General features: G+C 43.2%; 45 protein-coding genes (1 of these 45 running past the window's edge). 41 read left to right on the forward strand and 4 right to left on the reverse strand.

Going from position 1 to position 57671, the window contains the following annotated elements; genetic code table 11:
• Positions 1 to 109 precede the first annotated feature (109 nt).
• The 5 genes from NCI00_RS27300 (at position 110) to NCI00_RS27320 (ending at position 7296) form a co-directional block, all read left to right on the forward strand.
• The gene (locus tag NCI00_RS27300) at positions 110 to 1303 is read left to right on the forward strand and encodes a replication initiation protein (protein ID WP_253532875.1); all 1194 of its coding nucleotides are present in this window, start codon (positions 110 to 112) and stop codon (positions 1301 to 1303) included.
• 178 nt (positions 1304 to 1481) lie between these two features.
• Positions 1482 to 2426, forward strand: a complete 945-nt coding sequence (locus NCI00_RS27305) for a ParA family protein (RefSeq protein ID WP_253532876.1) — start codon at positions 1482 to 1484, stop codon at positions 2424 to 2426.
• Positions 2427 to 2440: 14 nt separating this feature from the next.
• Entirely contained in the window at positions 2441 to 3283 is an 843-nt protein-coding gene (locus NCI00_RS27310; RefSeq protein WP_253532877.1) for a ParB N-terminal domain-containing protein, read from the forward strand.
• A gap of 482 nt (positions 3284 to 3765) precedes the next feature.
• Positions 3766 to 6408, forward strand: a complete 2643-nt coding sequence (locus tag NCI00_RS27315; RefSeq protein ID WP_253532879.1) for a DUF7133 domain-containing protein — start codon at positions 3766 to 3768, stop codon at positions 6406 to 6408.
• 24 nt (positions 6409 to 6432) lie between these two features.
• Complete coding sequence (locus NCI00_RS27320) at positions 6433 to 7296, forward strand: 3-keto-disaccharide hydrolase (RefSeq protein WP_253532880.1); 864 nt, start codon at positions 6433 to 6435, stop codon at positions 7294 to 7296.
• Positions 7297 to 7385: 89 nt separating this feature from the next.
• Here NCI00_RS27320 and NCI00_RS27325 read toward each other — a convergent pair whose 3' ends face one another.
• Positions 7386 to 9221: a CocE/NonD family hydrolase gene (locus NCI00_RS27325; protein WP_253532882.1), complete on the reverse strand. Its 1836-nt coding sequence runs from the start codon at positions 9219 to 9221 to the stop codon at positions 7386 to 7388.
• A gap of 844 nt (positions 9222 to 10065) precedes the next feature.
• On the opposite strand from NCI00_RS27325, the gene NCI00_RS27330 reads away from it, so the two are divergent.
• Both NCI00_RS27330 and NCI00_RS27335 read left to right on the forward strand, forming a co-directional pair.
• A complete protein-coding gene (locus NCI00_RS27330; protein ID WP_253532883.1) occupies positions 10066 to 10557 on the forward strand; it encodes a hypothetical protein in 492 nt (163 codons plus the stop codon).
• A gap of 80 nt (positions 10558 to 10637) precedes the next feature.
• Positions 10638 to 11612 (forward strand): YitT family protein, encoded by a 975-nt coding sequence (locus tag NCI00_RS27335; protein ID WP_253532884.1) that lies wholly within the window; start codon positions 10638 to 10640, stop codon positions 11610 to 11612.
• A gap of 65 nt (positions 11613 to 11677) precedes the next feature.
• On the opposite strand, the gene NCI00_RS27340 is transcribed toward NCI00_RS27335, so the two are convergent.
• On the reverse strand, positions 11678 to 12499 hold the full coding sequence (locus NCI00_RS27340; protein ID WP_253532886.1) for an XRE family transcriptional regulator: 822 nt from the start codon (positions 12497 to 12499) through the stop codon (positions 11678 to 11680).
• A gap of 252 nt (positions 12500 to 12751) precedes the next feature.
• Between NCI00_RS27340 and NCI00_RS27345 the strand changes: the two genes are divergently transcribed.
• Both NCI00_RS27345 and NCI00_RS27350 read left to right on the forward strand, forming a co-directional pair.
• Entirely contained in the window at positions 12752 to 13222 is a 471-nt protein-coding gene (locus NCI00_RS27345; RefSeq protein WP_253532888.1) for a YopX family protein, read from the forward strand.
• Positions 13223 to 13420: 198 nt separating this feature from the next.
• The gene (locus NCI00_RS27350; protein ID WP_253532890.1) at positions 13421 to 14389 is read left to right on the forward strand and encodes a site-specific integrase; all 969 of its coding nucleotides are present in this window, start codon (positions 13421 to 13423) and stop codon (positions 14387 to 14389) included.
• Between the two features lie 85 nt (positions 14390 to 14474).
• Here the strand turns inward: NCI00_RS27350 and NCI00_RS27355 are convergent, their stop codons facing one another.
• Both NCI00_RS27355 and NCI00_RS27360 read right to left on the reverse strand, forming a co-directional pair.
• On the reverse strand, positions 14475 to 15497 hold the full coding sequence (locus tag NCI00_RS27355; protein ID WP_253532891.1) for an LLM class flavin-dependent oxidoreductase: 1023 nt from the start codon (positions 15495 to 15497) through the stop codon (positions 14475 to 14477).
• Between the two features lie 3 nt (positions 15498 to 15500).
• Positions 15501 to 16658: an ATP-binding protein gene (locus NCI00_RS27360; RefSeq protein ID WP_253532892.1), complete on the reverse strand. Its 1158-nt coding sequence runs from the start codon at positions 16656 to 16658 to the stop codon at positions 15501 to 15503.
• A 258-nt stretch (positions 16659 to 16916) separates the two neighbouring features.
• On the opposite strand from NCI00_RS27360, the gene NCI00_RS27365 reads away from it, so the two are divergent.
• From NCI00_RS27365 to NCI00_RS27520, 32 genes are all read left to right on the forward strand, one after another.
• Positions 16917 to 18164, forward strand: coding sequence for an SGNH/GDSL hydrolase family protein (locus tag NCI00_RS27365; RefSeq protein WP_253532893.1), 1248 nt, complete (start codon positions 16917 to 16919; stop codon positions 18162 to 18164).
• Positions 18165 to 18186: 22 nt separating this feature from the next.
• Complete coding sequence (locus tag NCI00_RS27370) at positions 18187 to 21690, forward strand: PVC-type heme-binding CxxCH protein (protein ID WP_253532894.1); 3504 nt, start codon at positions 18187 to 18189, stop codon at positions 21688 to 21690.
• A gap of 111 nt (positions 21691 to 21801) precedes the next feature.
• Positions 21802 to 22122, forward strand: coding sequence for a hypothetical protein (locus NCI00_RS27375; protein ID WP_253532895.1), 321 nt, complete (start codon positions 21802 to 21804; stop codon positions 22120 to 22122).
• Positions 22123 to 22200: 78 nt separating this feature from the next.
• Positions 22201 to 23244 carry a tRNA 2-selenouridine(34) synthase MnmH gene (gene mnmH / locus NCI00_RS27380; RefSeq protein ID WP_253532898.1) on the forward strand — a complete coding sequence of 348 codons (1044 nt, stop codon included), beginning with the start codon at positions 22201 to 22203 and terminating at the stop codon, positions 23242 to 23244.
• Positions 23245 to 23253: 9 nt separating this feature from the next.
• The gene (gene selD / locus NCI00_RS27385) at positions 23254 to 24294 is read left to right on the forward strand and encodes a selenide, water dikinase SelD (RefSeq protein WP_253532900.1); all 1041 of its coding nucleotides are present in this window, start codon (positions 23254 to 23256) and stop codon (positions 24292 to 24294) included.
• Positions 24295 to 25197: 903 nt separating this feature from the next.
• Positions 25198 to 25938, forward strand: a complete 741-nt coding sequence (locus tag NCI00_RS27390) for a LytR/AlgR family response regulator transcription factor (RefSeq protein WP_253532902.1) — start codon at positions 25198 to 25200, stop codon at positions 25936 to 25938.
• 728 nt (positions 25939 to 26666) lie between these two features.
• On the forward strand, positions 26667 to 28523 hold the full coding sequence (locus NCI00_RS27395; RefSeq protein ID WP_253532904.1) for a glycosyltransferase family protein: 1857 nt from the start codon (positions 26667 to 26669) through the stop codon (positions 28521 to 28523).
• A 71-nt stretch (positions 28524 to 28594) separates the two neighbouring features.
• A complete protein-coding gene (locus tag NCI00_RS27400) occupies positions 28595 to 29422 on the forward strand; it encodes a type 1 glutamine amidotransferase domain-containing protein (protein ID WP_114070642.1) in 828 nt (275 codons plus the stop codon).
• Positions 29412 to 31118, forward strand: a complete 1707-nt coding sequence (locus NCI00_RS27405; protein WP_166560314.1) for a thiamine pyrophosphate-binding protein — start codon at positions 29412 to 29414, stop codon at positions 31116 to 31118. Before NCI00_RS27400 ends, NCI00_RS27405 begins: the two co-directional genes overlap by 11 nt.
• A 38-nt stretch (positions 31119 to 31156) precedes the next feature.
• Positions 31157 to 32671: a GMC family oxidoreductase gene (locus NCI00_RS27410; RefSeq protein ID WP_253532906.1), complete on the forward strand. Its 1515-nt coding sequence runs from the start codon at positions 31157 to 31159 to the stop codon at positions 32669 to 32671.
• 65 nt (positions 32672 to 32736) lie between these two features.
• On the forward strand, positions 32737 to 33609 hold the full coding sequence (locus NCI00_RS27415) for an ester cyclase (protein WP_253532908.1): 873 nt from the start codon (positions 32737 to 32739) through the stop codon (positions 33607 to 33609).
• Between the two features lie 42 nt (positions 33610 to 33651).
• Complete coding sequence (locus tag NCI00_RS27420) at positions 33652 to 34062, forward strand: ester cyclase (RefSeq protein WP_253532910.1); 411 nt, start codon at positions 33652 to 33654, stop codon at positions 34060 to 34062.
• A gap of 37 nt (positions 34063 to 34099) precedes the next feature.
• On the forward strand, positions 34100 to 34891 hold the full coding sequence (locus NCI00_RS27425; RefSeq protein WP_253532912.1) for a nuclear transport factor 2 family protein: 792 nt from the start codon (positions 34100 to 34102) through the stop codon (positions 34889 to 34891).
• Between the two features lie 73 nt (positions 34892 to 34964).
• Positions 34965 to 35402 (forward strand): ester cyclase, encoded by a 438-nt coding sequence (locus NCI00_RS27430; RefSeq protein ID WP_166560319.1) that lies wholly within the window; start codon positions 34965 to 34967, stop codon positions 35400 to 35402.
• Between the two features lie 57 nt (positions 35403 to 35459).
• Positions 35460 to 35900, forward strand: a complete 441-nt coding sequence (locus NCI00_RS27435; protein ID WP_253532913.1) for an ester cyclase — start codon at positions 35460 to 35462, stop codon at positions 35898 to 35900.
• Between the two features lie 48 nt (positions 35901 to 35948).
• Complete coding sequence (locus tag NCI00_RS27440; RefSeq protein WP_253532914.1) at positions 35949 to 36356, forward strand: ester cyclase; 408 nt, start codon at positions 35949 to 35951, stop codon at positions 36354 to 36356.
• 36 nt (positions 36357 to 36392) lie between these two features.
• A complete protein-coding gene (locus NCI00_RS27445) occupies positions 36393 to 37049 on the forward strand; it encodes a hypothetical protein (RefSeq protein WP_166560322.1) in 657 nt (218 codons plus the stop codon).
• Positions 37050 to 37074: 25 nt separating this feature from the next.
• Positions 37075 to 37467, forward strand: coding sequence for a nuclear transport factor 2 family protein (locus NCI00_RS27450; RefSeq protein WP_114070632.1), 393 nt, complete (start codon positions 37075 to 37077; stop codon positions 37465 to 37467).
• A gap of 55 nt (positions 37468 to 37522) precedes the next feature.
• A complete protein-coding gene (locus tag NCI00_RS27455; protein ID WP_114464159.1) occupies positions 37523 to 37948 on the forward strand; it encodes a hypothetical protein in 426 nt (141 codons plus the stop codon).
• Between the two features lie 118 nt (positions 37949 to 38066).
• Positions 38067 to 38639 (forward strand): DJ-1/PfpI family protein, encoded by a 573-nt coding sequence (locus tag NCI00_RS27460; RefSeq protein ID WP_253532916.1) that lies wholly within the window; start codon positions 38067 to 38069, stop codon positions 38637 to 38639.
• 12 nt (positions 38640 to 38651) lie between these two features.
• Positions 38652 to 39071: a VOC family protein gene (locus NCI00_RS27465; protein ID WP_253532918.1), complete on the forward strand. Its 420-nt coding sequence runs from the start codon at positions 38652 to 38654 to the stop codon at positions 39069 to 39071.
• Between the two features lie 63 nt (positions 39072 to 39134).
• Entirely contained in the window at positions 39135 to 40961 is a 1827-nt protein-coding gene (locus NCI00_RS27470; protein WP_253532920.1) for an AGE family epimerase/isomerase, read from the forward strand.
• A gap of 21 nt (positions 40962 to 40982) precedes the next feature.
• Positions 40983 to 41321, forward strand: a complete 339-nt coding sequence (locus tag NCI00_RS27475; protein WP_166560326.1) for an STAS domain-containing protein — start codon at positions 40983 to 40985, stop codon at positions 41319 to 41321.
• 2 nt (positions 41322 to 41323) lie between these two features.
• Complete coding sequence (glgX, locus tag NCI00_RS27480) at positions 41324 to 43441, forward strand: glycogen debranching protein GlgX (RefSeq protein WP_166560327.1); 2118 nt, start codon at positions 41324 to 41326, stop codon at positions 43439 to 43441.
• A 34-nt stretch (positions 43442 to 43475) separates the two neighbouring features.
• On the forward strand, positions 43476 to 43796 hold the full coding sequence (locus NCI00_RS27485) for an anti-sigma factor antagonist (RefSeq protein WP_253532922.1): 321 nt from the start codon (positions 43476 to 43478) through the stop codon (positions 43794 to 43796).
• Between the two features lie 180 nt (positions 43797 to 43976).
• Positions 43977 to 44402 carry an ATP-binding protein gene (locus NCI00_RS27490; protein ID WP_253532923.1) on the forward strand — a complete coding sequence of 142 codons (426 nt, stop codon included), beginning with the start codon at positions 43977 to 43979 and terminating at the stop codon, positions 44400 to 44402.
• 35 nt (positions 44403 to 44437) lie between these two features.
• Positions 44438 to 47629 carry an nSTAND1 domain-containing NTPase gene (locus NCI00_RS27495; protein WP_253532924.1) on the forward strand — a complete coding sequence of 1064 codons (3192 nt, stop codon included), beginning with the start codon at positions 44438 to 44440 and terminating at the stop codon, positions 47627 to 47629.
• Positions 47630 to 47723: 94 nt separating this feature from the next.
• On the forward strand, positions 47724 to 50255 hold the full coding sequence (locus NCI00_RS27500; RefSeq protein WP_253532925.1) for a TonB-dependent receptor plug domain-containing protein: 2532 nt from the start codon (positions 47724 to 47726) through the stop codon (positions 50253 to 50255).
• A 6-nt stretch (positions 50256 to 50261) separates the two neighbouring features.
• Positions 50262 to 50846, forward strand: coding sequence for a GNAT family N-acetyltransferase (locus tag NCI00_RS27505; RefSeq protein WP_253532926.1), 585 nt, complete (start codon positions 50262 to 50264; stop codon positions 50844 to 50846).
• 22 nt (positions 50847 to 50868) lie between these two features.
• Positions 50869 to 53757 carry an MFS transporter gene (locus NCI00_RS27510; RefSeq protein ID WP_253532927.1) on the forward strand — a complete coding sequence of 963 codons (2889 nt, stop codon included), beginning with the start codon at positions 50869 to 50871 and terminating at the stop codon, positions 53755 to 53757.
• Positions 53758 to 53779: 22 nt separating this feature from the next.
• Entirely contained in the window at positions 53780 to 57577 is a 3798-nt protein-coding gene (locus NCI00_RS27515) for a sensor histidine kinase (RefSeq protein ID WP_253532929.1), read from the forward strand.
• A 23-nt stretch (positions 57578 to 57600) separates the two neighbouring features.
• A protein-coding gene (locus NCI00_RS27520) for a sensor histidine kinase (RefSeq protein WP_253532930.1) crosses the window boundary here: on the forward strand, positions 57601 to 57671 show its 5' end (the start). 826 nt of this gene lie beyond the right edge of the window; 71 of the gene's 897 nt are visible here — the first part of the coding sequence; the start codon lies at positions 57601 to 57603; its stop codon lies beyond the right edge, outside the window.

Raw genomic sequence — 57671 nt, forward strand, 5'->3', positions numbered from 1 at the left:
GTTTAAGTTGTTGTTAATCAGTAGAATAACTGTAAATAATGTAAATAGATTTTGAGTTTATTTACATTATTTCTAAGTTTGTTCAATAACTGTTACAAACGGTATTGCTATGGCAAAAAAAAACAATTTAGAATACATTGAAGACTTACAAAACAATTCTGAGGTGGTAATTCTTAACAACCCTATTGCAACGCCGACCTTTATACGTCAGTTATCGAAAAGTAAAAAAGCAGAAATAAATGAAGTATACACCCCTAAGTTATTTTATGAAATAGCTTCCAGGCTTAAACCCTCTGACCTCGAAAACTTAAGCCGTCACTCAAACATTGTTCTAACCCTTGAAATCAAAGATTTTTTAAAGAGCATCCAAACCACTAACACGTCGGGATACTCCTATTTGATTGATTCCATCAAAATGTTGCAAACTACACTGGTGGAATGGGTTGAAGGGCGAGAAACCATCATTGTTCCGATTATTTCACAAAGTGTTCATAAACACGATTCGGGCAAGATTGATCTCTATATTGCACACGATTTGGCAAAACAGATTTTGCAAGTACGTGAGACCGAAAACTTTAGTTTTTTTAAGAAAAATGTCTTCGCGCTTCAAACTACGCGGTCTATTAAATTATTCCCATTTTTTAGCAGTTGGAAAAATTACGGGCGTCCGATTGAAGTTGATTTAAAGTCATTTAAAGAAAAGCTGGGTTTTAATAAAGCGGTTTATTCTCGTTTTTCCTCACTCAAAAAACATGTTATAGACCCTGCTATTCAGGAGATTAACGAAAAAACAGATTTGTTTGTCAAGTACGAACTGCTGGGTAATAATTTGGATTCAAAAAAACCGCGTGTGACTGGCATACGGTTTTGGGTATGGGAAAAAAAGAACCTTAAAGCACTGGATGACAAAAAAACGGAGGTAAATAAAGGGGAGATTTTTGCTGATATTGATAAATACATCGCGCAGCTTTCGACCGACTATAAAGCCCGCCTGCGCAAACATGCTGACGAATTTTATGACCGCCTTTTGGCCAATCCAGCCAACAAGACCCATTATAGTGAATTGATTGTGAGATTTCAGGGGACAGCATTGGTCAATCAGTTTAACATGGTAACGGATGTTGAATGGATGATGAAAGAGTTTTTCAGGATGTTTCCTTACCATGCAGAATCGCTTCGCTCCCTTTCGGCAATACGGTCACACATTGAGGTAACGGAGCTGGACGCCAAAAGCAGAGGTTTCTTGTTGTATTTTGAACTTGATGAGGCATTTGATTTAAAGATAATCAAGGTAGAGTCTTAAAAATTAGCTTCAAAATTGCAGGCTGTAAGCCGAACCTTCAAAAGACCCAAACACTTTTCTCCCATCAATAGGTCTTTAAAGAATCTGGTGATTTCTTAGATAATTTTATATCTTAAAAATGAGATATTGATAAAATTATATCTAATTTTGACTCACTACTTTAACCCCCTTATGGCTGATGTTGACACAGGATATTGTGTTTCGATTTCTTAGATCAAAACCTGCACTGAATCATTCACAAATTGAAAAAGAGGCGGGATTGCCTTCAAAAACCCTCTACAAGGCGCAGGGTGGACTGATAAATCTCAACGAGAACCACTTGTCTAAATTGGGACCAGTATTGAGAAACTATGGTTTTTCGGAGGAGCAATTCAGCAAAGCCAAAGTAATATCTATCGTCAATCACAAAGGCGGAGTCGGAAAAACAACATCTACCATCAACCTTGGCAAAGCCCTGAGTTTGCTCGGGAACCGCGTGCTGATGCTGGACATGGATTCGCAGGGAAATTTGTCACAATGTTTTGGAATCCATCAACCCGAAACGCAGATAATTGATTCTTTGTTGGATAAAAGAGAGCTTCCAATCATCGAAATAGAGCCAAAACTGCATTTATCCCCCTCTGATATTCAAATGGCTTACCGGGAGTTAGAACTGGTAAATTCAATTGGCAGCGAGAAGCGATTATCCAACAAACTTGCTCCTATTCTCTCCGAGTACGATTTTATTTTGATTGACTGCCCTCCCGCACTTAATGTGCTTACTACCTGCGCGTTGGTTGCTTCGCACGAATGTCTCATTCCGATTCAGCCCGAAGCATCGGCCTATCACGGGGTTGAGAATCTGTTTAATCGTATTTTTGAAATTAGAGAACATTTGAATTATTCGTTACGAGTGAGGGGGATTTTTTTTACAATGGTTCACAAAAATCAGAGCGTTCATCGTACCATGATTGAACATATTCGTCAGGTTTATGGTCATTTTGCCATTTTTGACACCCTGATTGAAACCTCCACGGTCATCAAACAATCGCAAGTAGCCAAACAAGACCTGTTTGAATATTCCCCCAAATCCAATTCCGCAAACCAGTATTTAGCGCTGGCTCAGGAACTTGCAACAGCTTAAATTTTCTTCGAGATATGGCAAAAGATTTCATGTCGGGTATCAAAAAAGCAACCGCTCAATTGCCTAGTTCGGCATTTTCTGAAGTGGAAAAAATAAAAAAGCAACTTATCATTCTGGAAGAACTTCGTCAATTTATTACCCCACTGACGACCGACGAATTGGCCATACTGGGAGCAAATATCTTGAGCCAGGGATGTAAAGACCCACTGGCCGTATGGGAAACAACTCGAAAGGCGGCGGGTTTGGATGACACTGACGAAGTGGCTTATGTGCTAATCGACGGGCACAATCGATACACGATTTGCCAAAAATATACGATTGATTTTAAGATTGTACTTCTAAAGTTTGATGACCTTGAGAAAGTCAAGGATTACATGATTGATTTCCAACTAGGACGTCGAAATTTAAGCCCCGAGCAATTGTCTTTTTTTAGGGGGCTAAGGTACAATCGTGAAAAAGGTCGCAAGGGAAAATACGACCGCGAAGAAGGTGGTATAGATATCTCGAAGCAGCTGGCCGATGAATTCAAAGTAAGTCAGCGTACAATCAAAAACGACGGAAATTTTGCCAAGGGTATTTCTAAGTTTTCGCCTGAGCTACGTCAACAGGTATTGGCTGGCAACGCCGCTCTGAACAAAACAACAATACAAGAATTAGGCAAACGGGAAGATGTTGCTGAAGGAGCGTTTCTATCCCTTGAAGCACTTTCTGAGCCCGCCAAAACAGACTCATCTCCTTTTCTGGAAGAGCTGACACAACGCAAAAAGGAAGTAGCCCGAATTGCGACAAATATGGTTTCAAAATCAGACTACGCACTGCTCGTGCAAAAGGTAAAAGAATTAAAAAAATATTTGTAATGTGTTAATAATCATTGTTTTAACCATAAGTGCAAAACTTGCACTTATGGTTTTTTACCTTTTCGATGTAGAAGTATTTGTTTCAAAAACACACAAATATTCGGTTGTTCTTGTAAAAAAATGAAAGACTTTAAAATTGTTGTTTTTCTGTTCAAAAAAAATGAAAAAATATTTGTAACTATTTGATAAACAATAATTTAATCATAAGTGCAAAACTTGCACTTATGATTAAAACGTCAAAAGTTATGACTACTTAAGACTTCACTCAAGGTTAAATATATACCTATTAGCATTCAAATCAGAAAAAAGGTATATTCATTCGGTTGAATTAGTAGTTTTGCGTGAGTTATGAGAGAACCAACTCGTCTTTTACTTAATAGTAGGAGTTGAAGTAGCTAAATAAATCATCAAAAGACTTCGAAGTCAGTATTATAATCTGTTAAAACCCAACTTTACTCAATGACCATAAATTTCTAACTTATATGCTAAAAGTCTCCTACACACTAATTGCATCGTTGCTTTTCCTCATTTTAAACGGTACCCAACCGTGGAGAACAGAAACACCGAAAAACTACACTACTATAACCAGAATTGATTCCCTACGGAATGCATCAAGTTGGCCCGAAGAGCTGAGTATTTCTAATTTCAGCAGCGCCGACATCACACCCAGTCCAGCATGTATTGCCGTAGCTCCTTCAGGAGAGGTGTATGTGGGGGTAGATAAAATGGGTTCACTCGGTAAAAAACCTGGCAATGGAAGTATAGTCAGATTGGTTGATACCAATAATGATGGAAAAATAGACCAACATACTACATATGCTTTGGCGGACAATCCGCGTGGAATTCTACCCATTGGCGACCGGGTTTATGTACTTCATACCGTGTTCTCCAAAGAAACGGGAATTGCAACGGGAATGAATTTGGTGGTTTTTGAAGACAAAGACAATGATGGGGTGGCCGATGGACCTTCATCCCTCCTTATCGAGCACATCAGTTCGCCTAAATTTCTGCAAAGTCGCGGAACTGACCACGCCACCAACGGAATCCGCATGGGGATTGATGGATGGATTTACATAGCAGTTGGGGATTTTGGTTTCCATAACGCTACCGACCGTTCAGGAAAAAAAATGACCATGTTGGGCGGGGGAATTGTCCGTGTTCGTCCTGATGGTACCGAAATGGAAGTATATACCCATGGCATGAGAAATATTTATGACGTAGCCATTGACCCGTACATGAATATTTTTGCCCGGGGCAATACCAACGACGGCGGCGGTTGGAACATTCGTTTCAGCAACCAAATTCAGTCTGGCGAATACGGTTATCCTGTGTTGTTCAAACATTTTACCGATGAAATCATCCCCGCACTGATTGACTTGGGAGGCGGCTCGGGAACGGGAGCGCTGTTTATGGATGACGCAACTTGGCCCGCAAAATACAATAACGTACCCATGATGGCCGATTGGGGGCGCAGCCAGCTCTATATTCACCGCGTGACGCCAGATGGTGCCAGCTTTACTCAGAAAGAGGAGCCGTTTATTAAATTAGCCCAAATCACCGATATCGACATCGATGCTTCTGGGCGGGCTTATCTTTCAGCTTGGGATGGGGCAGGTTATTCGGGCAATCCTAAAAAGGGATTTGTGGTGCGGGCTGTCCCCAAAAACTGGGTTTACAAGCCTTTTGCTGACCTTAAAAAAGCGTCGGTCAGTAAGTTAACTGCCTATTTATCTTCGGGTAGTGCAGTAGCTCGATTGGCAGCCCAGCAGGAATTGCTTACTCGTCCGACGAAAAAATACAGTAAGGCGGTTTGGAAATTAACAACCGACAAAAATAAACCGCTTGCGGCACGCGTAGCGGCGCTTTTTACCTACGCACAAGCCACTGGAGTTGAGGGTATTGCGAATCTACTCAAGCTGACTGAAGATGCCGATTTGAAAGAATTTGCTTTACGCGCATTAGCCGACCGAAAGGGAAATCTGGCGCCCGTGCCAACAGAACCATTCCTAAATGGATTAAAAGATTCTTCTCCTCGGGTTAGGGTGGCGGCTACCGTTGGACTGGGCCGTTTGGGTCGTACAGAGGTCGCTGATGCGCTGTTGCAAGTGGCCGTTCCTTCCACGTTTGCCGCTCCAGCCATTGGTACGGAAGGCCCTCACGCTACGCCAAATTCGGCCATTATTCCAGCCCACATCGCGGTACGGTCGCTTGTAAGCCTAAATGCCGTGGATGCTTGTGTAAAAGCCATTGGAACGGCCAATTCAACGATTGCCCTTTGGGCGTTGCGTTATATGCACGATTCTAAAGCTGCAAATGGGTTGATGGCTGCCTACCAGCGTACAAATGATGAATCGCTAAAAAAGCAAATCCTAACAACACTTTCGCGGATTTATAAAAAAGAAGCTGATTACGACGGCTCTTGGTGGTGGAGCACTCGCCCAGATACCCACGGGCCTTATTATAAAGCAATTACGTGGGAGTCTTCAGCGGCAATCAAAGATTTCTTGGTGGCAGAGTGGCAAAAATCGACCGATAAACAGTTTTACATTGACCTGAACAGTCGTCATCGGATGGAAATTCCTGAGTTTGGGAAAGAAGAGCCAGTGGCCGTGAAGGAGGAAGTAAAGGTTGATTTGGAAAAAATCAGGAATAAAAAAGGACAGGTAGGAGAGGCGTCGATTGAAGATGTTATGTTGGCCATGGCTAAATTTCAGGGAGATGCGGCGTTAGGAAAAACGATTTTTACCCAACAAGGCTGTATTGCCTGCCACAGCCTTTCAAAAGGCGAAGTAATGAAAGGCCCTTTCATGGGGCAAATTGGCTCTATCATGAATCGGGAACAGATTGCAGAATCTATCCTAAAGCCCAATGCCTCAATTTCGCAAGGATTTTCTACGGTTCTCATCACTGCCAAGCGTAATAAAAGCTACATGGGCTTCATAACGGAAGAATCTGCGACCAAAGTAGTATTGAGAGATATTACGGGGCAGGTCACAACCCTTAAAACATCTGACATTGTCAGTCGTAAAGAAATGGAAACATCGATGATGCCTTCAGGGTTGGTCAATGCACTTTCTTACGAGGAATTTGCTTCATTGCTGACTTTCCTCGCCCAACAAAAATAATGTAACGTATCTAAAAATATACCTATGAAAGCATCATTGACAGGCCTATTGATTCTACTCGGAATCGTGGCTTTTGGGCAAAAAAAAGCCGATAAAGAGGAATGGAAACAATTGTTTAACGGTAAAAATCTCGACGGTTGGGATGTTAAAATCAGAGGATACGCCTTGAACGAAAATTTTGGCAACACCTTTCGTGTCGAAAACGGTAGCATGGTTGTGAGGTACGACGCCTATGATGATTTCAAACAACAATACGGTCACATTTTCTACAAAGGTGATTTTTCGTATTATCGGGTTGCTGTTGAATACCGTTTTGTGGGCGAGCAGGCTCCCAAAGGAGAAGGCTGGGCCTGGCGCAATAGCGGCATCATGGTTCATGGTCAGCCCGCCGAAACCATGGGCTTAAAGCAAGATTTCCCCGCATCCATCGAAGTACAATTATTGGGAGGAAACGACAAAAAACGTACTACCTGCAACCTTTGTACACCGGGTACAAATGTTGTCATTGACGGTAAGTTAATTACGCAACATTGCATTAATTCTACCTCACAAACCTATAATGGAGATCAATGGGTACGGGCCGAAGTACTGGTATTGGGCGATTCACTCATACAACATTTTGCTAATGGTGAGAAGGTGTTGGAATACAATAAACCCCAACTCGGAGGCGGTAACGTGAGCGGACACGACCCTGCACTGTTGGTCAACGGAAAATTATTGGAACATGGATCAATCTCGCTGCAAAGTGAAAGTCACCCCGTTGAATTCCGTAAAGTTGAGCTATTAGAGCTGAAAGGATGTATGGACCCGAAAGCCAAAAATTATAAATCCTATTTTGTAAAGTCCGATAACTCGACCTGTGAATACAAAAGAAAGAGAAGAAAATAGTCACTTAAGTCCTTCATTTAAAGGTGTTTGTTGAAGTAGTTGTTTGCTTCAACAAACACCTTTTTATTGCAAAACATTGAAAGAAAGAATTACTCTAACACCCTGACGCTGACGTAAGAAGAACTATTGCCTGAGCAATACACACGGTGAAAGGCTTTCTGAAAATCACTCGCTTCTGCTTTGTAAATATTTACGAACTTTTGTGGATTACGGTCAACCAATGGAAACCAACTGCTTTGGACCTGAATCATAATTTTATGACCCTTCTTGAAGCGGTGGGCGGCGTCTTGCATATCGAAGGCTACCTGTTCAACTTTATTGGGGACCATCGCTTCAGGCACCGTAAAACTTTTTCTGAATTTAGACCGCATCACTTCTCCTCTTACCAATAATTGAAATCCGCCCATTGCTTTACGTGGATTTTCGGGACTATCATTGGGCGCATTGCCTGGATAAACGTCAATTAATTTTACCACAAAATCGGCGTCAGTGCCCGTGGTTGATACAAACAGATTGGCAAAAACATTGCCAGAAATGGTCACATCCTCCGTCAACACTTCCGATTCATACACCAGCACATCGGGGCGTTGGGCGGCAAATCGTTGGTCTTCGTACATGAAATCGCTTCCTCTGATATTTCTAATTTCGGCGGTGTAAGGAACGGGCTTGTCGGGGTCGCTTAGGTACTCATTGAATGCGGGTGGGGCCGTTGTGAAGGTGGGCGAAAAAGAAAGACTACCATCAGGGTGCAGATAAAGTTTTTTTTCAACGGTATTTTTGGGAGGCCATTGGTCATATTTTTTCCATTCGTTGGAGCCAGTTTCAAAAATATAAGCTTTGGGCAGTTCTGGATTTGGTTTGTCTTTCAGGTAATGATTAAAAAAGGGTAATTCAATGTTTGTTTGGTAAAAATCGCTTGTACGGGAGCCAAAACGGATGTGGCCCAACGATTCACCCGTGCCTCGTGCCCATCCGCCGTGAATCCACGGACCCATGACCAAGTGATTGGGTGATTTTGGTTGGTTATGTTCAATACCTGCGTACGCTTTCAACGGTCCGTACAAATCTTCTTGGTCAAACCAACCGCCCACCACCATTACAGCGGGTTTGATGTTTTTAAGGTGCGGAACTGGCGTACGCGATTGCCAGAATTCATCGTACACTTCATGCTCCATTAACTGATTCCAGATGCGGTTTTCTCCCTTAAAAATCTTCTCATTTACGTTTTTAAGTGGACCTAAATTCTTATAAAACTCGTAGCCATCGGGGGTGCCGTAGGCCGAAAACCCTGGCTTACCCTTGGGGCTGGGAGTGGGTCTTGGCGCGCCGTAAGAAGAGATAAACGAAAACGTTCCCATCAGAAAAAACGCCCCGTTGTGGTGGCGGTCATCGCCCATAAACCAATCTGTTACGGGGGCTTGTGGTGAAGAGGCTTTCAAGGCGGGGTGCGCTTCGATGTTGGTCATGGTAGTATAATAACCCGGCGCAGAAATGCCCCAAGTGCCCACCCGACCGTTGTTTCCTGCCACATTTTTGACTAACCAATCAATCGTATCAAATGCATCGGAGCTTTCGTCATTATCGGTTTTGTTTTTCTTGTTTGGAATAAACGGGCGATAGGCTTCAAAATCACCTTCAGACATGTATTTTCCTCTAACATCTTGATAAACAAAAATATATCCATCGCGGGCGAAATGCATGGAAGGCCCCAGTGAAGTTTTGTACAGTGTGTCGCCATACGGTGCCGAACTGTAAGGCGTGCGGCAAAGCATAATGGGGTATTTTGCCCCCGTCGATACATCCTTTGGAATATAAATTGAGGTAAATAGTTTGACCCCGTCACGCATGGGCACCATTCGTTCTAGTTTTGTATAATGCTGCCGTACGTAGATAGAATCTTCCTTGGCTTTTGTAAGTTGTGCCATCGAACTGGTGGCGTAAAAAAGGAAAAAAAACAAAATCAACGTGAAGCCATTTTGAGCGTTTGATGTAAACCAATGTGGGGAGAGTTTACTAAATAATGGGGGAGGAGGGGATGTAAATTTAAGTTTTTGCATAATGAAGTGAGTACAAAATAGAATAACCTATAATTATCGCAATATACGGCTTCAACGCCTATTTTTAGCTAACAAAAGCGCTTAAACCTGTTTATTTTAAAGGTATTTTTTGAAAAGGCAGTTTTTTATTTTGTTTTTCAATTGTATTTTCTTCTCAAACAGTAGTTAAAATTTGCTATTTTTTGTAACTTGCAGAAATACAATTATCAATTATAACCTTTATTTGGTGAAAAAAGCGGCAAAACTGATTGGTTTCTTAGGCATTTTAACCCTGTATGGCTTTATACTAAGCCTATACAGTGGAAATGCTTTTGTCAACCATTCAGCAGATTTGCAACTTGCTGATTCTCAAAGTAAACACAGTAGTTCGGTACAATTACCAGAGCTATTTTGTCTCACTGCGCACGCCGAAATATCCGTTGCGCCACCACAATCCCCTTCGTTTCCTCGTCCCGAAAACTTTCTAAACAGGTTTTTGTCGTGCTACAAAACCGCTGAGCAGTTATTTGACACGACCTTTTCACAGTACAGTTTCTATTCCCTCAACTTATTGGTGCGTTTAGAGCGGACCGACATTATTTTTCCTTTCCATTACTTCTGGTAATTAAGTTTTTATCCTTTCGTGACTTCTTAAAAATTATTCTTTGCAGAAATGGCTTTGACGGCCGTCTCTGTAACGATTGCGTATTTTAAAAATTTAAAAGACTAAAAAATGGATTTAGGAGCTTCAATCGTAGGTATGATTGTCATACTTATCTGTATCATACCGTTTGTTTTAATAAGTATAAAAAATCGTAAAAAAGGTGAGGAACTACGCCAAAGGCTTTTCGATTTTGCCAAAAAGAGCAATTTTACTGTCAGCAGATTTGATTCATGGAATCGTTCAAGCATTGGAATTGATGACCAAAATGGCGTAATTTTCTTTACAAGAACCGTGAATGACCAAGCGTTTTTACAACAAATAAATCTCTCTGAAATTCAAAAATGTCGGGTCATTATCACCCGAAAAACAGACAGTAGTTCGGGTGGAATCGATATACTTGAGTTGGCATTTACTTACCAGAATAAACAAAAACCAGACGTTATTTTGGAATTTTATAATGCTGCTCATGATAGTTTGACACTTTCTGGTGAGCTGCAAATGGTAGAAAAATGGGGTAAGATTGTCAATGACAAAATTGCAGTAGTGACCTCTCTACGATAAATTTCCCATCCCCAACAGGGTAGCTTAGCGACTCTGTTGGGGATAAAATTCACACCCATCCATTTCAAAATATAAAAAATATGAATTCGTTCTTAACCAAAGTAATCACCCAAACGATTCTTCGCAATAAGAAATCGCTAGGGGACCAACAGAAATATTCAGACTTCGTACTGGCCAAAGGCTTTCGCGAACTCAAGATTAATATTGTCAGGTATTTCAAAGATTTTATCTTGGTTTGCCTCGGCATTGCGTCGGCTGCTTTTGGGTTGGAAAGTTTCTTGATTCCCAATAGTTTTATCGATGGAGGTGCCACCGGAATATCACTCCTTATTACAAAGCTGACGGGTATACCTCTCGCGGTTTTATTGGTGCTGATAAATTTACCGTTTGTCTTCCTCGGATATATCGTCATCGGCAAACAATTTGCGGTCAAAACGGCCCTCGCCATTGCGGGCTTAGCGGTTTGCGTGGCAACTGTCCATTTTCCAGAGGTAACTAACGATAACTTGTTGGTGGCCGTATTTGGTGGTTTTTTTCTGGGAGCCGGAATTGGTTTATCCGTGAGGGGTGGGGCCGTGATTGATGGGACAGAAGTCTTGGCTATTTTTCTAAGTCGCAAGTTTGGCACCACCATCGGTGACATTATCATCATGATTAACATTGTCATTTTTTCGGCAGCAGCCTACTTTCTTTCCATTGAAACCGCCCTTTATTCAATGATTACGTATTTGGCCGCTTCCAAAACGCTAGATTTTGTCATTGAGGGTATTGATGAATACACGGGCGTTACCATTATTTCTGTTCACAACGAAGAAATACGGCAAATGATTATCAACGAAATGGGCCGAGGTGTGACGGTATACAAAGGAAAACGCGGCTACGGTAAAAGCGGTGAAACTGGTGAATTTGATATTATTTACACGGTTATTACGCGTTTGGAGCTTAATAAATTGAACACCGAGATTCAAACCATTGATCCCAATTCTTTCGTTGTCATGAGCAGTGTAAAAGATACCAAAGGTGGGATGATTAAAAAGCGCTCTTTGAAGCACTGATAAAAGTTTGTGAAAAACAGTATCGTTTTGTTGCGCGGGGAGTAGCTGAGCCTACTCCCTTTGAGTCATTTCTTGTCATTCAACCCTAACTTCAGGGCAATAAACTCTCTTTTTAGCCCTCGAATTTCATTCAGTATTTCTCCAAAGGGTGCTTCTTGTTCGGGTTCGGGAAGTTCAGAACTCATATAAAGACTGAATTCCCAAATCTCCAATACCTCTTCCAATTTTAAATCATAGGGAGCATAAAGCTTATTTAAGGAAGTGAGTGTCAGGTACGGTTCGGTGGTTTGGACTGAGGGTTTAGCTGTTACTATTTTAAAAACGATGTCTTCTTTGGTGATGATGATATAAGCATTGTTTTCGCGGACGCTAAACCAGTTATGAACATGAGAGCCAAGTACATACGAGCCATCAGGGATGGGATACATAGAATCTCCTTCTATCTGAAACATCCGAAACTTGCGATTTGTGGGGAGCATTGGTAACCTAAACTGTACCAGCTCGGATATAAAATCGGCATCTTCGTGCCCTCCGCCAATGTACCCTGCTTTGGCTTTTTTCGGTACCAATTCTACGTTATCAAGGTTGTCGTTGCCTACTGATATAGGCAGAATGCGCAAGTTGAGGCCCTTGGCATTTTTGAGGTGAGCATTAAAGATTTCATCCAGTTGGCTGGCATTCATGGTTGCCAAATTCTTTCTTACCAACGTCTCTAGGCTTATCTTAAAAATATCAGCCAGTCGCAGGAGAACCTCCATCGGTGGCATAGAACGTCCGCGTTCGTATTGTGAATAGCTTCCCCGCCCGATTTGTACTGCATCGGCGATTTCATTCTGACTTTTATGTTCTTTGTTTCTGAGGAAAACCAAGTTTGACGATACGTACATGCTACAAATTGTTACGTGACAAATGTACAAATGGTTGGATGAATACCCAAATAGTAGCCTTTTTATTGGTATATAAAAAATATCCCTAAAAAAGCATGGCAAAAACTTGTATATGATACATATTGTAACATATATTTGCAACAATAAGTATCAACGATAATCGTCTGATGTACAAGCTCAAATCTTTAGCGATACGGTTTTGGGTACAGTCGTCCGAAGTGCTTTAAGTTCAAAATTTAAAACAACAATACGATGGATTGGCTGCCCAACAAACGAAACGTATTTAAGGTATGGGATGGAAAAAAAATGCATCTCTCGCCCGTTAAGCTAACACTCGATGGTTTGCCTGTGCAACTTCATATTGATGAGGGATTGAAACTTATCTTACCTGATGGCTCGGCTTTTCAGTCCAATCCGAAAATAAAATGGTTTATCGAACTCCAATTTATTGGTTTTAGTGACAAAAACGGGGAGAATCTCTTCGAAGCAGATATTGTAAGCTACCACGTACAACCTTGCGTCATTCTTTGGAATGAGGTTTTTAAAGCCTATCATTTTTATTCGGTCAAAGACAATAAACTTCATTTAGAAGGCCCAGTTAGAAGTTCGCATGAAAAAGAAATTGAGATACTCGGTAATATTTTAGAGAATCCTGAATTCATAAAACCATTTCGGGTTCAAATAAATAACTCCTTCAATAACTCTCGACGTATGGCGGGATAGTAACCTTCTACTGCTTTAAGCCAATATTTTTTTCGTCATTTTTGTCCCATCTTTAAGCTACATTTAAAGGATAAATTAATTGCACTTATTTGTATAAATTTTATCTCTTATTTGTGTGTAAATTAAATAATTACTTACGATAAGGTTTAATTATCACAAGTAATAATTATTTTTGTTTTTCACCCCTTTTTTGAACCTATGTCAAAAAACACTGCCTCTCAAAACGTTCCAGCAACTTCGCCGAATGCCCAACTTCCCAAAGCACTTGCTGGAAAAATCGCCGATTATGTGCGCAAAGGCTTGGAAGGGGCAGCCAATACCCAACGCGCCTATAAATCGGATGTACATTATTTTAAGGAATGGTGTAATGAAAACGGGCAAACAGAATTCCCCGCCACCGCTGCGACTTTGTCGGCATACGTATCGCACTTAGCTGATACGCACAAGTGGGCGAGCATCAATCGTAAATTAGCGGCCATTCGGAAGTTGCACGAGTTGAATAATGTTGACCTGCCCACCCATGACCGGGCTTTCCAGGCGGTGATGGAGGGCATCAAACGAACCAAAGGCATTCGCCAAAAACAGGCTCCTGCTTTTCAGATGAATGAATTAAAGAAAGTTTTACGAACAATGGAGACCGAAACCCACGCTGGAATGCGTGATAAAAGCCTGATTTTATTGGGCTTTGCGGGAGCTTACCGCCGTTCAGAATTGGTGGATTTAAACATCGAAAATGTTGAATTTAACGAAGAAGGAGCAATAATAACCTCGTCAAAAAGTAAAACCAATCAATACGGGGAAGCAGAAGAAAAGGCATTTTTTTACAGCCCCGAAGCAAGTTTATGTCCTATTAGGAATTTAAAAAACTGGATAATGCGGCTAGAGCGCTCCGCAGGCCCGCTTTTTGTAAGAGTACGTAAGGGCGACCGACTAACGACTGACCGACTCAACGACATGACGGTTTATACTACGGTCAAAAAATACTTAGGAGAAAAATATTCGGCGCACTCCTTGCGGGCTTCATTTATCACCATTGCAAAGATCAACGGTGCCGATGATTCTGAAATTATGCGTCAAAGCAAGCATAAAACGAGTTTGATGATTCAGCGATACACCCGAATTGAGGACATCAAAAAACACAATGCCGCCACAAAATTAGGTCTTTAAAGCCGCCTGAGAATCGTTTATTTTCTGAGTCAATGTACTTAGCCCTAATTTAAACAATTCTCAGGCAGTTTTCAGGCCTATAATTCTACTGATTTACCATTGCCGCAACGCGTGTCCCAATCAATTCGATGGATTGCATCAGCTTTAAATGCGATAATCCCGCATTATCCATCTGGAAAGTTAATCGGGAAATACCACCAAGTGCTTCGCTGTGGCGCAGAATTTTTTCGGCTACTTCTTCTGGATTACCAATGAGCAGCGCTCCCTGCGGTCCCCTTTGGGCGTCAAAATGTTCTCTTCTCACGGGTGGCCAACCCCGTTCTTTGCCGATTCGGGTAAAAGTTTCGGCGTAACCTGGATAAAAATCGTCAATGGCTTCTTCGGTTGTATTTGCCACGTATCCGATAGAATGTAAGCCTACTTTTAATTTTTCTGGTGCGTGGCCAGCCCTTCTTCCTGCTTCACGGTACAAATCAATTAAGGGCCGGAAACGGTGCGTTTCGCCCCCAATCACGGCCACCATCAGCGGTAGGCCGAGCACTCCAGCTCGTACAAACGACTGAGGTGTTCCGCCTACCCCTAACCAAATGGGGAACGGATCCTGTTGGGGTCTTGGGTAAATGGGTTGGTTTTTGAGTGCAGGACGGAATTTTCCAGACCACGTAACCGTCTCATTGTCACGGATGTTAAGCAATAATTCTAGCTTTTCTGAGAAAAGCGCATCGTAGTCCTGAAGATTCAGCCCAAATAAAGGAAAGGCTTCAGTAAATGAGCCTCGTCCTACGACCATTTCGGCCCGACCTTGAGAAATCAAATCAAGGGTTGCAAAGTTTTGGAAAACCCGCACAGGGTCAGCGGCGCTGAGCACTGTAACCGCGCTCGTCAGGCGGATTTGTTTGGTACGGGCGGCTGCCGCTGCCAAAATAAGCGCAGGGGCCGAGTCAAGAAACTCCTTGCGGTGGTGTTCTCCAATCCCAAACACATTAAGTCCTGCCTGATCTGCCTGTTCGATTCGGTCCAATAAACGGGCCATTGCCTCAGTACTTGTATTTTCTGCACCCGTCGAGTGGATGGTTACCGCGGCGAAACTGTCAATTCCAATTTCCATTTTTTAGTTTACAATTTTGTTGATTTGTTCAATGCTAAACACCGTCGTGTCACTTCTTTTTTGAAAATCGACGCCACCATATACCAAGTTCAGTTGGGCATCAGGGGCTATTTTTTTGAAATAATGGAGACCTTTAAAAAAATCGTTGTTGATGGTTTTTCCTGATTTTATCTCCACGGCTTTTAGTTGCGTTCCTTCTTGTATTAGTAAATCCACTTCGTTTTGACCATAATCACGCCAAAAATAAAACCGTGGCCGTGCTCCTGCATTGAGTACATCTTTTTGTAACTCATTAATAATCAGGTTTTCAAACAGTGTTCCTTTGGCAAAATGTAGATTTAGGTCATCCGTAGATTTTATCCCTAGTAAATACGCCGCTAATCCTGTATCATAAAAATAGACCTTAGGCGTACCCACCACACGCTTATTAAAATTTTGGTAATAAGGTTGTAAGCGAAAAGCGATGAAAGAAGTTTCCAAGACTGAAAGCCACGAATTCATGGTTTTGTTGTCAAGCCCTAGTTCGATTCCCAAACTATTTTGGTTGAATAGCTGCCCGATTCGGCCCGCTAGGAGCTGAATAAAGCGCTGGAAAAGTCCTAAATCCAAAATGTTTTTTACTTGACGAACGTCCCTTTCAATGTAAGTACGCAGGTAATTCTCGTAAAATGTATCTGCATCAATATCATCGACGCGTTTGCGCGGATACGAGCCCTCTATCAGGTATTGCTCCCAGTTTTGCGACTTATACTCGGTGTTTTTTAGTTCGTTCCACGAAAAAGGTAAAAGATGAAATACCGCGACTCGTCCTGCCAATGATTGGGTAATTTTTTCCATCAACAGAAAATTTTGGGAACCCGTCAAAATGTATTCACCTTTTCGGTTTCTTTCGTCAGTGTACACTTGCAAGTATGAAAACAATTCGGGTACGTATTGTACTTCATCCAAAATGACCCCGCCTTGGTATTGGGTCAAAAACCCCTGCGGGTCTGATTGGGCAAATTGACGAATACTCAAATTTTCCAGACTTACATACTGATAGTCAGGTCGTACCATTTTTGCGAGTGTTGTTTTACCCGACTGTCTTGGCCCCGTAATACTCACAATCGGGTATTTTTCCAACAATGCATTTATCTTAGACGAGAGGTGTCGTTGAATCATTTTTGTACATTTAGGAATTCAATTCCTAAATGTACAAAAAAACTAACTTTCTAAAAAAACGAACAATTTTAAGCCAAGCAAAAATTGCTCCCCGTAAAAATGCCCTCTCGTGGAAAATAGCCCTTTTCGTAGTATAAGTGCGACAATAAAAGCTTTTTATGTATAGTTCGGAAATATACCGAATCGGCTTATTTCATTACCTAAAATACATTCACACGACCTTCTATTGCCGGTATCCATTACCGGGCCGCAAATTGTATGAAAAAGAGAAATGTAAAGGCTTTACTCAGTCCTATTTTAGTCGTAATTTCCATTGCCCTTGGGTCAGTAGTGGCCCAAAATCAGCCTAAAATAGCCCCTTCGACGAGCCAAATTTTTGAACTTAAAGACAATGACAGAGTCGTTTTTCTAGGAAATTCGTTGTTTGAAAATGAATTTCAATATGGATACCTTGAATTGGCCCTCACCACGCGGTGGCCAGGTCATAACATAACATTCAGAAATTTGGGTTGGACGGGTGATAATGTTTGGGGAGAAGCGCGGAGTACATTTACCAATCCTCCGACCCCTTATGAGCACCTCATGCAGCAAATCACCAAAGCACAGCCAACCGTTGTTTTTGTAGCTTATGGTGGTGTAGAGGCGCAAGAAGGCGAAGCAGGCCTGCCGCGTTTTAGGGATGGCCTTTCCAAGTTACTGGATAAAATTGATTCACTCGGCGCAAAGTCTATATTGCTTTCACCGATTCCTGTCAGGTACGATGATGCCACCGCAAATGTTGAAAAAAGAAATGCAAATCTTGCGGTTTATGCTTCTGCCATCGAAAAGTTGGCTGCTGAGCGCGGCAAAATGTTTATTGATATTTACAAACCCATTGAAGAAATGAGCAAAAAAACGACCATTTTGGAAAATGGAGTTCACTTAAATGAGGCGGGGTATTATTACTTGGCCGAAGTACTGGAAAAAAATCTCGGATTGGATCCCCAACCAAAAGCCGTCAGCATTGCAGTGACAAAAGATAATGTTGAGGCGGTGGCAACGGCTAAAATGCTAGACGCTGATGTTAAGAATGGGATGCTGAAATTTACTGCCGAGGAGCGTTTTTTACCCCTTCCGTTTCCAACAAATAACATCTCGATTCCTACCAAAGGCCAGATAATCAGGGTAACAGGGTTGAAAAAGGGGTTTTATACCCTGACTGCCGATAATCAGCAAGTGATTACGGCGTCGGAAAAAAAATGGGCTGAAGGGGTTGAAATTACCCAAGGGCCGTCATTCAATCAAGTCAGTAAATTGAGGGAAATGATTTTGAAAAAAAATGAGCAATTCTTTTTTCAATACCGCCCGCTTAACCGAACGTACATTCTTGGGTTTCGCTCGTACGAGCAGGGGCGCCACGCCAAAGGCCTCGAAGACCAAAGTCTCATCATCAAATGGCTGGAAGGACAAATAGCCCTGCACAGTGCTCCAAAGCCTATTGTGTATCAACTTGCCCCGGTAAAGTAATATAAAAGATTTAAAAGTTATTATGCAAAAGTTCAGCTTTTTCAATTCGTCCAACACCACACTTGTGTTTATTAAACGGTTTATTTTCATTCCTTTATCTCTGCTCATTACGTCTACGGTTCACCAAGACGACCGCAAGGCAAATCCCGAACCAGATGTGGAGCGAGAGCTTCGTTCGTTTAAAGTAGCAGAAGGATTTGAAGTAACCTTGTTTGCCGCTGACCCGCTCGTGGCTAAGCCCATTCAAATGAACTGGGACGCTGACGGACGTTTGTGGGTGGTGAGCAGTACCGCTTATCCTCACCTTAAAACGGGTGAAGAAGCCAATGATAAAATTTTTGTAATCGAGGATACCGACGGCGACGGCAAGGCCGATAAGTCAACCGTTTTTGCCGAAGGGCTAATCACGCCCACCGGAATATTGCCAGGGGATGGAGGCGTCTATGTGGCGAATTCCACCGAAATTCTGCATTTTTCTGATACTGACGGAGATGGAAAAGCCGACAAAAGACGCCGCATCTTAAACGGTTTTGGAACAGCCGATACACACCACCTTATTCATACGTTCCGTTGGGGCCCCGAGGGACGACTTTATTTTAACCAGTCTATTTACATCTACAGCCACGTTGAAACGCCGTTTGGGACCAAGCGCCTCGAAGGCGGTGGTGTGTGGCAGCTCAACCCCAAAAATCTCGACATGGATGTCTATGCCCGTGGGTTGATTAATCCGTGGGGGCTGCAATTTGACCGATGGGGGCAATCTTTCCTGACCGACGGGGCAGGTGGAGAAGGCATCAATTATGCTTTTCCGGGGGCTACTTTCGTAACCGCTCCTGGCGCGGCGCGAATCATCCGGGGCCTGAATCCGGGTCAACCTAAACACAGCGGGTTGGATATTGTTTCGGGTAGGCACTTGCCAGAATCGTGGCAAGGAAGCTTGATTACCAACGACTTTCGTGCCAACCGTATCAATCGGTTCAAACTAGAAGAACAGGGAAGTGGGTATGCTTCGAAGCAGGTTGAAGACCTGATGTGGACGGATAACGTAGCCTTTCGCCCCGTTGATATTTCAGTGGGACCCGACGGAGCTATTTATGTAGCCGATTGGTATAACCCGATTATCCAACACGGAGAAGTGGATTTTCATGACCCGCGACGCGACCAGCAGCACGGTCGTATCTGGCGGATTGTGGCAAAAAATCGTCCGCTGGTAAAAAAAATGCAATTAACCAAAGCTTCCGTGAATGAACTTTTGGAAGCACTCAAACTGCCCGAAGACTGGACCCGGGCGCAGGCCAAGCAGGTATTGAAAGCCCGTGGGGCCACGGAAGTGATTCCAGCCCTGCAAAAATGGGTTCAGAATTTGGATAAAAATGACTCCAATTATGAACATCAGTTGTTGGAAGCACTTTGGGTGTACCAAACCCTCGACACCGTCAACGAACCGCTACTTTTGACTTTATTGAACGCCCAAAATCACAAAGCGCGCGCGGCTGGCCTGCGGGCTCTTGGGCTTTGGTTTACTAAAGTCACAAATCCTGTTGCCCATTTGACAAAGGCTGTAGCCGACCCTCATCCGCAGGTGCGATTGGAAGCCGTGATTGGACTTCGCAATGTAAAAACCGCGGAATCAGCCCGTACGGCGCTCTCGGTATTAGATAATTCTATGGATGAGTTTCTGGATTTTGCCCTTTGGCAAACCGTTCGAGAGTTAGAGCCGTTGTGGGCTGCGCGCCTGAAAACTACCCCAGATTTCTTTGGAGATGCCAAAAAGACGGTTTTTGCCCTGAAATCAACCAGTAGTACCGAAGCGGTTTCGCAACTGGCGCAGTTATACCAAGCCGACCGGGTGCCTGAGGAATACCGCAGCGATGTATTGGCATCAATATCTAAATTTGGTAAGGCGGCAGATTTAGCCATCATTTTTGGCAAAGCTGTTGATGGAAATGCAAATAAAAATAAACAAGTTGCGGCACAATTAACCGCGCTAGAAGAGGCCGCCCGTCGAGGTGCAAAACCATCTGGTGACTTGAATCGCATTACAGGGTTTATTGAAAGTGAAGATGAAGCGGTTGCCACTGCTGCTATTCGTCTGATTGGTTTGTGGCAAATCAAGGAATTGAACGGCAAATTGGTCAATTTGGCCGAAAAAGGGGAAAAGAACAGCCGAAAAGCGGCTCTTGACGCTTTGGTTTCTATGAAAAACGACCAAGCGCGCAATTCCCTGATTGGGCTCACGGGCAGTAAAAACCCAGCTGATTTGCGAGTTGCGGCCGCTTCACGATTGGTTTCGACAGATGCCTCTGGAGCAGCCCGCATCGCATCGGACCTGTTGCGTACGCTGCCAAGTCAAACGGATGTTTCTGAATTATTTAGGTCATTTATTGCTACCAAAGCCGCTACCGTTGCTTTGACCGAAGAATTGAATTCCCAAAAAATACCCGAGCCGATGGCCATCGCAGGTCGTCAGGTTTTGCAACGCTCCGTCCCTTACAACCGACGAAACAGTGAAGATATTAAAGCCTTCGTAAAAGCATTGGAAGCATCGGGGGGCGTATTGCCCGTTGAAAAAATGCCGCAGGAATTAAACGAAAAAGAAATCAGCAGTTTGGCAAAAACCGTCGCTGAAACCGCCGACCCCGCCAAAGGAGAATTGATTTTCCGTAAAGCTGGACTTGCTTGTCTCACCTGCCACGCCATTGGAGGAGCAGGGGGGCGCATCGGGCCAGACCTAAGCAGCTTAGGAACTAGCTCGCCCGCCGAGACCATCATCCGCTCTATTCTGTACCCTAATGCCTCCATCAAAGAAGGTTACGAGCTACAACGCATCGTGAAAAAAGACAAAAGTGAGATGATGGGGTACATTGTCAGTAACGGGACGGCCGAAATCATCATCCGCGACGTAACGGGCTCGGAAGTAGCAGTACCTAAAAGTCAAATCAGTGTCGTTGAAAAAATTTCAGGCTCGCTGATGCCTGCGGGATTGACGGCTGGTTTGGACAAAGAAGAATTCAAAAACCTTATCGGTTTCCTTTCCAAAATGGGCGAATCTGGTAAGTTTAGGGTTCCGACAACCCGCTTTGTTCGTCGTTGGAATAGTGTTTCTAACAGTAAGGAGTTGGTCAAAAAGATTCTTTCGGAAGGCCCTAGCTACGTGGCAAAAGACAATGCCAAGCTTACATATGAGCCGTTTTATAGCAAAGTAGCGGGTGATTTACCCTTGGAAGAACTGCCTGTTGTTGAAATAAATGCAAACAAAAAGTACACGTTTGTGAAGTTTGACATAGAAGTGTTGAGCAAAGGAAACGTCAACTTGGCTTTTAATTCTACCGCAGGTATCACCGCTTGGGTGGGCGGAAAACCGCTCAAACTAACGGAGCGAGGCGTAGCTGCCGACCTAGCAACAGGGATTCATACATTTACATTGGCATTGGAAAGAAGTTTGTATAAAGACAATGCTTTAAATATACAACTAACTGAAAATGAGAATGGAGCGGCACAAACACGATTGGTGATGGGCAGATAGTAAGACCTAAAATAGCTTAATTTAGCGCAGAGGTTCTGCATAAAAATCATCCCTGACTTTTGGAAAGAAGAGTTAGGGATAATTTTTGCTAACTTTGAAAAAAAACAATTGATGCCGAATCAGGAGCGTATTGAGCAGTTGGAAGCTTATAAAATCAAGGAAAGGTTTATTTTAGATCATTGGGAAGACCGCGAAGTGGAGTCTTCTTCGGAGCAAACGATTGAACTAATGCGAAACGAAGTGCTGCGTTTTGCCGACTTTTTAATCCACCAACTCAGGGCAGAAGCGCCTAACCTTCAAGAGCGCGTGCAGACTTATTTTACAGAATGGGATAATGAAAATTTTAGCCAAGATGAAACGGAGTTTATCGTAGAAGTGGAATACGAAGCCATGAGAATTGCAGGTATCAAAATTGACGATCTCTTGATTTAATCCCAAAGAAGTTCCTACCGAAATCATGTTCTTGCAACGACTTCCATTATTAATTTTACGGCCAAAGGCTGTCTAAAAATGATTAAAAATATCACCATTGATGAATTTCTTCCCCTAAAAAACGCCATCCCTTTGGTCGACGTTCGAACCCCCGCCGAATTTGAGCAGGGGCACATTCCTGATGCGTATAACTTACCGTTGTTTAGCAATGAAGAACGGGTTGTAGTGGGTACAACTTACAAACAAATAGGACGGGAAGAGGCGATTTTGCTGGGTTTTGATTTGACTGGACCGAAGTGGTCGGGTTTTATCAAACGGGCGTTGGAAATTGCTCCCGAAAAAAAAATCGGTGTACATTGCTGGCGGGGAGGTATGCGAAGCGGGGCAATGGCCTGGGCACTAAATCTATATGGATTTGAAGTTTACCTTCTTGAAGGGGGCTATAAAAGCTTCAGAAGGTGGGTATTGAATCAATTTGGAAAAACCTACCAGCTCTGGATGATGGGAGGCATGACCGGGTCAGGAAAAACCAAACTCCTTCATGCCCTTGAAGACGAAGGTGAGCAGGTGATAGACTTGGAAGATTTGGCGCAGCATCAAGGTTCTTCCTACGGGACGATGAACAAAATGGTGCAGCCCACGCAGGAACAGTTTGAAAATAATTTTGCCGACCAATTGCGTATGCTTAATCCGCAACGCAGAATTTGGGTGGAAGATGAAAGCCTGACCATTGGTAAAATTTTTATTCCTAACCCTTTTTGGCATCAGATGAAAGAGGCCGTTTTGATAAATATTCAGGTAGGACTCGAACAACGTATCAATGCTTTGGTGCAGGAATACGGAGAATTAGACAAAGATTTTTTGGTCGAATGTACCGAAAGAATCCACAAGCGACTCGGACCACTCCAAACCAAACAGGCCGTAATGGCCATTCGTGAAAACCGTATGGCGGATTTTGTTCGGTTAGTGCTAGTATATTATGATAAAACCTACACTACGGGTTTGGCTAAACGTCAACCTGAAAAACTATTTACTTTTGATATTACTGATAATGACATGGCAGTCAATGCCAGCAAAATTTTAACTTTTACCCAAACCCTGCCCCTCCTGGAGCAGGTATAGCTTACGTCAATGGATAATTCAACAATAAAACTTACGCAGTACTCCCACGGTGCAGGCTGCGGTTGTAAAATCAGCCCCGCCATTCTTGATAAAATTCTTCACAGTCCGATTGCGGTTCAAACAGACCCTCACTTGCTGGTAGGAAATGACAAACGCGACGACGCGGCGGTGTTGGATTTAGGCAACGGAACGGCTTTGATTTCTACGACCGATTTTTTTATGCCCATCGTGGACGATGCCTATGATTTTGGGCGCATCGCCTCGGCCAATGCCATCAGCGACGTGTACGCAATGGGCGGAAAACCCGTCTTGGCCATTGCAATTTTAGGCTGGCCGATTGATAAACTTCCGCCTGAAGTTGCCCAAAAAGTATTAGAAGGCTCCCGAGCGGTTTGCACCGAAGCTGGCATTACGTTGGCTGGAGGTCACAGCATTGACTGTCCTGAGCCCGTTTTTGGACTTGCTGTAAATGGAATGGTGAGCATTCCTCAGCTTAAACAAAATTCTACCGCACTGGAGGGTTGTCGATTGTATTTGACCAAAGCGTTGGGGGTAGGAATATTATCAACCGCACAGAAAAGAGGCGTTTTGCTGCCAGAAGATGCGGCTATTGCCTTGAAAAGTATGGTTACCCTCAATAAACTAGGCGAAGTTTTTGCCAAAATGGAAGGCGTAAAAGCAATGACCGACGTAACTGGTTTTGGATTATTGGGGCACCTTTCGGAAATGTGTGAGGGCAGCGGCCTATCGGCTGAAATTGAATTTGATAAAGTCCCCGTTATCTCATCAATCCCGTATTACCTTGCCCTCAATTGTTTTCCGGGCGGCACACAGCGTAACTTGAAGAGTTATGGCCATAAAGTAGGACCGCTAACCGATGAACAAAAATACATTTTGGCCGACCCCCAAACGAGCGGCGGTCTGTTGGTTGCCGTTTCAGAAGAAACAACGGAAGAATTTGAGCAATTAATAAGTGAGCTAGGCCACGATTTTCAATCATTCGGGTGGCTTAAAGCGCAGAATGATGGTCCATTGATAACGGTTCTGTAACTAATATTTAAGTCAAGTTGTGGATGATTTTTTTTTCGTCCACAAACTTTGGCAAAATATAATGAGGATTACTTTACTATAAATGCTGGAGTATTTTGGAGTTTAATATAAAATATAATTATATCGAAATAAAACCGTTATAAAACTAGAGATATTATTAAATATGATTTTTTTAAATCTAGAAAAAAGACATAATTACTTACAGTTACTCGAATTACGAAAACAACAAAAACCTTAACACCCAATTATATAAATTATGGAGTACTGCCATAAAATTAGTATAAATCTAAGTTAGCGGTACGGGTATTAGAGGCAAAACGATTGAACACTCCCAATATTTTTTTATTCAATCTTAGAATCATAAATTACTAAACGATTACTTCTGTCCTAAAATTGATAATAATAACCAAACATATACAATCAATTATTTTGCATGTATGAACCAATAAAACAAACGTATATACATTATAGTTATATTTCAAGTACCGTTAGATAAATTTCTCACTAAATAAGGGTAAATAGTAACCAAAAGTACCAGCAGGGAGAATTACAGCTACTGTACAAATACGAAATATGTACCAAATAGAACAATTCCACTTTCCTACCATTGGCTCACCACTGAATAAAATATGATTTTTCCCAGAATCCAACCCTGAATACCAGACACTTAGTAAAAAAAAATAGCCTACTTTCGAAAATATGTCTTACAATTTTTAGATAAATACAAATGGTACTTGCAAATAGGAACATTTTTCATTTATTTTTGTATGAGTTTTTTTATGCTAATGATTGAGAACATTTAGTTGAAATATCTAAATTTCGGGCTACTGTGGTTAATGCACAAGGCTTCATTTACCTAAAGTATTGACCGAATAGATGGAATTGGTATGAAAAACCTCACACATGAAAAAAACACACATACTTCTTGCAGAAGGTGAGCCCATTGCAGGAGCTGATCTTAAAGACCAACTACAGGAAATGGGTTACATTGTAACTGGCCCGTTTTCACAGGGAGAAAATGCGGTGAACTCATTAAATAACGGTTATCCAGATTTGGTTATCTTAGATATTCAACTGGCAGGGAAATGGGATGGAATCGAAACTGCCAAACGAATACTAACAAAACAGAAGCTACCCATCATATTTTTATCGAGCAACTCCGATGCGGATACCTTCGCTAAAGCGAAAAATACGGCACCAGTAGCCTTTATGTCTAAGCCATTCCGCATCCGTGATTTAAAATATACGATTGAATTAGCCCTTGAAAACTCAGAAAAAGAACCAAAAGATACAAAACCTATTAAGTCTTCCGAATGTACTCCATGCCTCAGCGACCGACTGTTTATAAAGACAAAAGACCGAATGGAGCGCGTTTTCTTTGATGATATATTATGGGTTGAGGCCGAAGATTATTATTGTAAAATTATATCGAAAGAAAACGATATTCTGCTTACCCAGAACTTGGGCAAATTAAGTGAAGCCCTTGAAAACCGCCCCGAATTTATACGAGTACATCGGTCTTTCATTGTAAATCTCAAACATGTTGAGCAAATACGCGAACTTCATCTTCATATTGGAACTAAACAGATTCCTCTAAGTAAATCATCGAAAGAAGAGTTAATGAGCCGACTTAGAAAGATATAAGTAATTTTTCTACTTATATTAACTCAAAATGGACTTTTTGACTCCTAGAGCTATTTTTGAACCGTTAAATGGTATTTTTCTTTTAACTCTCATTACATTATCAAGCCCAAAATGAAGAATACTAATGATTTTTAAGAGACTTGACAAGTTTATATCTAAATACGATAGCTTACTGGGCAAAATGAGTCATTCACTGAAAAAACAAACACTTTCACTGAAAAAACAAGGTTATTTACCTCTCAATAAAAAACAAGCATAGCCCTAAAAAAGGCATATAAAGTCAATTTTATCCTAAAAAGACACCTATATATTAAAGGCATATAAAGTTTTTGCTTTCCCTGTAAATTTTAGCGATAAAAAACCGAATCCCTGATGAAGATTGGCATCTTCCCTGCGAATAACATACAATTCAATGGAAAATGAGCGTTCTTCACTGAAAATATTTGGTATTCTTTAGGGTATCAATGATTTTTGATATATCAATGTTAGCATAAAGACTCAAAACAAAGTATTCTCAAACGTTTTAATCCTTCGGCAAGCACCGCTGAAAAACTCTAAATCAATTGTGCTTGGTCCTGTAACACTCTTGTGGCAAGCAAATTCGTCAATCTATTTTTTTAGGTCATGACTTTTTTTGTTTTGCCTCTGATTTCAAATGTGCTCATTCAATGTGCATTTGTGGAGATGTGCATTATTATTGATTGTAACCCCTAAACCCGGTAACACTTTTGACCTCATTAATTACAAATTCGAAAAAGAAACTACTGTTTGAAGTTTCTTGGGAAATATGTAACCAAATTGGGGGAATTCATACTGTAATTCGTTCAAAAATTCCATCAATGATGGATAAATGGGGAGATGGCTACATAATGATGGGCCCCTATTTTGCCCAAAAGGCGGTAGAATTTGAACCGATTGATTATCCGAATGATTCCCCTGTTGGCAAAACAGTAGAAAAGTTACGAGGTATGGGCCTAACCATACATTGTGGCTATTGGTTGCTGGTTACAGGTAAACCAAGGGTAATTTTATTTGATTTAAACTGTATTTGGTCCAAACTCAGTCACCTCAAAACCGAGTTTCAGGAACAATACAGAGTACAGGACTTTGGGACAGACCCACTTGTAAATCAAGTACTTGCGTTCGGTGAATTGATTCGACTTTTTATTGTTGAATTCATGTCGGTCAATCCCATTTCCAATGAAGTTGTTGTCCATTTCCACGAGTGGATGACGGGGAGTGGTTTGCCAAAATTGTTCGCAAAAAAAGTAAACATCGCTACTGTATTTACCACCCATGCAACCATTTTAGGGCGGTATTTAGCCCAAAATGAACCAGATTTTTACACAAAACTCGAAAAATTTGACTGGCGACAAGAGTCTCGCCGATATGGTATTGAGGCGCAGGTGATTATTGAGAGGATGGCCGCCCAAAGTGCGGGTACTTTTACCACTATCAGTGAAATTACCTCACAGGAATGCATTCATTTTTTGGGCAGAGTACCTGATTTGATTACGCCCAATGGCATCAAATTGGAAAAGTTCCCCCTCTTTAAATTAGAAAATCTGCATTTGCAATACCGAAAGCACATTCATAAGTTTATAATGGGTCATTTTTTCCCGAGTTATTCATTTGACCTTAATAAGACCATCTATTTTTTTACGTCGGGTCGATTTGAATATAAAAACAAAGGATTTGATATTACCCTCGAAGCACTTTCGCTGCTTAACACTAAAATGAAGCAGGCGCGTATGGACACCACAGTGGTGATGTTTATCATTACCAATCAAAAAGTTAGGTCGGTCAATGCTTCGGTCATCAATTCACACTCTGTACTCAACGAATTAGAAGAAACCTGTAAATCCATTCAAAAAGAAGTAGGCAGTAAGCTCTTCAAAAGTTTTGTAACGGGCGACCAGGTTCAATTGCCTAATCTCAATTCTTTTGTAAGTGAATACCTCCAACACCGGAGGGTAAGAACGATTCTGAGTTGGCGCTCAGAAAATCAACCTGCCTTTTTGACCCACGATTTGGCACAGGACGATGAAATCACAGATTATTGTCGACAGACTAATCTCCTTAATAATCAGAAGGATAAGGTAAAGGTAGTTTATCACCCCGAATTTATCACTTCTTCAAATCCACTATTTGGACTTGAATATGGGCAATTCGTGTGTGGATGCCACCTAGGGATTTTCCCAAGTTTTTATGAGCCTTGGGGCTATACTCCCCAAGAATGTGTGGTGGCGGGGGTGCCAACGGTGACCAGTAATTTATCAGGTTTTGGACATTATGTTACCCAAAATATGAAAAATCATGACGACCGGGGTATCTATGTTGTCAACCGAAAATCTCAAACGTATACTGAATCCGTTGAGCAGTTGACAGATATCATGTTTCGGTTTGTCAAAAAGACCCGACGCAGCAATGAATCAGAGCGCAACCGAATGGAAAATGTGCTTGAAAAATTTAGTTGGAACAACATGCGCACCCATTACGACACCGCGCATGAAATAGCCCTAAAACGAAAAAAAAACATCCCTCATCCGCCTGCTTTGCCCGTCGAAGCGAGCGATATGTATTGAGGTAAACAAGCAAAATCAAAGTGTAAAGTATAATATTCAATTTATCGTTCATCATAGATTTTTTCTCTTTTATGTCTAAGAAAATTTTGGCTATCCTGTCTGAGTACGGGTACTGGGGCGTTGAGTTAGTCGGGCCCCTCGAAAAATTGGAAGCCGCCGGTTATACCGTCGAGTTCATGACCCCGAAGGGTAAAAAGGCCCAGGCCTTACCCCCAAGTTATGATACTACTTACGTAGATCCACCGCTGGGCACCTGCGTCACTACACCCGAAGCCGCCGAAAAAGTGAAAGCTTTTGAGGCTACAAATCGCTTGGAGCAACGTCGCAACCTTTCGGAGGAAGTTCCTGAAAGACCTTATTTCTCAACGCCAAACTTTTTGAGAGCATTTGAGCAGTATTTTGCTGACTTAAAAGTGGCCCAAGAAAAACTAACGGAAGAGTATGCAGGTCTTTTATTGGTCGGCGGTAGCGGTCCAATCATCGACATGGTAAACAACCAGCGCGTCCATGACCTCATTTTAGGCTTTTACAAAAAAAATCAACCCATCGGCGCGATTTGCTACGGGGTTGCTCCGTTGGTTTTTGCCCGTGATTTCAACGAGCGTATTTCCATTATCAAAGGCAAACACGTGACTGGTCACTGCATTGAGTATGATTATCACGACGGTACAGGATTCCTCAACACCGACCTCAACATGGGGCCTCCACCGTATTGCCTTGAATACATTCTGGCCGATGCCGTTGGCCCTGAAGGTCAATTCCACGGAAATTTTGGCAAAGAAACTTCCGTCATTGTGGATTATCCATTCATTACTGCTCGCTCTCTTCAATGTTCATTCGAGTTTGGCGACCAATTTGTAAATGTGCTTGATAAAGGAGTAAAACGGTATGGCTGGTAAAACAGGTAATCAAAAAATCGTCGAGCAGTTTTTGGCCGACGGGATGGACTTTATGTTTGGTAATCCGGGAACGGTTGAACAGGGTTTCCTGGACGCCGTTGCCGAATACCCCGACATGAAGTATATCCTTACATTACAAGAAAGTATTGCCGTAATGATGGCGGATGGGTATGCTCGGCATACCCAACGCCCTACGTTGGTGCAGCTGCACAGCTCTCCCGGAATTGGGAATGCGGTGGGTGCGGTTTACCAAGCCAAAAGAGGCCACGCACCACTGGTGGTGATTGGGTCGGATGCTGGTACGCAATACATGAACATGGATGCGCAAATGGCCAATGACTTAGTGGCAATGATGGCGCCCGTCACGAAGTTTTCGACGATGGTGATGGATTCGAAATCATTGTTGCGAACCCTCAGAAAAGCCGTAAAAATTGCCTCTACCCCACCAATGGGGCCCGTGTACGTTTGTTTGCCTATGAACGTCCTCGACGAAGTAAATGAAGAGGAAGTATTCCCGACCTGTATTCCATCTACGCGGGTACTTCCTGACCCTGAGCTGATTACCCAAACGGCAAATATGCTTTTGGCTTCCGAAAAACCCATGATTTTCATCGGGGACGGAGTGGCCTACTCTAATGCCATCCCAGAATTAACTCAGGTGGCGGAGCTCATCGGTGCCGAAGTATACGGTGTAGATTTTGGCGATGTTATTTTTGACACAACCCACCCGCTTTACCAAGGCACTACGGGGCACATGTTTGGGTCATACAGTCTGCCCATTACATCCAAAGGGGATATAAACCTTATCGTTGGCACTTATATGTTGCCAGAGGTATTTCCCGAAACGGGTGAGATTTATGCCCCTGGGGCCAAGGTGGTGCATTTCGACCTCAACAGTTACGAAATCGCCAAGAATCACCGGGTTGATGTAGGCGTTGTCAGCGACCCCAAACTGTCGCTAAAAGCCCTGGCTGATGCGCTGAAATCAGCCATGACACCCGAATTTAAGGCAGCGGCGGCGGCCCGGGTTCACCAGATTGGGGATGAAAAAGCAAAAAAACATTCTGCCGAACTGGCCAAAGACCAAGACGAACCCGCCCGAGAAACCTTACGGATGGCGCAGTTTGCCGAAGTACTGTCTCGAAAATTGCCCTCAGATGCCATTATTTTCGACGAAGCCTTGACCAATTCACCAGCTATTACGCGGTACATTCCACCGCGCCAAGCGGGGCATTACTTTGTTACCCGGGGCGGTTCACTCGGGGTTGGTTTTCCAGGTGCCATTGGGGTAAAACTGGCAAATCCTGACAAAGTCGTGATTGGATTTTCGGGAGATGGGGGCAGTATGTACACGATACAAGCGCTTTGGTCGGCCATAAGACACAAGTCTGGAGCTAAGTTTATCGTCTGCAACAACGGTTCGTATAAGTTGCTTCAACTCAACATTGACGTTTATTGGAAAGAACGCAACATTGATAAGCACGATTACCCGCTGCCCTTTGATTTATCTTACCCTGCCATCCGTTTCGACCTTTTGGCCCAATCCATGGGAGTCAAAGCGGTGCGGGTAGAAAAAGAATCAGAAATCCTGCCAGCCATTGAAAAAATGCTGGCCGACGACGAACCATTCCTGATTGACTTGGTGCTTGAAGGAGATTATAAACCCGACTTGATTAAAATCAATTGTTCTCATTAATATCAGTTGACGTTATTTAAAACTTTCCTAAACCTTTAATGAAATCTCACTGTCACTACATTATTATCGGAGCAGGTGCTTCGGGAAGCGTCATTGCAAACCGACTCAGTGCCGATCCTTCCGTGCAGGTTGTACTGCTCGAAGCCGGAGAATGGGATCAAACCGCCAATGTTGTTGACCCAGGCGGCTTTGTAAAATTGTGGGGTTCTCAACTTGATTGGTCGCTCCCCACCACTCCACAACCTGCAATGGCTGGCCGCGAGCTGACCATCAATCAGGGAAAAGTGGTAGGGGGTAGTACCTCTATCAATGCCATGATGTATGTTAGGGGCAACCCCGCTAACTTCGATCAATGGCAAGCACTAGGGGCCGACGGGTGGAGCTACAAGGATGTGTTGCCTTATTTCAAAAAATTGGAAGATTACCAAGGTGGAGATCCCAATTTTAGAGGTACAGGCGGCGAAATCTCCGTGCGTGACTGTCCAGACGAAGTAATGCGCTCGGAGGAATTCTTTCAGGGTGCCGTCGAACTCGGTTATGATGGCCCTTATTGGGACTATAACGGTGAGCGACAAGAAAATGGAGCTGCGTTGCTTCAGTTTCACATCACTCCAGAAGGCCACCGCGCCAGCAGCGCCACCGCTTTTTTGCAGCCTATTCTTGACCGTCCAAATTTTACACTCATTACGGGCGCCGAAGTAACGCGTATATTGATTAAGGATAAGCGGGCAATCGGCGTTGAATACCAACTGAACGGCAAGATTGAGCAACTCCTAGTGGAGAAAGAAGTAATTGTCAGTGCAGGAGCGCTAAGTTCTCCTAAAATCCTCTTGCTGTCGGGCATTGGTGAGGCTGAACATTTACAAAGCGTTGGTATTCCAGTACAGCATGAGCTGCCTGGCGTGGGTAAAAACTTGCAGGATCACGTGCAACTGCCCGTTATTTTCCGTACCAACGACGGTCCAATGACCACTTTGTTGACGGGAAATGCGTTGTTTGTTAGGACCAATGAAAATTCAGTTGGGCCAGATTTGCAGCTCAATTTTACTCCCAGTATTCCCGCACCTTTAGCTCCTGTTTTACCAGATTTTGGCGGCAATGTCTGCATTTTTCTCCCGATTCTGGTGCAACCCAAAAGCGTAGGCGACGTCAAACTTCGTTCAGACGACCCGCACGACAAGCCGCTCATTAATCCAAATTATCTGGAGCATCCCGACGACATGGAGGTATTGCGAAAAGCCATTCAACTGGTTCGCAATTTGAGCAATACCAAAGCATTTGCGCCCATTAATGGGGGTGAGTTAGCGCCTGGTCCTGGTGATCCTGATGGGTTCATTCGTACGCAAAGCTCAACGCTTTGGCACCCCGCAGGTACTTGCAAAATCGGCACTGACGACTTAGCTGTGGTAGACTCCCGCTTGCGTGTTCACGGAATATCTGGTTTGCGCGTGGCCGATGCCTCCGTAATGCCAAACGTGACGAGTGGCAATACCGTAGCGGTCTGCTTTATGATAGGCGAAAAAGCCGCTGATATGATTTTGGCAGACGCATAAAAGAATAATTACAAATCTTGATTTGAAGTAACTAAACCAGCTTATAAATTTTAATTTCTACAAAAATGTCACAAGGCAACCCAAACAAAGCCATCGCGCGTCGGTACTTTCATGAAATCATGAACCAGGCGAATAAGGATTCAGCCTATGAAATTCTGTCAGAAGACTTCGTTTTTACGTTACCCACTCACCCCGAGCCCTTCCACGGGCCAGATGGTTTTTTGGGTCTGGTAAATATGTTACACAGTGCATTCCCCGATTTTTACATTGACCCCCAAGACATGGTGGCCAGTGGAGATTGGGTAGCTACCCGCTGGGTAGGTGGTGGTACGCACGTTGGTGGGCCGCTGTTGACCGTAAAAGGCAATTTGGAAGCTACCGGAAATTACTTCCAGATTGATGGAATGACGTGGCACACCATCAAAGACGGCAAAATTACCGAGTCAATCGGCCACGAAGATACCCTCGGATTGATGATGCAACTCGGTGTAATTCCTGCCCCTGAGATTGTGGAAGAAACCACGCCTGAGCAAAACGAGGCCTTGGCCATGCGTTATTTCCAAGACATCATGAGCGAAGGTAAACTGGAAGTGGTTGAAGAAATTCTGGCCCCCAATTTCGCCTTCATTATTCCTACCCAACCAGAGCCAATTACGGGATATGAGGCCTTCAAAGGCTTCGTGATGTACCTCCGTAATGCATTCCCCGACATTCAGTTTACGGCTTTGCGCCACATGAGCGAAGGCAACAAAGTAGCCAGCCGTTGGCAAATTACGGGAACTCACTTGGGAGAGTTCTTGGGAGCACCCGCTACAGGAAACAAAATCAAAGACTTTGGTATCGACATTTTCACCATTCGCCACGGCAAGATTGTTTCTGTTCACGTCAACGAAAATGATTTCGGTCTCATGCAGCAATTAGGCGTAATTCCTGCCTAAATAAACTCTGTTTTTTTTACCGAAAACGTTAAACCTATTCTCATGTCAATTGAAGCCAACAAAGCAGTGGTTACCCGGTACTGGATTGACCTTTGGAACAAAAAGGATGAAAAGGTAATCGACGAGATTACGCATCCAGACGTAAAATTACACTTTCCGCCCGGTCAGGCACACCAGCCTCCATCTTTTCAAGTATGGTTAAAAACGGCACTTATTGCTTTTCCAAATGTTCATTTTACCATCCATGATTTGGTAGCTGAAGGTGATAAGGTGGTTTGCAGGTGGTCCTATACTGCCACAAATACAGGTGTATTTTTGGGAAACCCTGCCACCAATCGCGATGTGACAGATCAAGGACTCAATATGTTTCGCATCGAAAATGGCAAAATTGCCGAAATGTGGATGTCGGGCGATAGCCTCGGTTTATTACAGCAATTGGGTGTGATTAAATAAACAATAATACCTCCAACGAAAAACGTCATTTTCAATCATGCAGGAAAATCAAAACACCCAAACCGCCGAAGCCGAAGCTTTGCAAGCGAAGCAAATGGGTTTTCTGCAACGAGGTGATATTGACGGAATGGTTGAGGAGTGTTATGCTGCCGATGCCCGTATCCACGGATTCACTTTCAGGGCGGAAGGACACCCAGCCCTAAAAGAGTTGATACGACTGTATTTGAGCCGCTTAAGCACACTAGGAGAACGTATCATTGACAAGTTTACGGTGGGCAAAAATTTTATTTGGATGGAAATGACCATTCAACCCCCCCAAGGTAATCCTGTCAAAATTTACGAGGTAAAGTTTATTCAAAACGGAAAATTCTACCTCCAACTCTTTGGCTTACGCCAAGGTACTGTGTGGCAACCCGATGATTTTTCGGGCTTTACGGCTCCTGATTCCAGCATGGCGCGGGCGTTTCACAGTCGCTATCTGGAGTTTCACAGTGAGGGTGATTTTAATGGATTGGCGGATGATTTTTTTACGGAAGATGCCCAATTGATTACGGCCCGCGTAGACGTGTCAGGTCGTGAAGCCATTCGGCAGATGTTTCAAGACCTGTTTGCCAAAGAATCGGGTTTTACGCCCCTTTCGGTCGAAAACATTACCAACGACCATGATTACATTTGGTTTGAGGCCACCGTAAAAAGTTCGTTGGGCCAACGACGTGTTTATGATGTGATGCTGATTCGGGACGGAAAAGTATATCTGCAATTGGTGGGTTCATTGATGGGCGCACTACCGACGGAAGTAGCTTTTGCCAACGACACAACCACCTCATAAATAACATTTTACAACAAAGTATGAAACAATTTCCTTTACAAAAAACCAATAATAAAACCTAAAACACACAGTTATGTCACTTACTCCCGAACAAAATAATGCGATTTGCATTGAGTTTTTTGAGGCCGCATGGAACACAGGAAACGTACGCGAAGATTTATTATCTGCCGATGCAGTTGACCACTCTTTGGTAGGTGGTAAAAGTAAGACAGAACCCGGCTCTGGCAGCTTCAAACACATCGTTGGTATGTTTCGTCATGCCATGCCTGATGTTAAGTTGACCATCCTTGACGAGATTTATACAGCAGATAAAGTGGTACACCGTTGGAGCCTTTTAGGAACAGATACGGGTGGTGTGATGGGAATGCCCCCCAGCGGTAAGACCATCACCCTAACGGGCACAACGATTGTAAGAATGGCAGACGGCAAAATTGCTGAGCGCTGGGCAAACGTGGATGAATTAGGCCTATTGCAACAATTAGGCGTGGTTCCTCCTCCTCCCGGTGCATAATCAATCCATAAGTTGGGTTTTAAACCCAACTTTCATCCTCTCAAGCCAACTGTCATCATGACTAGAATTGAACAAAACAGAGTAGCGATTCGCCAGTTTCTGGAAGATGTCTGGAGCAAAGGCAACGTAGAAATCGCCGAGAGAATCATTGACCCAAACTTCCAGTTTATACTGGCTTTTGCGCACCTCGACGGTCGTGCTGCATTCATGGGATTGGTTGAAAGAAACAGAAGTATTTTTGAGAATTTGACCTATTCAGTTGAATCAGAGGACGATATTGTAGCTGATGACACAAAAGGCGCCGCTTTTTGGGCCATGAAGTCCAAGCACATTGGTACTTGGCGCAATGTACCAGCCAGCTACAAAGATGTTGCCATCAACGGAATGACACTCTTCAGATTTAACGAAGAAGGAAAAATTTACGAAGCCAAGGTTCAGAATGACGTCATGAGCCTGATGAATCAAATCGGCGGCATCAAAAAACTGTACGACTTTTAAGCATTGCGGGTTGCAGTCATTAAACTCTTTTTAAAACTCCAAAAAATTATGTCAGTCGAAGCAAACAAAGAACTTGTCAGAGGATACGTAAATGCCATCCTTGTCAATCGAGACTTTAGTAAATTCAGTGATTTTACAGCCCCGGGTTTTTACATCGACCGTTCGGCCGTTCCAGAGGCAATCAAAGGGGAAAATGCCCTCCATAATCAAATGGATATGCTATACGGCGCGTTTCCAGACCTTGACCTCCAAATCGTAGACATGGTGGCCGAGGGCGACAAAGTCGTGGTACGGTTTGCCGCACCAGGCACGCACCAAAACACGTTTGCTGGAATCCCAGCTACGGGCAAAAGAGCCACCTGGAAAGGCATAGTTATGTACCACGTCGTAGATGGTAAAATAACAGAAGCATGGGCGAACTGGGACGATTGGGGATTGCTGGAGCAACTTCGCTAAACCTTACCTTCAACAAATTCCCAACTAAACACAAAAATGGAAACTAACACCTTATCCAAAGTACTGGTAAGATTACCGAATCTAATCACGTTGTTTTTTTCACTAACGCTCGTAACGGGCTTTCGTCTTCTTAATGACCGCTTTCATTGGAACACATCCCCAAACTTTGATTTTACCGTTTGGAACGATGTCTTGGTGTTAGTTTCTTTTCTGACCACGCTGTTTTTTATCGTTACGGCGTGGTTAGGATTCAGTGTTTTGATGGAGCGCGTTCCGTATCAGGGTTCTTTCAACCGATTTATCTTCGATACCGCCCGTTTTTCGGCTTTATTTCCGATTTTGATGTGGTCATTTTTGGCAGAATCTCCGCATCATTTTCAACTGTATGTTTGGGCCCTTTCAACTTGGCATTTTGCCATGACGATTTGGTACGTTTGGCCCATTGTTTTTAACCATAGCAACCGTACTGGCCATTCTTCAGACCTTAATAGCCACGCAATCATCTGCGCGGTCTATTTTGTATTAGGACTTGCTTATTATCTGTTGATTAAAAAGAGATGGGAAACCGAGCCCAACGATACGCTACGAATTGCCCTCGTTTTGGTGACGTTGGCCAGTATCTTTTTTTGGTCGCTCAACCGGCTTTTGGGACTTCAAAAACGCCTTGTCAACGAAGCTGCTCACAAAGAATAAACAACCTGAAAAAATATTATTTGTCATGAAAAACGTACCCGACAGCCCGCTGGGCAACATGTACCGCGAACACATCCAACTTATCCTTGACAAAAACATTGAGGCACTACTGGATCAATACACCGACGACGCGCTCCTGATTAGCAGTTTTTCAAAAGCGCCCGTTATTTACAAAGGTCGTGACCAAATCCGTGAACACATGCAGGGAATTTTGGGTATCGACGGACTAGAAACCGACATCGTGTTTTGGGCCGAAACAGAAGACCCACAAACCCTGATGATTACCGAACAAATCACGATGAAATTCGGGAATGATACCGCCAATATGCGCTTTGCCGACAGCTGGGTGCTAAAAGACGGCAAAATCGCCATTCACTTTGCAGGTATGGTGCAACACCCCGACGGTACACTGGCCTAAGCCTCACTCATAACCCATCGCATCAAATTATAACTTTTATTAAACAAGAAATTATATGTTAACTCCAGAATCAATACAATCACTTGCCGAGGTTTGGTACCGCAAGTTAGACGTTCACGCTCCTATGGTTGAAGTACTTCCGATGCTGGCCGACGAAGGATTGGAAATGGTTTTTCCAGAAGCAACGGTCTATGGCTACGCTGGCTTTGAAGGCTGGTTTCAGCGCGTTATCCGCATTTTCTTCGATGAAGTACACACCGTAAAATCGACCGAAGCCGTCATCAATGGCGACACCGCCGTGGTAAAAGTTGTAGTAAAATGGGAAGCAAGTGTTTGGAATGCACCCGATGCTTACAGCAAGCGCATTACTCTAGACGCCTACCAAACATGGGACGTGAAAGTGGGCCCCAACGGTAGCCCCATCATCACCAGATATACAGTCGACGATTTGAAATACTACGAAGGGTCGGCAACGCTTTAATTCAAAGCAGGTAAAATAAAGAATTAATACCGAGTTCTTTATTTTACCTATCTTACTGAAATTATTTAAAAAGTTGCTGATTTACAACCCATTAGATTAGCCTTTAAACCGGATTAACATGAAACTTATTGGTAAAAAAATTGGAATTCTCTTTGAAGCCGACTATTACGAAAACGAGATATTTTATTATCAATATCGTTTTCCGGAAGAAGGAGCCGAAGTTCATTTCCTGACCCGACTCTGGGGGCAGCCCAAAATCACTTTCACCGGTCACGAACACAAAGTGCCGATGGACTGTTGGGAAAGTTTTGAAAACATGAGCGACGAAGAGTTGCGGAGCTACTCGGCCATCATCGTGCCCTCGGGCATGGTGTCTGACCGGCTGCGGTATACTGAAAATGTTGAAAAAATCCCTCCTGCTACTGAGTTCCTCAAACGCGTTTTTGCCGAGCCAACCATCCTCAAAGGCATCATTTGCCATGGGTTGTGGCTTACGGCCCCCGCTACTGAGCTAGTCAAAGGTCGTAAACTGGTTTGTCATAACAACCTTATCGGCGACGCCAAAGCCTACGGAGCGATTTACGTCAATGAGGATGTGGTCGTAGACGGCGATTTAGTCACGGGTCGTTCGGGCGGACATGCGCACTTTTTTGCCGCCAAAATCATCGAAATCTTATCCGAAAAAGCTTAAATAAGGCTGTATATGCTCTCTACCTCATTTTTTCACGTAGCGGTAACGGTCAAAGACCTCGCCGCATTTGAGAATTTTTATACAAAATACTTCGGGTTTAAACGAGCGCGAACCATTTCGTTGGGCGAAGGAAAAGAACTGGTCTTCATGAAAGATGCTGGTAATTTTTACTTTGAAGTTTTCCCTCCCGACGAGGAGCGCCCCATTCCCAACGTGGAAGGCGACGGCCCACATTATCCCGGACTACGTCACTTGGCTTTTTCAGTTGCCGACGTAGATGCCAAACTGGCAGAAATGGGTTCAGATGCGGTCATTACCTTAGGCCCACTGGCGTTTGACGATTTTATCCCTGGCTGGAAAACCGCCTGGGTCAAAGACCCCGAAGGGAATATCATTGAAATCACCCAAGGCTACGTTGACCAAGAAGGTTAATCAATGATTGAACTTCAGACTGATTCCTAAATCTTTAATTTAACACTATTAAACACTCAATACATGAAACTCGATTTTACCTTCTCTGATACCCTTGCTGGGTACATCATAGAATACAACGCCGCCGAAAAATGGTATACTGTCGAAACTTCCGATAAGCGGGTTTTCAAAGTAAATTTGCTTCCTTCTACGTATGCGCGTACGTTCCGTAACCTTGATGAATCCTATCAAGATGCCTCCGGAGTGATGCAAGATTTGCTGGCTCAGAAAGGTCAATTTTTGTATTCTTACGGTACATTTTATCCACCAGTAGAAGGTGGCGAGCCCGTTTTTGAAGTTCAGTGGATTATTTTCCCAAGTACCAAACCCCACGAATACCGCCACGAAGCCCAAGATTGGTGGATTCAGCAAATTTCTTCCATTGCCACGAGTTATTTGAAATGGCAGTTTAACTATCCGCAAGAGCCGATTAACTATAAAAACTACCGCACCATGCTTCACTTGGCGGGTGCAAAAAAAGGGGATTATTTGCAGGAAACCGATACCATTTCCCGCATGATTTACGGGTTTGCTTCGGCGTACATGCTCACTGGAAATGACTCGTTTTTGGAAGGTGCAGAGTTGGGAACTGAATACCTCCGCGACCACATGCGTTTTTATGACAAAGATGCCGACTTGGTATACTGGTACCACGGCGTAAAAGTAGATGGCCAAAAAGAAACCAAGTTATTGACTTCCGAATTCGGCGATGACTTGGATTCGTTGCCAATGTATGAGCAAATTTATGCCTTGGCTGGTCCTACCCAGACTTACCGTTTGACGGGTGATCCGCGCATTATGTGGGACATTGAAAAAACGATTGAACTGTTTGAGAAATACTTCAAAGATGACAAGCTAGAGGGCTATTACTCACACATTGACCCGATTTCGTTGGATGCCCACGAAGAATCGTTGGCTCACAACCGCGCCCGCAAAAACTGGAACTCGGTCGGTGACCACGCGCCCGCTTACCTCATCAACCTTTACTTGGCTACGGGTGAGAAAAAATACGCCGACTTCCTTGAGTACACTTTTGATACCATCACAAAATACTTCCCTGATTACGAAAACAGTCCATTTGTACAGGAGAAATTCTTTGAAGATTGGAGCAAAGACCAAACATGGGGCTGGCAGCAAAACCGGGCCGTTGTGGGTCACAACCTCAAAATCGCCTGGAACTTGATGCGTATGCAGTCGCTCGTTGCCAAAGATTCTTACCTCGAATTTGCCAAGAAAATCGCCGCCCTGATGCCAGAAGCAGGCTCTGACCCGCAGCGTGGTGGTTGGTATGACGTGGTAGAGCGCGAAACCAAAACCAACGGCCGTCACCAGTTTGTATGGCACGACCGCAAGGCGTGGTGGCAACAAGAGCAAGCCATTCTTGCGTACATGATTTTGCACGGAATCCTGAAAGACGACGAATACCTCAAATACGCCCGCGAGTCGGCCGCCTTCTACAACGCGTTCTTCCTTGACACCGACGACGGTGGGGTGTACTTCAACGTGTTTGGCAACGGTATGCCATATCTGTTGGGTACTGAGCGCTTCAAAGGCAGCCACTCAATGAGTGCCTATCACAGCACTGAGTTGTGCTTCTTGTCGGCAGTATATACCAACTTGCTTATCACCAAAAAACCAACTTATTTCTACTTCAAGCCATACCCTAATGGTTTCAAAAACAATAAGTTGTTTGTATCGCCTGATATTCTTCCCAAAGGAAGTGTGTACATCAGCGCGTGCTACATCAACGATGAGCCGTACCCCAATTTTGACGCCAACGAGTTATTTGTCACACTCCCTAAAACCGACGAAAGGGTTCGGGTGAAAGTGCTTATAAGTCCAGTTATTTAAATTAGACAATACACTATCGACATGAAAGTAGCCGAGAATATAATAGAGAGCATTGCTGTCATTGAGGTGGAAGGCAACATAGATAGCAAAACCGCCCCCGAATTTGAAAAAGCCGCCATTTCGGCCATCAAAGGACAAGGGCAAGTCATTATTGACCTGAGCAAAGTGGAATTTCTTTCCAGCGCTGGTTTACGGGTTTTATTGATGATTTATCGGCAAATAAAATCGCAAAGCGGCAAAGTGGTGCTCGTGGGAGTATCCGAAGATATTCAGGACGTAATGTCGAACACTGGTTTTATCAACTTCTTTATCATCGTTAATAAGTTAGAAGAAGCGGTAGAAACACTAAAAAAGGGCTAACTATGGCAGATATTCGTATTGATTACTACCCAACCCACGAACACGAGGGTATAAAATTCCGGCGGGGGCATACGCTACCGTTTGGAGCAACCATGGTGCCAAACGGGGTCAATTTCAGCGTCTATTCAAGTGCTGCTATTTCATGTACTTTGGTTCTTTTTGAACGTGGCGAAGCCCAGCCGTATGCAGAAATCCCGTTTCCCGACGAATTCAGGATTGGGGATGTGTATTGCATGACGGTTTTTGACCTTGATTTTGAACGACTTGAGTATGGCTATCGCATGGACGGGCCGTTTAAACCCGAAGAAGGTCATCGGTTTGACAAAAATGTCATCTTGAGCGACCCTTACGCCAAAGTTTTGGGTGGCCGTGATACCTGGCGTGCCCAACCCAACTGGGATGATGTGTACCCCTACCGTTCACGGTTGGCCTTTGAAGATTTTGACTGGGAAAACGACCACCCGCTCGAAACCCCCATCGAAGATTTATCCATCTACGAAATGCACGTGCGGGGTTTTACGAGTCACCCATCTTCTGAAACCAAAAACGCGGGTACCTTCGCGGGTATTCGTAGCAAAATTCCGTATCTCAAATCGCTGGGTATCAACTGTATTGAACTCATGCCCATTTATGAATTTGATGAGTGGGAAAATAGCCGCACCAACCCCAAAACGGGCGAAATGCTGGTTAACTATTGGGGATACAGTACCGTAAACTTCTTCTCGCCCAAAGCAGGCTACGCCGCCACGGGTAAGTTTGGAATGCAGGTGGATGAATTGAAAACCCTCATCAAGGAACTGCACAAAAACGGAATCGAGGTGTTTCTGGACGTGGTGTTTAACCACACCGCCGAAGGCGACCACCGTGGGCATACCATCTCGTTTAGAGGAATTGACAATAAAACCTACTACATGCTCACGCCTGAGGGGTATTATTTCAACTTCTCTGGAACAGGCAATACCCTGAATTGCAACCACCCCGTGGTTAGAAACATGGTGCTTGACTGCCTGCGTTATTGGGCATCCGATTATCACATCGACGGTTTCCGCTTCGACTTAGCCGCAATTTTGGGCCGTGCCCAAGACGGTAGCCCGTTGAGTAACCCGCCGCTGTTGGAATCACTGGCCTACGACCCCATTTTGGCCAAGTGTAAATTGATTGCAGAAGCCTGGGACGCGGGCGGTTTATACCAAGTGGGTTCGTTTCCTGCCTACGGTCGCTGGGCCGAATGGAACGGAAAATACCGCGATACCGTACGCCGTTTTCTGAAAGGAGATACGGGCCTGGTAGGAGAAATGGCCCAACGGCTTCAAGGCTCCCCCGATTTATACCCCTCCAGAGGACCTACCGCGAGTATTAATTTCGTGGCCTGTCACGATGGATTTACGCTGCACGATATGTTTGCCTACAACGAAAAACATAACGAGGCCAACGGCGAAGACAACAACGACGGTGCCAACGACAACAACTCGTGGAACTGCGGTTGGGAAGGAGAAACCGACGACCAAGCCATTAATTTTCTGCGCCACAAACAAATCAAAAATGCCTTGACGATTTTAATGGTTAGTCAGGGAATTCCGATGATTTTGATGGGCGACGAAATGGGACATACCCAACTCGGCAACAACAATACGTATTGCCAAGATGTTGAATGGAACTGGCTGAATTGGTCATTGGTCAATAAAAACGCTGATTTGTTTCATTATGCCCAACAGATTCTTCGATTCCGTCGGGCGCACCCTGTACTCAGAAGCCCAACGCACTTCCGTCATTACGACTACGTAGGAAGCGGTTTGCCCGATATTAGCTTCCACGGTACGTTGGCATGGCGGCCAGATTGGTCGGCAGAAAGCCGCACTTTGGCTTTTATGCTCTGCGGAAGCCACGCCAAAGGGGGAACCATACGCGACGAAACCATCTACGTAGCCCTGAATATGTACTGGGAGCCGCTGCATTTTGAACTTCCGACGCTGGAGCCTGGGTTGAAATGGCACGTTTTTGCCAACACCGACATGGCCAACTCAGAAGACATCCACCAAATTGGAGAGGAACCTTTGCTCGAAAATCAAGCAGGCTTTTTTGTAGGCGGACGCTCAGTCATTGTTCTGGTCGCAAAATAAAATTGATTAATCTCAACCAAAAACACTCAATAACATGGATTTTACAATAACCTCAGAAGTAGTCGATAAAGTTGCCAAGCTTAAACTGGCGGGCGAGCTGGATTCATTATCGGCCCGGGTTTTTCAAAAAGAAATCGAAAAAGTAGCGCTTGAATCGCCTACCGAACTCGTTCTGGACTTAGAAAATCTGTCGTTTATGTCATCGGCAGGATTGCGCGTTTTGATATTTTCAAAGCAAAAAATGGGCGTTGGACTTACGATTTACATTGTAAAACCGCAGGAAATCATCGTCGATACGCTCGAAAAAACGGGGCTTCAACACAGCGTCAATATTGTTGATCAATACCCCGTTTAGGTCATCACGACAAGTAAATGTTTTTGGATACATCAAATAGACTTTAAGTGGTTGAAAAGTGGTGATACTACCATATTTCTCAGCCACTTAAATCTATTTTAATGGCAAAAGCATTCACTAACATTTAGGCTTCGTATAGAGAATCAACTCAATCATCGTTCGTACTTTGTCAATTAACAAATGGAACTGAAAACCTTTCCGGCAACCATTGACTCGCTTGATGCCATACGGCAGTACGTCAAAGAAAAATCCCAAGAGGCGGGAGTAGACAAAAAAGCAACCTATAATTTATTGGTAGCAGTCGATGAAATTGCGACAAACATCATCTTGTACGGTTATCAGAATGCTGGATTAGAGGGAAATATTGACGTCTTTAGCGAAGCTACCCCCAATCAATTTAAAGTGATTTTTGAGGATGATGCTACGCCCTTTGACCCTACCACTCGTGAACTCCCCGACGAGGAGGATTTCAATCTACCACTGGAAGAAAGGCCCATTGGCGGACTAGGAATTTATCTTACCATCACCGGTGTAAGTGATTTTTCTTATGAGTACAAGAATAATCGAAATCGAAATATTTTCGTAGTGGATATCAAAAGTCCCTAGCCCAAAGGGGCAACCCTTGACTGTCTTTTTTTAATATGGCACCCAACAGAACTTATGCGAACCCCTACCCTGGACTGAGAAGTTTTGACTCCAAAGACGCAAATCTTTTTTTTGGAAGAGAAACGCACGTCAAAAAACTGAGAGAAAAATTAAGTAGCTCGCGTTTTTTGGCCATTATCGGTTCGTCTGGAAGTGGAAAATCTTCGTTAATTAAAGCCGGCTTGATTCCTTCATTGGAAAAAAACCGATTGGAAAACACGCACGAAAATGGCTGGCATATTCTCATTTTAAAACCAGGTGCTAACCCTATAAAAAACCTAATAAGTATTCTTACCGATTACATTTCAAAATATAACATCGGTAGTTCTTCCCCAGAAATCATTAACAACCTAGAGTCGTTCATTTTTAATGATTCTGATGGTTTAACCAAAGTTTTTCAACTATTCGGTGACAAAAATATCTTGTTGGTCATTGACCAGTTTGAAGAAGTATTTCGCTACCGCCAAAAAGAAGCACAAATCACCACAGACCGTGATGAAACCATTCTTTTTATTGAATTTTTAATCCGACTCATTCAGCAACGCACGATGCCCATCCACGTGGCACTAACGATGCGCTCCGATTACTTAGATTATTGCACCAACTACAACGGCCTGACTGAAGCCATAAACCGCGGGTATTATCTATTGCCCAAGATGAACCACGCCGAAATCATTCAGGCCATCAACGGGCCACTCGAAACCGTTGGCGTGGATATTTCGCCCACTTTAGTAGATCGTCTCTTGGGCGACATTGGCAGCAAAACTGACCAACTTCCCGTACTTCAACATTCACTCATGCGTACTTGGGACTATTGGCAAGTCCACAAATCACCGCAGCAGCCGATTGATGAACAAGACTATGAGGCCATTGGTACCATGTCTGATGCACTCTCACTCCACGCCGAAGAAATTTATCAGGATGTATTTGATACTAAACGCAAACAAGTAACAGAAAAACTTTTTAAGTCGCTGATTGTAGTTGGTACAGGAGATGTCGGGGTGGTTAGCCCTACTACGGTTTCAACCATTAAAAAAGTAACGGGGGTAAATGAATTTTTGCTTTTGGATGTCATTGACCGCCTGCGCGAATTGGGGACTTCTTTTCTTTCTCCCTCCTACTCCACTCCGCTATCTGATGCATCGGTGGTGGACCTCACCCACGAACGCCTTACCTACCTCTGGAAACGCCTGAAAACGTGGGTCGATGAGGAAACTGAATCAGCAAAACTATACAAAAACCTAAGTTTTTCGGCCGACTTATACCAACAAGGGAAAACAGGTTTATGGGTAAATCCCGAATTACAAATTGGGTTGAGGTGGTTGAAAGAAAACCGCCCCAACAAAGAATGGGCGCTCCGCTACGACCCCTATTTTGAAAGAGCCATAAATTACCTTGAATACAGCCGCAGCCAATATGAATTTGAGGTACAAAATAAAGAAAGTCGCCACAAAAAAGAGGTAAAACGAACCCGCCAATTTGCCATAGCCTTGGGGATTGGCTCGTTGTTGTCGCTCATGTTTTTGGTGGTATCCATCATTCTCCGAACGCAAGCCCAACAAAGTGAAAAGGAATCGTTAGAAAAGGAGCAACTGGCTTTGTCAGAACAAAAAAAGGCTGAAATCCAAAAGCGGGAAGCAATCTCACAAAAAAGGATTGCCCAACAACAAGAAGAAATTGCAGAAGCCCAAAAACAACTCACCGAAGAACAAAAAAGGATTGCGGTAACCGAACAACGAAAAGCGGAGATTCAGCGACAGGAAGCAATTATGGCCCAAAAGGCCGCAACTGAACAAAAAAACAAAGCAGAAATAGCCCGGCGCGACGCTGAAAATCAAAAGACAATTGCCGTAACGGCCAAAAGTGAGGCCGAAAAACGTAAAGATGAGGCCGAAAAAGCAAGCCGCGAAGCGGAAAGGCAAAGAACCATCGCCGAAAACGCCAAGCGAGATGCTGAACGGCAAAAAATAAAAGCAATTGCCCGGGCAATTGCCATTCAGTCGTTTCAAATGCCCGAAAATTCGCAGGATGAATTGCCCGCCTTGCTGGCCCTGCACGCTTATAATCTCAACCTGAAAAGCCTCGGTGAAAAAAGCAATCCTGATATTTTTAATGCCCTCGCCAAAGCCGCTGGTACAACTGCAAAAGTAATACTAAGGCGGCACACCGATGTGGTACGCTCAGTAGCCGTTGGAGTGAAATCAGTCGACAATATCTTTGCCTCAAGTAGCGATGACGCCACCATTAAACTCTGGGATTATGGCCTCAACCCGATTCAACCTACCCGTTCGTTCAGTCGCGGAAATAAATCAAACGAGGGATTTAGGGCTGTTATCTTGGACAACAATGAGAAAAAGCTTATTGCAGGTGGGGCTTTGGGCACTTTATTCAGTTGGAACATCGACTCCCCTACCCCAACGCCAGTGGTAGTAAAAGGGCACCGCAGCCCAATCCATTCACTATTGTTGGCCCAAAACAATCAGCTGGTTTCAGTGAGCAACGATGGAAATATTCGTACTTGGAATCTATCGGGCAACGGCATTGACTCCGTGGCCAATCTACGTTCAGGGATTGATATTTTTTGCGCAAAACTTAGCCCTGATGGCCAAAAAATTGTTTGTGGCTCCAAAGAAAAAGTTGTTGTTTTTGAACTAAATGATTTGAAAAAAGCACCCGCCGTTTTTGCTTTTTACGGTATGGGCGCACGAGTAACAGCGCTCGCATTTAGCCCTAATGGTAGGAAAATATTGACCGGAAACTCTGCTGGGGTTCTAACGGTATGGGATTATGAAAATGACAAAATCGTTGAATTTTCGGCGGGTACAGTACTGGGTAAACACAATTCGACCGTCAGTGATATTGTTTTTTCTCCCGATGGTCATTTGGTGGCAACGAGCAGTTTTGATTGGTCGGTTCACCTATTTAATTACGAAGATATAACACGACAACAACAGCCCATTGTCATCAACGATTTCAACACGTGGGTAACGGGTGTGCGGTTTACAAAAGACAGTAAAAAACTAATCTCTTATGGCGCTGACCGTACGGTAAGACTCTGGGATATTGGCATTGAAGAGCTGTATGATAAAGTAAGCAAAAAAATCACCCGGGACTTGACCGTCGATGAATGGAATAAATATGTAGGAAAAGATGTCGAATTCACAAAAGTGCAAACGGCCTTAAAGTGACGTTACTTTGAAAATGAGCTGTACAATGATGAAAATTATACAACTGATAAAATGGGGAATTCTGGTTGGGGCATGCTTACAGGCAACGTGCTCAATGGGACAAATTTGTGACGAAACGGTGAGCATTCCTGAGGCCGAAAAAAAGTACACCACGGGCAACTTTGACGAAGTCTTCCAAATCCTTTTGCCTTGCCTAAAAACCGATTTTTCGCCAACGGCCAAGGTTCAAGCCTATAAAATACTGGCCATGGCTCATTTGGCAATGGACTCAAGCGCTAGAGCTGCTGAATCCATTCAGAGTTTGTTGGCTATCAACCCCAATTTTGACCCTGATTTTGCCGCATCACCCCAATTCAAAGATATGTTTCAACGTATCAAAGATTCGCAGGAGCGCATTATACAAATTACCTCGGTATCTAAAAGGGCTGAAAACGTATTGAAAGTACCCGCAACAGTAATTGTTATTACGGAGAAAGATTTTGTAAGACGAGGCTATCAAAACTTAGAACAACTTCTGCACGATTTATCAGGATTCGACATTGCCAAAGGCAACGGCCCGGGCTATTCAAATTTCTACACGCGGGGCTATCGGTCTACTTCCAACGACCGTATGCTGATGCTCATTGACGGGGTGGAAGAAAACGATTTAGCCTCAGACAATATCCCCATTTCGCGCCAGTATACGCTTTCCGACATCGACCGGGTGGAGGTAGTGTACGGGCCCGCTTCTACTTTATACGGAAACAACGCTTTCATGGGGGTAATAAATATCATTACTAAAAAATACCGCGAGATTATCGACGGGAACAACAAAGTACGGTTTAATGGGCAAATAAAGTCAGGAACTTGGAAAACCCGATATGCTGACGGAACCGTAGCGGTCAAAACCAAAGACGTGGCCATTTCGGTTACGGGTAGGTTTTTTGAGTCCAACGAAATGAATTTGTCGAAATACCCTGAATGGAATTACGACGCCCGCAACCCCGCCGCCTATGGCACACGACTCGACAGAACAGGCACCGACGCGCTCAATTACATCAACAGTACCCAACTATTGACCAAATTTCCGAACTCTGATTTGTTCAACGTTGAATACACCAACGGTGTACCTAGCGCACTCCGACTTACTCCGAAAGGAGCCGAAAAAGCCGCTGAGCTAGATAACCGACTTTTTAACGGAAATGCCTTAGATAAACCCGTCCAGTTCAACGATTATTCTAAGAACTGGTACATGAAAACCAAAATTGAATTTAAAGAATTAACCATTGCCATCACCAACTGGAAAACCGACGAAGGGGCCGTGCCTTGGTATACAAATTTATCCCGAATCAATACCGCCGACTTAGGTCGGTGGATAACTTATTATCGAAGTTTTGCCGTGACTTACAACAAGGTAATAAATGATAAATTCCAGATTATCAACCTTTCATCCTACCGCCTTCATGAAATAGACGGAGGGACCAATTTGCCTTCATACCGCGGTTATTACAACGCCCGTCTGGGTATCGCCGACTTAGCAGCAGGTACTGGGCCTACTTTCTCCACTACTTACAATTACCGCGTTTCCAACCAGTTTCGAAACGAATTTCGGGCGCTCTGGAGTCCTTTGCTCAACCTCGACGTCAACGGTGGGGTAGAGTATCGAAACAGTATTATTCAGGGCAATTATGTTACCTCTGGTACTGGTAATCCCGAAGAACAGGGTTTTCCAGCCGATACACTTCGGGGTGGCAACAACTTTCGGGTTTTTGATATAGGCATCTACGCCCAAGCCACATATCGTTATTCCGAATCGCTCAGTTTGGTAGGTGGTTTGCGGGTTGACAACAACAGGGTTAGAAACAACGGCGGATATGGCATGGTAGCAAACCCTAGATTATCAGCCATTTATAGCAAGGGGAGCTTTATCTTAAAGGCTATATATGCAGAAGCCTTTAAGGATGCTTCGTATCTTCAAAAATACGGCACCACCGCCGAACGGCGGCTGAATAACCCTACGCTCCAACCAGAAAAAGTGAGAAACATGGAATTCAGCCTTTACTACAAACCCATCAAAGACCTCAATATTACGGTTGCTGCCTACCGCGCCAACTATAGTAATGCGGTGGGTTTGGCCTCGGTAGTATTGGAAAACGGCACCAAAACCAATCAATTTCAGGGCATTGGTCGTCAGCGGATTTGGGGGCTCCAGGCCGAAGTAAACTATCAATGGGAGAAACTCAACGTATGGAGCAATTTTACCTACACCAACCCACTCGACTTAACCTCAAATTTACGCATCAGCGATATTGCCGATTTTTCATTCAATATTGGGGCAAACTATCAATTCACGAAAAGTCTGAGGCTAAACATCACCTCTCACTATGTGGGTGCCCGTAAAACTGGAGCTGGAACTTCTGGCAGCCGAAACCCCATCCAACTCTTCGACCCTTATTTTATCATGGATGGTGCGCTGACTTACCACGACATCATCAAAGGGGTATCGTTGCAGGTAACTAGTTATAATCTACTAAACAAAGAATATTTTGTCCCTGGCATCAGAGAAGCCGACAATATTGTGGGAGCTTCGCGTTTTCCGCAAGAAAAACGAAATATTTCAATGGGTATATTATTTGAAATAAAATGATTCATAATGAACACTTTACCCGATTTTTTTGACTTTTTAGTAATGGAAAGAAACAAAATAAAGTCATTGCCCGACGGGTTTGAAATTCATGAGGGCTATTTTCCAGAGCGAATGGAAGAAATTGGTCGGTTCAGAATTAGGGCTTGGCGGAATGAGAATGGCATAAATCCAACTTTTTTTTCACAGGAAGTTTGGATTGATTCTTTAGATAAAAACGCACACCATTGGATTATTACCAAAGAGAAAGTCATTGTGGCAGCGGCACGTTTAAGTTTTCATGAGTGCCTTGAGGAAGTACCTTACGCAGATTTTTTGCACGACGAACATCGTCCGCTTTTTCAAAAAAGCCCCATTGCTTCCATCAACCGTTTGGTGGTCGACCCTGCGTTTCGGGGTCGGGGTTTTGCTAGAATTCTGGACAATGAGCGCATAAACTTAGCGGCAAAAGCGGGTTCAAAAATAATGATTGCTTTTCCTCAATTGTCCCGACTTGTGCACTTACAGAAATTAGGTTTTAATTTAATTTCTCAACTTGAAAATATCCCCGAAATGCCCGAAAGGCCTTTTTTCCTGATGAAACTAGACCTTTAGTCCATTTATATTTTACTTGATTATGTTAAAAAAAGAGCGACTATATCACCTGATGAACTTGAAAGAAGGCGACCTCAAGGTTGTCAATCCTTTCATGCGTTACTCTTTTTTTATGGGGGTATCCGTTGCTATTTTTTATACCGCAACGATGTCTTTGTTTCTCAATAGTTTTGACCGGACCATGCTGCCAAAGGCGTATATCGCCAGTGGCATCATCGTTTATGCTTTGGGATACATTGTTTCTAAAATTCAAGAACGCGTATACTTTTCAAAAATCGCCCTGTTTTTGATTGTTTTCTTGATAATTTCCGTTTCAGGACTGCTCATTGGCCACTTCATTACTGGCAACAAATGGATTTACTTTTTTCTGTTTATCTGGAACCGCGTCTTTGTTTTTGTCAATGGTATCTCATTTTGGGCCATTGTCTCTCGCATTTTTAACATTCAACAAGCCAAGCGCCTCGTTAGCTTTATTACCACAGGCGACGTAGTATCATCCATCCTAAGTTATTTATCCGTCCCGCTGCTATTGCAGTTTACAGATACCAACGGATTATTGTATTTATCGATTGGCACGCTGGTCTTTTGTTTGGTTTTGATGGTAACGATTTCTAAAAGATATGAATCAGAACTTTCCATTTTCTCGCGCGAAAAAGAAAAACCGAAACAAAAAACCTTCAATTATTTTTTCAAAACCCCGTATTATACAGCGGTATTTATGTTGGCGTTGTTCCCCGTAATGGGGTTGTTTTATGTCGAATTTATTTTTGCCGTTGAATCCAAAAAAGTATTTCCCGACAAAGAATTATTAACTGGCTTTTTGGGGTTATTTTTTGGCCTTTGTGCCATTATTGAGCTGTTAATCAAAACCTTACTGTACGGACGCTTTATTGAAAAATACGGTTTAAAACTTGGCTTGGTTGTATTGCCCTTGGTCCTGACCATCTTTTATGCGTTTGCCGCCGTTTATGGAACCTTTTATGGTACTACCTACGTCTTTTTTGCGTTTATCGTCATGAGCCGTTTTGCAATGAGTACGGTTCGAAAATCCATCAGTGACCCTTCTTACCAATTGCTTTTCCAACCCATACATCCTGAAGAAAGGCTTGAACTACAAAGCCGGATTGAAGGAGGCCCCAAAGCGGGAGGAAATATTGTAGCTGGAGTACTACTTTTAGGTCTGACCTATTTTACGTTTATCGACACCATTTATCTTTCCTACATTTTTGTGGGTATTCTGCTTGTATGGTTATGGGTTGCGTTCAGTACCCAAACTCTTTACCGGAATGTGTTGAAAAATTTATTGAAAGAATCAGCACAACGTAAAAATACAAGCGATAAAAAAAACACAGAAACATTTATGCCAGTGGAGTATACGGGCAAAAAAACGGATTTCGATGTTGTCATCAAAATGGCAAACTCTCCGTTGCCCGAAGAACGGCTTGAGTCGGTGGCCCTTCTTGAAAACTCAGGCCGGTATTATGCCTTCAAATATATTGATGCCCTGATGCAGGACCCCAACCCTCGCGTAAAAAGGGCAGCTCTGCTGGCCGCTGGAAACATCCGAAAAATGGAATTATGGCCACATTTGTTGAATAATATCACGTCAAACTACTTTAAGCTCCCCACAAAAACCGCTCTAGCTTCCATCGGCGACCCTGTCATGGGAGAATTAGAACGTTTTTTTAACCGCTCTGAAAACGACCGGGCAACCCAAAAAGAAATTATCAGTATAGTTGAAAAAATTGATAGCCTATCTTCAACGCGTTTTTTGAGAGCCAAAATGAACCACCCTGACCCCCACATCAGAGACCGGGTTTTTGAGGCGCTTAATCAAAATCGTTATACCGCAACGGTGCTCGAACGCACCCACATCAACGCTGAAATTGACGAAAAGGCAGCCTTTGTGGTTTGGCTGATTGCCGCCCAAGCCGATATTGAGCGAATGCCCGAATTAGCTCCGCTACTCCGTTCGTTGGAAGAAGAAACCAGACAAACAGCTCCTAAGCTATTCAATCTGCTCAATATTTTGATTGTAGACCAAGATTTTAACTTAATTAAGGACTTATACGAAAATAAAAATGAAACCACACAAGGCTTTGTTCAGGAAGTCTTTTCGATGGCCCTTTCTGAAGAACTTCGCGTAAAATTGGCCCCTATTTTTGAAGATGAGTCGATTGAAGAAAAACTACAAAAATGTCGCGAAAATTATCCACAGCAACGCTTATCGCCCGAGGAGCGCGTGCTTGACATTATAAACCGGGATTTTGCGCAGCTTTCAAGTGAATTAAAAGCCTCGGCAATTCAAAGCTTATTGCATTTTCCGAACTCCCAAAATCAATACATTTTAATCTCTTGCGCACACTCAAACAGTGAAGTGATTGTTGAAACTGCCCTTTATGTGTTGCACCAGTTATACCCAACTGCATTTGAAGAATTTAAGGAAACAGCCGCTTTTTTACCCAACTGCCATCGCTCTGACCTTTGCAAAAAAATTGAACATGGGTTAAAAAGAGAAGATTTATTAATCAATAAACTTAACGCCATTCGGTCCATAGATTTATTTAAAAAATTACCCGCCGATTCGCTCTTGCCAGTGACCATTTCACTGCAAAAACTTCAATTAACCTCCTACGAAACCCTTCTCATGGATCGGTATTGTACGGCTGGCACACCGTTGTTGTTTGTATATGACGGTGAAATTGAACTATTTGAAACCGACGGTAACCAGCAATGGATAAACGAAGGTGGGTATTGGTTTCGCGAACCCGAACCTCCGCCCAAGGTGTATCTACACTCGGTAAATGCCCTGAAAGACAGCACTATTTTTCTTTTGGACCCCTATTTAGTTTATAATCTTATTGCCGAAAATACTGCTTACAAAGAGGATGTTGCTTTGGAAATAGCCTAAACCGTCCAGTATAAAAGAATCAATGAAAAACTTATTGTCAACCTATCAACAACCAAACAGTTTACACCAAATAGCTGTTTTTGCCCGTGGAATGACCATGTGGCTTTTGTTACTGTGGGGAGGTGGAGCGTGGGGACAATACAACAAACAGGCTACGGAAAAGGGAATACCCCTCAGCAGAATGTTTAATCCGAAACAATACAATGCCCACGGTCAAAACTTCGCCATTGCGCAAGATAAACGGGGTTTGATGTATTTCGGAAATTTTGCGGGAGTGCTTGAGTACGACGGCGTTTCGTGGCGAACCATTCCTACCCAAAACATCACCAAGGTTTCGGCACTGTGTGTAAGCGAATTCGGGCGGGTGTTTGTGGGTGGAAAGGGTGAGTTTGGCTATTTAAAACCTGACAGCACCGGAACGCTCTATTTTGAAAGTTTAAGCAAAGCCATTAAAACCTCCTTTGGGCAAATCCTGAATATATTTCAAACAAAGGCGGGCGTATATTTTATCTCACAAGAATACGTTTTTTTGCTCACCTCCAAAGGACTAAAAGAATTTAGAGTTAAAGGTACCATTCTGTCTTCGTTTTATGAAAATCAAAAAATTATCTTATTTCTAAAAAACGGAGGGCCTCAGTATTTAGAGGGCCAAAACTTGGTTCCGATCCCAAAAACCGCTATCACCCCTACTCTTTTTGACCTAACCGCGGTATTTCCATTAGAAAACAATGAATTCCTGTTGCTTACGAGCAGTCAAGGTTTATTTAAATTATCCCAAAATACCATCAAAGTTTTTGATTGTGAAGCCAATAGCCAATTAATTACCAATCAAACTACCTCTGGAACTATACTAAGAAATGGTCAATTTGCCATTGGAACCTTAAATGCAGGCATCGTCATTATTTCTAAAAATGGTCAAATTATCAACCAAATTAAAGACAATGACTACCTGCAAAACTTACTCGTTAATGCCATGTTTACCAACCGTGACGGTGCATTATGGTTAGCGCTTAATAACGGTATTGTACAAATTGAAGTAGACTCCCCCATTGAAAAATTCAACGAATTTAGTAACCTGAAGGGCGAAGTAAAAGCCGTAGTCCGGGCCAATGGACGCCTATATGCTGCCACTCTCAACGGCCTTTTTTACATCGACAATTTTAACGTCAAGCCCGTAGCTACCCTCAATGCAGGCTGTTTTGACTTGGCCGTGGCCTCTAATGGACTTTTAGCGGCAACTAATAGAGGATTATTTTTAGTTTCAGAACGTGGTACTCAACAACTTACTCCTTTTTATTCACTGTGCGTCTACGTTTCTAAAATCAATCCCTCCGTGGTTTTTGTGGGGCAGCAAAATGGGTTAGGAATGTTGAACCTAGCAGGCGGTGGACGAAACTTCCGACTTGTTGGTAAAACCAATGAGCAAATAGTAGGCATAACCGAAGATGAAAAAGGGAATCTGTGGCTTGAAACCCTATCTGACGGCGTCATAAAAATCAATGTTCAAACCAACGAGGAAAAAAAGTATGCCGCCCAAGATGGTTTGCCGCCCTTGTCGTACAATCGTATCACCAACACCTCCAAAGGACTTCTTGCTTATAATCAAAAGGGGATTTTTCGGTTTCAGTCCCAAAAAGACAAATTCGAGCCATTTAATCTTTTCCAGACCGATAGTGCAGCAACTGTGTATTGGAACGGAAAAATTTTGGAAGAGCGAAGCGGAAAAATATGGACCACCCGTGGCGACGAAAAATTGATTACTTCGTATCTACCAACAGGCCAATCCAACAAGCCTTATCAGGCCACTAGTACCCCATTTTTGCCGATTTCAGATATACCATTTAACGTCATTTATCCAGACCAATCAAACATAATTTGGTTTGGGGGGTCTGAGGGTTTGATTCGGTTTGATTTAAACCTCAGTCAACAATACCAAAGGTCGTTTCCAGCATTGATTCGAAAAGTGACGGTCAAAGGTGAACAGGCGCTTTTCAACGGTTATCCTACCGATACAACAGCCATTACTGACAATCTATCGGTGCCGAAAATTCGTTTAGAGCCCAATAATAATAATATAGAATTTGAATTTTCGGCACCGAGTTTTAATGTCAACGAAGTATTAAGCTTTCAATACTACCTCGAAAACTTTGATAAAGTGTGGTCAGAATGGACTACACAATCTCAGAAGGAATACACCAACCTTCCGCCAGGAAACTATAAATTTAGGGTAAGAGCCCGCAATATATACGGAAAACAAAGTGATGAAGCCATCGTCGAATTTTCGATAGCCACGCCAATGTATCTTAAATGGTGGGCTATTGCTGCCTACATTTTACTGATTGGGGCGCTTATTTACAACTCCGTTCGTTGGCGTTTGCGGGTATTGGTTCGTGAAAAATTGGAACTCGAAAACCTCATTCGTGAGCGTACGGAGGAAGTGGTGACCCAAAAAGTTGAGTTGGAACAACAATCCGAAGAGCTTACTACCAAAAATGACCAACTCGAAAAAATTGACTTCATCGTTCAGGCCATCAATACTGAAATCAACTTCGCGAATTTGTTTCAAACCGTCTTAAACCGTTTGAAAATCATACGTAACATGGACTGCGCCAGTGCTTTGATTTTTAATAAAGAAACAAACGGCTATCAATTCAAAGCACTTTATGGCTTCAATGAACTATCGACGGTAGAATCGGTTCAATTAAGCCTCGAAGAAGCCGAAAATCGCTATATTTACGAAGCCATAGAGGTCTACGAAGATATTTATTTTAAGAATGACATTAGTTATGAAAAACTGAATAACCCCATTGATTCCTTGGTGACTCCTAAATCCATGATTGCCATCGTTATCAAAGTGGATAATCATATTGAAGGTTTTATCACGCTCGAAAACTCCGTCCGAGCCAACGCGTTTGACCAACGAGATTTCAACATGATTAAAAACTTAAAGGAACACCTGATTGCGGCTTACATCAAAACCCGCATTCTGGAAGACCTCGAAAACACCCTGAGCAACCTTAAGAATACCCAAGAAGAGTTGATTCGACAGGAACGTTTGGCCTCGGTGGGTCAATTGACCAAAGGAATTGTTGACCGAATTTTGAATCCGTTGAATTATATAAACAACTTTTCTGAATCTTCAACCATTTTGATTGATGAACTCAATGAGCTGCTCGAAAAGAACAAAGCGGGTATCAATCAGGATTTACAAGAAGAATTTGAAGATTCGCTGACTTTACTCAAAAATAGCATTACCAAAATTTATGACCATGGAAACAGTACCACGCGTATTGTCAAGGACATGCAGAAATTGCTCAAAGAAAAATCCCGTGAGTTTTTTGAAACAGACTTAAATTATTTTATTGAGAGCAGAGCAAAAGTCATTTTTCACGACTTTACCCAAAAGAATAGGGATTTTAACGGTGAATTACTTATCGAACTGGAAAACCAATCGCTCAAAACCCGTATTCTCCCGCCTGAGTTTGGGGATGTTCTTTCCAACATCATTGATAATGCCCTTTACACGGTGTCGGAAAAAAGTAAACTCAATAAAAATTTTTCACCCCAAATTAAATTAACAACGAAATTAATCAACGGTGAAATTCAGTTAAGAATCCGCGACAATGGAAAAGGAATCCCACAACGTGATTTAAATCTAATTTTTAGCCCTTTCTTTACCACCAAACCAACTTCAAAAGGTACTGGATTGGGCCTTTTTATGACCAAAGACATCATTGAACTCCATAAAGGGAAAATAGAACTCACTTCCAAAGAGGGTGAGTTTACCGAAGTAATTATCACGTTACCAACGCTCAACTAAGCCTCTTTTAACCAAAAGGATATATGGAAAATGACAATAAAACGATTGAGTCTGAAAAAAAAGGTGAATTAGAACACCAAGAAAATCACCAATC

This window comes from Runella salmonicolor, assembly GCF_024158025.1.
GTDB classification, from domain to species: Bacteria; Bacteroidota; Bacteroidia; order Cytophagales; family Spirosomataceae; genus Runella; species Runella salmonicolor.

Excerpts from the sequence above, each read along its gene's own strand:
- NCI00_RS27430 (WP_166560319.1), top strand. The coding sequence starts at position 34,965 with ATGTCACTTACTCCCGAACAAAATAATGCGATTTGCATTGAGTTTTTT.
- NCI00_RS27425 (WP_253532912.1), top strand. The coding sequence starts at position 34,100 with ATGCAGGAAAATCAAAACACCCAAACCGCCGAAGCCGAAGCTTTGCAA.
- NCI00_RS27390 (WP_253532902.1), top strand. The coding sequence starts at position 25,198 with ATGAAAAAAACACACATACTTCTTGCAGAAGGTGAGCCCATTGCAGGA.
- NCI00_RS27405 (WP_166560314.1), top strand. The coding sequence starts at position 29,412 with ATGGCTGGTAAAACAGGTAATCAAAAAATCGTCGAGCAGTTTTTGGCC.
- NCI00_RS27465 (WP_253532918.1), top strand. The coding sequence starts at position 38,652 with ATGCTCTCTACCTCATTTTTTCACGTAGCGGTAACGGTCAAAGACCTC.
- NCI00_RS27510 (WP_253532927.1), top strand. The coding sequence starts at position 50,869 with ATGTTAAAAAAAGAGCGACTATATCACCTGATGAACTTGAAAGAAGGC.
- NCI00_RS27505 (WP_253532926.1), top strand. The coding sequence starts at position 50,262 with ATGAACACTTTACCCGATTTTTTTGACTTTTTAGTAATGGAAAGAAAC.
- NCI00_RS27305 (WP_253532876.1), top strand. The coding sequence starts at position 1,482 with ATGTTGACACAGGATATTGTGTTTCGATTTCTTAGATCAAAACCTGCA.
- NCI00_RS27360 (WP_253532892.1), bottom strand. The coding sequence starts at position 16,658 with ATGATTCAACGACACCTCTCGTCTAAGATAAATGCATTGTTGGAAAAA.
- NCI00_RS27450 (WP_114070632.1), top strand. The coding sequence starts at position 37,075 with ATGAAAAACGTACCCGACAGCCCGCTGGGCAACATGTACCGCGAACAC.
- NCI00_RS27435 (WP_253532913.1), top strand. The coding sequence starts at position 35,460 with ATGACTAGAATTGAACAAAACAGAGTAGCGATTCGCCAGTTTCTGGAA.
- NCI00_RS27515 (WP_253532929.1), top strand. The coding sequence starts at position 53,780 with ATGAAAAACTTATTGTCAACCTATCAACAACCAAACAGTTTACACCAA.
- NCI00_RS27455 (WP_114464159.1), top strand. The coding sequence starts at position 37,523 with ATGTTAACTCCAGAATCAATACAATCACTTGCCGAGGTTTGGTACCGC.
- NCI00_RS27375 (WP_253532895.1), top strand. The coding sequence starts at position 21,802 with ATGCCGAATCAGGAGCGTATTGAGCAGTTGGAAGCTTATAAAATCAAG.
- NCI00_RS27420 (WP_253532910.1), top strand. The coding sequence starts at position 33,652 with ATGTCAATTGAAGCCAACAAAGCAGTGGTTACCCGGTACTGGATTGAC.
- NCI00_RS27400 (WP_114070642.1), top strand. The coding sequence starts at position 28,595 with ATGTCTAAGAAAATTTTGGCTATCCTGTCTGAGTACGGGTACTGGGGC.
- NCI00_RS27350 (WP_253532890.1), top strand. The coding sequence starts at position 13,421 with ATGTCAAAAAACACTGCCTCTCAAAACGTTCCAGCAACTTCGCCGAAT.
- NCI00_RS27440 (WP_253532914.1), top strand. The coding sequence starts at position 35,949 with ATGTCAGTCGAAGCAAACAAAGAACTTGTCAGAGGATACGTAAATGCC.
- NCI00_RS27310 (WP_253532877.1), top strand. The coding sequence starts at position 2,441 with ATGGCAAAAGATTTCATGTCGGGTATCAAAAAAGCAACCGCTCAATTG.
- NCI00_RS27500 (WP_253532925.1), top strand. The coding sequence starts at position 47,724 with ATGGGACAAATTTGTGACGAAACGGTGAGCATTCCTGAGGCCGAAAAA.
- glgX (WP_166560327.1), top strand. The coding sequence starts at position 41,324 with ATGGCAGATATTCGTATTGATTACTACCCAACCCACGAACACGAGGGT.
- NCI00_RS27365 (WP_253532893.1), top strand. The coding sequence starts at position 16,917 with ATGAAAAAGAGAAATGTAAAGGCTTTACTCAGTCCTATTTTAGTCGTA.
- NCI00_RS27490 (WP_253532923.1), top strand. The coding sequence starts at position 43,977 with ATGGAACTGAAAACCTTTCCGGCAACCATTGACTCGCTTGATGCCATA.
- NCI00_RS27460 (WP_253532916.1), top strand. The coding sequence starts at position 38,067 with ATGAAACTTATTGGTAAAAAAATTGGAATTCTCTTTGAAGCCGACTAT.
- NCI00_RS27340 (WP_253532886.1), bottom strand. The coding sequence starts at position 12,499 with ATGTACGTATCGTCAAACTTGGTTTTCCTCAGAAACAAAGAACATAAA.
- NCI00_RS27370 (WP_253532894.1), top strand. The coding sequence starts at position 18,187 with ATGCAAAAGTTCAGCTTTTTCAATTCGTCCAACACCACACTTGTGTTT.
- NCI00_RS27485 (WP_253532922.1), top strand. The coding sequence starts at position 43,476 with ATGGATTTTACAATAACCTCAGAAGTAGTCGATAAAGTTGCCAAGCTT.
- NCI00_RS27300 (WP_253532875.1), top strand. The coding sequence starts at position 110 with ATGGCAAAAAAAAACAATTTAGAATACATTGAAGACTTACAAAACAAT.
- NCI00_RS27335 (WP_253532884.1), top strand. The coding sequence starts at position 10,638 with ATGAATTCGTTCTTAACCAAAGTAATCACCCAAACGATTCTTCGCAAT.
- NCI00_RS27320 (WP_253532880.1), top strand. The coding sequence starts at position 6,433 with ATGAAAGCATCATTGACAGGCCTATTGATTCTACTCGGAATCGTGGCT.
- selD (WP_253532900.1), top strand. The coding sequence starts at position 23,254 with ATGGATAATTCAACAATAAAACTTACGCAGTACTCCCACGGTGCAGGC.
- NCI00_RS27410 (WP_253532906.1), top strand. The coding sequence starts at position 31,157 with ATGAAATCTCACTGTCACTACATTATTATCGGAGCAGGTGCTTCGGGA.
- NCI00_RS27445 (WP_166560322.1), top strand. The coding sequence starts at position 36,393 with ATGGAAACTAACACCTTATCCAAAGTACTGGTAAGATTACCGAATCTA.
- NCI00_RS27475 (WP_166560326.1), top strand. The coding sequence starts at position 40,983 with ATGAAAGTAGCCGAGAATATAATAGAGAGCATTGCTGTCATTGAGGTG.
- NCI00_RS27495 (WP_253532924.1), top strand. The coding sequence starts at position 44,438 with ATGGCACCCAACAGAACTTATGCGAACCCCTACCCTGGACTGAGAAGT.
- NCI00_RS27315 (WP_253532879.1), top strand. The coding sequence starts at position 3,766 with ATGCTAAAAGTCTCCTACACACTAATTGCATCGTTGCTTTTCCTCATT.
- NCI00_RS27415 (WP_253532908.1), top strand. The coding sequence starts at position 32,737 with ATGTCACAAGGCAACCCAAACAAAGCCATCGCGCGTCGGTACTTTCAT.
- NCI00_RS27330 (WP_253532883.1), top strand. The coding sequence starts at position 10,066 with ATGGATTTAGGAGCTTCAATCGTAGGTATGATTGTCATACTTATCTGT.
- NCI00_RS27355 (WP_253532891.1), bottom strand. The coding sequence starts at position 15,497 with ATGGAAATTGGAATTGACAGTTTCGCCGCGGTAACCATCCACTCGACG.
- NCI00_RS27470 (WP_253532920.1), top strand. The coding sequence starts at position 39,135 with ATGAAACTCGATTTTACCTTCTCTGATACCCTTGCTGGGTACATCATA.
- NCI00_RS27345 (WP_253532888.1), top strand. The coding sequence starts at position 12,752 with ATGGATTGGCTGCCCAACAAACGAAACGTATTTAAGGTATGGGATGGA.
- mnmH (WP_253532898.1), top strand. The coding sequence starts at position 22,201 with ATGATTAAAAATATCACCATTGATGAATTTCTTCCCCTAAAAAACGCC.
- NCI00_RS27325 (WP_253532882.1), bottom strand. The coding sequence starts at position 9,221 with ATGGCACAACTTACAAAAGCCAAGGAAGATTCTATCTACGTACGGCAG.